Genomic DNA, 57,671 nt, shown 5'->3' on the forward strand with positions numbered 1-57,671 from the left:
AGTAATTTGCAATCGTGATAAGCCAAGCTCCCCAAACAAAAAATTGAAGAAAGCTCATCAATGTTAATCTAAATTTAATTCCCATAAATCAGTTTGTGTTTTGAAAATTTTACAGCCCGTAAATCTACTATTAAAAATGAGATAAACAAAAATTTACACCGTTTTCGTAACTTCTTCTATAAGTTCCAAAACAGCGGTAAATTGTTCTTCTCTTGTAAGGTAGGAATTGTCTATTTCGATGGCGTCATCTGCAATAACTAGAGGTGAGTCTTCTCTGTGGGAATCAATATAATCACGTTCTTGAACGTTTTTCAGCACTTCTTCATACGAAACGTCATCGCCTTTTGCTTGAAGTTCGTCAAAACGCCTTTGAGCTCGTGTTTCGGCACTTGCAGTCATGAATATTTTAAGTTCGGCATCAGGAAAAACTACGGTTCCAATATCGCGACCATCCATTACAATGGCTTTGTCTTTGCCCATTTGCTGTTGCTGTTCGACTAATTTGGCACGGACTTCTGAAACTTCGGCTACACGGCTTACGAATTTTGAAACTTCGATGGTTCGGATTTCCTTTTCGACGTTTACTTCATTCAAAAACATTTCGGCAAAACCTAATTCAGGATTGAATTGAAATTTTAGATTGATATCTGGCAAGGCATTTATCAAGGTTTCTTTGTCGAAAGATTCCTCGTTGATGTAACCGTTATCCATTGCAAAATAAGCAACTGCACGGTACATTGCTCCAGTATCTACGTAAACATATCCTAAATGTTTGGCCAATTGTTTGGCTAAGGTGCTTTTTCCTGTGGAGGAAAATCCGTCGATGGCGATGGTGATTTTTTTCATATTTATATTTGCCACGAAGGCACTAAGTCGCAAAGATAAAATAAAGTTTAATTAAAATAATAGATTTTCATTACAGCATTGCATTCATTAATAAACATCTTTAACAAATTTTATTATCCTTATTTTTGTTAAAAATATTTTATATTTGAATAAAATATTATAATTACAAAAATGAAATTCTTATATCTTTTTAGTTTTCTATTTATCTCAATCACATCTTATTCTCAAGAATCGTTTGAAGAAATTGCCACAAGCAAAGATGGTACTAAATATTATATTAATATTGTAGATTTTGACATAACAAATAACATCTGGAAGATTTGGTTAAAAACTGAATATCCACATAAAAAAATAAATGCAAAAAATGGAAAATCATTATTAAAATATCAAGGACATCAAATTCAGTATCTAGTCTTTTATTGCGATAAAAAAACGGCTGATATTCTTGAATATTATATCTATGACTCTGATGGCGCGATTGAGTCAGAAGGTAATTCACTGCGTTTTAATAGTAATGTAGTACCAGAAACTATTACAGAATGGGTATATAACTACACTTGCAAATAAAGATAATAAAATAATGTAGTTAATCTACATTAGCTTTTTATTGTTTAATTTAAATTCTATTTAATGAGTAAGAAAACTTACATTAACATGAGATGTGATTTTGAGGTAAATATTAGCCGAAAAGATTTTATCTTCATTGTAAAGCTTCTGCTTATGGCTGGTTTCATTATTTTATAAAAAATGAATAAAAAAGTAAAAAATGAAAAAAAGATAGAAGAAATAAAGAAAACTGTTAAAGCAAAAGTAAAGGAGGGAGATGACATCAAACTCCTTTATTGTTTTCCATAATTAAAATTATTTCATATCTTCTTTTTTTGCGTGAGGGATTGAAGTGGAAATCCTTTTTCTTTTTTTCTTAAAAAAAAAGAAAAAGATTGGGAACGGAAAGCCCGACAGCATTTTTAAAAAGGCTATGGACAAACTGAATTTGCCTTTTTTAAAATGGTGGCACGCCCAAAAATTAATCTTGAAAGTTAATTGTGAGTCCGAAAAGGCTTGTGTTTCCTGCCAAAGTATAGCGTGAATAGGAATAATCGAATTTTATTTTGTTGAAACGAAGTCCGAAACCGACTGATATTCCGGAGAAATTTCGCTGGTCGAGAATTCGGAGTTCCTCGCCTCTTCTGAAATTATAACCCAATCTGAGGTTGAAGGCTTTTTCGGGGAAAAGTTCGGCTCCAAGGATGACGTGTCGCAAGGCGTTGTTGAAAAAGGAAACTTTTTCTTCGGTTTGACCTCCGTCGATATTGCCTTCGGCTCGGGCTGGGTTTGAAAAGGCGATGTTCCATTGTTGAAGATTCTCTAACGTTAGATGCCATCTCAAAGGAACGTGCTCAAGTTCTTGCGAAATTCCGGCCATGATTTCGAGTGGCAAGTTTTCGCGCGTTCCTGCGTAAGTTGTGAATTGTGTCCCGATGTTTCGGATGGCAAAAGCAATGTTGATATCGTTGTAATCATCTACATATAAAGCACCTAAATCTATTGCACCACCAAAGGAATTATAGCTTTCTAGAGTTGAGGAAATCAACTTTGCGTTTGCTCCAAGATAGACATCCGTATGCGGAACGTTGAACGCATATCCGAATGAAAGTGCGGTTTCGCTTCCTGTAAAGTCGGATGTATAATTTCCGTTTTCGTCATAGCCTTCAAAATTTCCGTAGTTGACGTAGTTTACTCCTGCGTGAAAAGTTTGCAGATGTCGGTCATAAGTGTAAGCATAATTGGCAGTTCCGTAGGTCACTTCACCAAACAGACTTCCGTAGTTCATGGAAAGATGATTGTCCATTTCGGCATTGATGGTTGCCGGATTGTACATGGCCTGATTGACATCGTAATCGTAGATGGTTAGGATTTTTCCACCCAAAGCGGCTTGTCGTGGCGAAGTAATGAGATTTAAAAACTGGTAAACTGATTTACCACCTATCTGACTGTAACTTACAGTACAAAAAAGTATGAGAACAGCAACAGATATTTTTTTAAACATATGAGGATTTACCAATTTACTTATCCTATAACGGAAATGCGAAGATATTATTTTTTTTAGTTGCAATTAAAAATTAAAAATTAGTAATTAAAAAATTAATGCTAAAGTTGAATAATAACAAAAAAGTTTAATCGGTTAGGATTAAACTTTTTTGATACTTATTTTTAAACACAGATTGCACAGATTTTGTTTGTAACTGAAATATCTTTCGATCTTTCGATCATTTAATTTAAAATTTTTGCGTTTTTTGCATTTTGGTCAGTAATGGCTATTGCTAAAACTTCGCTCATTTCTTTTACATAGTGAAATGTCAAACCTTCAAGGTATTCGGGCTTTATTTCGTCAATGTCACGCTTGTTTTCGTGACAAAGGATGATTTCCTTGATGTTGGCCCTTTTTGCTGCAAGGATTTTTTCTTTTATTCCTCCAACAGGAAGTACTTTCCCTCTCAAGGTGATTTCTCCAGTCATGGCAAGGTTTTTCTTGATTCTTTTTTGTTTGAAAACAGAAACAAGAGAAGTTAACATTGCTATTCCAGCACTTGGTCCGTCTTTTGGAGTTGCTCCTTCTGGAACGTGAATGTGAACGTTGTATTTTGTCAAGACTTCAGGGTCAACACCCAATTTTTCAGCATTTGCTTTGATGTATTCCAATGCAATTGTTGTTGATTCCTTCATCACCGTTCCTAAATTCCCAGTCATGGTCAAGCTTCCTTTTCCTTTGGAAATTAAGGATTCTATGAATAAAATATCGCCCCCAACACTGGTCCAAGCCAATCCTGTTACAACACCGGCAACATCATTACTTTCGGATTTATCACGTTGCATTCTTGGAACACCAAGCACTTTTATAATGTCTTCATCAGTAAGTTTTATGTTGTATTCTTCTTCCATTGCAACCGATTTTGCTGCATTACGGATTACTTGTGCAATCTTGTTTTCTAATCCTCTCACACCGGATTCACGGGTGTAACCTTCAACAATTTGTTCCAATTGTTTTTTTCCGATAACCAATTGCTTTGTAGTTAATCCGTGTTCTTTTAATTGTTTTGGAAGTAAATGTTTTCGTGCGATTTCGACTTTTTCTTCGATAGTATAGCCTGACATTTTGATGACTTCCATCCTATCCCTCAATGCAGGTTGAATGGTTGACATATTGTTAGAAGTCGCGATAAACATCACTTTTGATAAATCATACCCCATTTCAAGGAAATTATCATAAAATTCCTTGTTTTGTTCTGGGTCTAAAACTTCCAGCAAAGCTGATGATGGATCTCCATTGTGACTGCTTGATAATTTATCTATCTCATCCAAAACAAAAACAGGATTTGATGTTCCTGCTTTTTTCAAACTTTGGATGATTCTTCCCGGCATCGCACCAATATAGGTTTTTCTATGTCCACGAATTTCCGCTTCGTCACGCAAACCACCTAATGAAATACGAACGTATTCCCTACCCAAAGCTTCGGCAACCGATTTTCCAATAGACGTTTTTCCAACTCCCGGAGGTCCTGTCAAGCAAAGGATTGGTGATTTCATATCGTTACGCAATTTTAAAACGGCAAGATGTTCGATCATTCGCTTTTTTACATCTTCTAAACCAAAATGATCGCGATCTAAAACTTTCTGGGCGTGCTTTAAATCAAATTTATCTTTTGAAAAATGATTCCAAGGCAATTCCAAAAACAATTCAAGATAATTTCGTTGGATGCCAAAATCAGGAGCTTGAGGATTCATTCGTTGCATTTTTGATAATTCCTTTTCAAAATGCTTTAATGTTTTCTCGTCCCATTTTTTGGTTTTGGCTTTCTGACGCATCTCTTCGATTTCTTCTTCTTGAGAAACGCCACCAAGTTCTTCCTGAATGGTTTTTATTTGCTGATGCAGGAAATACTCCCGCTGTTGCTGGTCCAAATCAAAACGAACTTTGGATTGGATATCGTTTTTTAATTCGAGCTTCTGCAACTCCAAATTCATAAAACGAAGTGTTGCTAAAGCTCTATCTTTTAAATCATTAATAGCAAGTAAATCTTGTTTTTCTTTAACCGTCAGATTCATGTTGGAAGAAACAAAATTCACCAAGAACGATTGGCTTTCAATGTTCTTGATGGCAAATGTAGCTTCAGTTGGAATGTTTGGACTTTCCTGAATTATCTGGGTTGCCAATTCCTTCAGCGAATCGATAATGGCACTGAATTCTTTTTCTCCTTTTTTAGGACGTTTTTCCGGAACTTCTTTAATTGTAGCTTTAATGTATGGAATTTCTGTCGTAACGGTATCAATTTCAAAGCGTTTTTTTCCTTGAAGAATTACCGTAATGTTTCCATCGGGCATTTTAAGTACACGTAAAATTCTTGCAACAGTACCAACCGTATTGATGTCATTGAAAGTTGGGTCTTCGTCTTCTTCGTTTTTCTGAGAAACAACACCGATGATTTTATTCCCTGCATTGGCATCATTGATCAATTTAATTGATTTATCGCGACCTGCTGTAATTGGAATTACAACTCCAGGAAACAAAACCGTATTTCGTAGAGGCAATATAGGCAAGTCGTTAGGAAGTTCTTCATTGTTCATTTCCTCTTCGTCTTCTGGCGTCAATAATGGAATTAATTCGGCTTCAGAATCGAATTCTTGTAGTGACAAGTTGTCAATGGTAATTATTTTTTGATTCGACATATAGTATTTAAGTCATTTTGTCATTAAACGAAAACATAAGTTATACAAATTTATTATATTCTTGATGTTTATTTTACTGGTAATCAATAATTAATAAAATTTTATTAGTTGACTTCTATTTTTAAAGTCAATCTTTATGCCACAAAAAAAATCCGCTTTTCAGCGGATTAAGTTTTAAGTATTTAAATTATTCAATATCATCTTCAGGATCAAACGGAAAATCAAAAACTCCGTTTGTTACTTGAAATGGTCCCGCTTCAGTATCATCTTCAACACTTGCGGCTATATAAGAAAATGAAAAAGTTCCTTTAATACGTTTTGTTGCAAAGTTAAATTCTGTAATTGTAATTGTACCTATTTCATTTAAAGCAATATAATCTCCTTCTATAGGCAAAATTAAACTTACTAAACAAGTAGTTATTGGCTCTTCTGACTGCAAATTTGTATTATGATCTAAAACATATGTACCAGGAACCCATAAATCTCTTGGAATTACTAGATTTATTTCATAACGAGACATTGCTTGTGGATCTAAAGGAGCTGAATTTCCTTGAATTTGAAGTGCATCTGGACCATAATATAATTCATTGATAAATGCAAATGAACCACCATTTATCGGATAGAAGAAAGGTTTCATTTGGTTATACTGAACACCGTTAATATTAGCATTCATATATCCATCACCTACAACGGGACCTCCACCTACTGCTGATAAGGTTATCGGGTTAGACCATCCACTTTCTTCATCAGAAGAACAAATTGCTTTGACATAAAAGTCATAACTTTGATTAGTTAAATTATTCAGAGTAAACGGTTTTGCTGTAGTGATATAACTTGTACCATCGGAAATTGATTGTCCAGCTTCAACAACTACAACTTCCCAAGATGTTTCTGTTCCACCTGCATTCCAATTTAAACTGGCAGAAGTAGTATTTTGATTTCTCTGTACTGTTAAATTAGTTGGTGTTGCACAATCAGGATTATCCATCTGTGAAACATACGGAATTGTAAAAGAACCGTTTGTAAATTCAATTGGTGATGGTGGATTTTCATCTGTAAAATCAGACCAATATCCAGTAAATTTAAAAGTACCCGAAATAGTTTTTGCGGTTGTATTGATGGCTGTAATCACTACAGAGCCATTGCTAACATAATTTCCGTCAGGCAATTCATTAAAATTCACATAATCATACTCTGAATTTGGACTTGGATTATATGAAATTATATGATTGTCAGTATCGTATGTTCCCACAGTTGCTCCATCAAGAGCAATGCTAACGGTTTGCCCTGTTGATTTTACACCCGAAATTAAAATATTTCCACTTGAAACATAAGCTACTGTTGTATTGGCTTGAAAAGTTTGTCCGCTAAAATCAACCTTAAAAAAAGTTGAAGATTGAGGCGGAGTCAACACAACGGCAGGATCCAAAGGTTCCACATCTGTTGAACAAGATATAAAACCTAGAGTAGAAACCAGTAGCAAGCAAAGAGATAAAAATCTATTCTTTTTCATTTCAATTTATTTAATTTTTCAAATATAATTTTTTTTATCCGTTGTGCAATGTTTTTTTAGGAACTCGAAGTAAAAGTAATAATCCTACAATAAAAAATACGGTCAAAAACACGATCGAGTTTCGCATACTTCCGGTAATCTGATCTATAAAACCATACAGCACCATTCCGATTACAATTCCTACTTTTTCGGAAACATCATAAAAGCTGAAAAATGAGGCTGTATCATCAGTTTTAGGTAAAAATTTTGAATAGGTTGAACGTGACAATGCCTGGATTCCACCCATTACCAAACCTACAAAACCTGCAGTTGCATAAAAATGAAATGGCGTTGTCACAAAATAGGCAAAAACACAAATGACCGCCCAAATGGCATTAATAACAATAAGTGTTTTAATATTTCCAAATTTCCTCGAAGCTCTCGATGTAAGAATCGCTCCTAAAACCGCAACCAACTGAATAACTAGAATACTAATAATCAAACCCATGGTTTTCTGTCCATCATCTTCCCAATTGATCTCCTGTTCGCCAAAATAAACTGCAACCAACATAACCGTTTGAACCGCCATGCTATACACAAAAAAAGCAATCAGATATCTTTTTAAGGGAAGATTTTCAAACAATTGATTTTTTACTTTTTTCAATTCCCTAAAGCCATTAAAAAAAACAGCTCGTGTAACTTTGTCGTTGTTTTTGTTGCCTTTCGGCAGATAATAAAATGTATATTGACTAAAAGCAATCCACCAAATTCCCGTCAAGACAAAGGTTAATTTCATGGCTTGCAATTTTTCAGCTCCTGTTTCTTGGCTCATGACTAAAGCAAGACTTATCAAAAGCAAAAGAACACTACCAAAATAGCCTAAAGAATAGCCTTTAGCACTCAACCCATCTTGTTGTTCATTAAAAGCTATGTCAGGCAAATAAGAGTTATAAAAGACCAAACTTCCCCAAAAACCTATCAATCCAAAGAAATAGCAAGCCAGTCCGAAATAGATGTTTTCAATTGAAAACCAATACAATCCAATACAAGACAAAGCTCCAAGGTAACAAAAAAACTGCATAAAGCGTTTCTTGTTTCCCACATAATCGGCAATACCAGAAAGCAAGGGCGAGATAAAAGCAACAACCAAAAAAGCAGCAGCTGTAACAAAACTTATCAATGCCGTATTTTTGAAAGTGGTTCCGAATACAGCAACTTCTGAAACATTATCTGGGAAAAGTGATGCATAAAATATTGGGAAAATAGCCGATGAAATAACTAAAGGATAAACCGAATTCGCCCAGTCATAAAAAGCCCAAGCGTTTAATAATTTGCTACTTCCCTTTTCTAGATTTGCCATATTTTTAAGTTATCCGTTATTAGTTGTGTATTTTTAAAATTAAGTTATAACCTTAATTAATTTCAAAATAAAAACCCAACTTTTATATTTTTTAATTTTTTAGACATAAAAAAACCACGCTTTTTTGCGTGGTTCGAAGATAATATTTTTATTAGAATTTAACTCCAAATTTTGCAGCATCTGCTTTTGCCTGTGGAATTAATCTTTTCAAATTTGCAATCCTTGTAGCGTCCGAAGGGTGAGTACTTAAAATTTCTGCAGGTGCTCCTCCAGATTTTGCTGACATCCTCTCCCAGAAAGGAACTGAAGCATCAGGATTATAACCAGCAATTGCCATTAAAGTCAATCCGATTTCATCAGCTTCTGATTCGTGGCTTCTGCTAAAAGGCAACATTCCTCCAACATTACTACCAACTCCATAGGCTTGCATTACCAAAGCTTGTGTTTCTGCACTTTTGTTACCAACTGCAACTTGAGCAACTCCTGCTCCAAGTTGTTGAGCCAAACCGGCACTCATTCTTTGCTGTCCGTGATTTGCCAAGGCATGAGCTACTTCATGTCCCATAACGGTTGCCAAACCAGCTTCGTCTTTTGTAACGGGAAGTATCCCAGAATAAATCACAATTTTTCCTCCCGGCATGCACCAAGCATTTACTTCCTTATTGTCCACCAATTTATATTCCCAAGCATAACCTTCCAAAGCATCAGCAGTTCCTCTTGCTTTAAGTAGTTTTTCAGCAGCAGCTCTAATTTTAGCTCCTACTCGTTCTACCATCTTTGCATCGGCAGTTCCAGTAATTACTTTATTTTCCTTCAAAAAAGCTCCATATTGGCTGAATGAAGATGCAAAAATTTCTTGGTTCGAAACGAAAGCCATTGTTTTTTTTCCTGTAACAGGATTTGTTGCACATGAAAATGCAATTGCCAACAAAGCAACTGCACTTCCTAGATAGATGTATTTTTTCATAGTGTTTTTGTTTTTGCTGTAAAAATACACATTTTTCTACTTCCCTGTGATATGAAGTTCTGTAAAATCTTTATGAATAAACAATATGGTCTTGCCATCATATTGTGCATTTTCTAATGAAATTACATCGTTATCAAACTCAATTGAAGCAACTTGAAACGGCAATCCATGTAAAACAATCTTAAATCTTTTATAATTTGTTTCAAACTTTCCTTCGGTATGTTGCTGGATAATCAACTCGTTTTCCTTTCCTCTCAAACTGAAAGTAGAAAGACTGAACCTTCCCTTACTGTAATCGTATCCATCTTGTGAATCTTCATACAACATCGATTTTTCCTTGCCTAATTTATAATAAACGTCAAGCGTAATTTCCTCAAATTCTAATTCGCCAACATATTGTTGAACCGGATATTTAGGGATAATTGCACCTTCTTTTATAAAAATTGGAATCTGGTCATAATCGGTTCCTACCCAGAATTCTTTTCCTCCAGAAACAATTTCATCCGTCCAGTAATTGTACCAATTTCCTTTCGGAAGATACATTCTTCGTCCGATAGCATTTGGTTCTAAAATCGGGCAAACTAAAATCTGATTTCCAAAAATAAATTCATCCGTTCTGTAATGCGTTTGTGGATCTTCTTGATCAAAATACACCAATGGTTTCAACATCGGAACACCATCGTTGATGTATTCCCAAAACATGGTATATAAATAAGGAAGCAATTGATAACGCAATTCAACAAATTTCCTAGTGATATCCACCACTTCTTCGTCAAATGACCAAGGCTCTTGATCACCGTGATCTCCAGAAGAATGGGTTCTGCAAAACGGATGAAAAACACCTAGCTGAATCCATCTTGCATATAATTCGCCCGAAGGCTGTTCTGCAAATCCACCAATGTCAGATCCTGTAAAACCCATTCCCGACATCGACATTCGTTGCATTTGGATGTTTGCAATCCATAAATGTTCCCAACTTGCCACGTTATCTCCCGTCCAAGACGAAGTATAACGTTGTGCTCCAGAATAAGCCGAACGCGTGATGATAAAAGGTCTTTTAGGATATGAAAATCGCTTCACGCCTTCATAAGTGGCACGAGCCATTTGGGTTCCATAAATATTATGGGCTTTTCTATGACTGCAAGGGTTTCCGTCATAATGATGGCGAACATCCATCGGGAAAGTCTTTCCAGGAACATCCATCACGGCAGGTTCGTTCATGTCATTCCACACGCCTTTTACCCCAATATCCGAAATCAATTCCTTGAACAACCCAGCCCACCATTCTCTCACTTCTGGGTTGGTATAATCAGGGAAATTACATTCTCCTGGCCAAACTTTTCCTTTCATATAAGGACCATCGGCTCTTTTGCAGAAATAATCATTCGCCAAAGCTTCGGCATAAACCGAATATTCCTTGTCAATTTTAATTCCCGGATCAATGATAACAACGGTTTTGAAACCATCTTCTGCCAATTCTGCAACCATCTTTTTCGGATCTGGAAAATAATCCTTGTTCCATGTAAAACATCTGAAACCATCCATATAATCAATGTCCAAGTAAATAGCGTCACACGGAATGCGAAGTTCCCTAAATTTACTTGTCACTTCCTTCACCTTATTTTCCGGATAATAACTCCACTTACATTGGTGATATCCTAAAGCCCAAAGTGGCGGTAATTCCGGCTTTCCAGTGAGGTGTGTATAAGTTGTAACCACATCTTGCATTTTTGGACCATAAATGAAGTAGTAATTCATCTCTCCTCCTTCGGCCCAAAAGCTGGCTACGTTTCTTCTTTCGGCACAAAAATCAAAGAAGGTTTTAAAGGTATTATCAAAGAAAACACCATAGGCCATCTTGTTTTGCAAGCCAATATAAAACGGAACAACCTTATACAAAGGTTCTTGGTCTTTATGGAAAGCATATTGATCGGTTGCCCAATTTTCCAATCGTTTTCCTTTCAAATTCAAATGTGAAGCCTTGTCGCCCAAACCATAAAAACTTTCGCCTTCTTTCGAAGCCTTACTCATTTTCACGATGTTTCCACCAAAATTATAATTTTCTTCCCAATGAAAACCGAGCTCATCTTCCAAGATACTTTTCCCATCCAAATCAAAAATTGCAACTTTCATGTCCACTTTTCTGATGATGCAAACCACCTTGCTGGTTTTGATTTGATATACATCGTCACTTTCTAGAAGTTCTAGAAAATTATAACCATGCGATTGCCCCTTGTCGATGGCATACGAGAAATCGTTGCTAAAATAACCCTTGGTTGTATATCTAAAACGAATCAAACTATCTCGAATAACCGAAACGCGAAGAATCACGCTATTATCTGAAAAGAAATCGAAAGAATTGACTTCTTGCGTGAACGAAACTATTTTGGATGGAAATAAATCTCCTTTATATTCTAATTCTTGATTTAAAATCATAGCTTAAATTTAAATGGTAAATGCCAAATTTACAAAGTTGCTAACTACTTTAGCCATTTAGCTTTAAGTAGTTTTTAACTATAACGTTTTCGGCTATTGATAATCTATTTTGGTGTTTGAATTTTTGAATTTAATAACTCCATAAAGGATTTTACGCCAAAGAAAGTGCCTTCAAAATATTTTCCTTCTTTATAACTTGAAACAAAAAATGAATTCACTTTTTCCTTTGTTTCTTCGTCGGAAATCAACTTGATTAGCTCTTCCGAATTTTGAATCCTGATCCTTCGGAATTCCTTCGAAATATTGATGGTCATTTTTCTCTCGGAAGATGATGGCAGAAAATTAGCTATTCCAAGAGTAAACTTTTCAAAGTTCTCTTTAGTAGTAAATTCACTGTTGATGGTAAAGATGGAAATCTCGATTCCTGTTTGCTTTTTAAAATCAATCAACATTTCGACAAGTTTATCGGCTTCGGTTTGATTGAATAGATTTTCAAAATCGTTTAGTGGTTTAAAACCTTTCTGAACGGCTTTTCGCAGTTGTTCTTCTCTTTGTAGTTTGAAAGAATTTACAGTGTCATTTCCTTGCGAGAAAGAACATATTGAGGATAATAGAACAACTAGGACAATTATTTTTTTAAACATTTTTTATTTTTTTTGCCCTATAAGGCATTTAAGATTTTCAAGCCAAAGTAATTATAGGAACTTAAATGCCTTATATGGTTAACTTTATTTTATGAAATTTTAAAAGCAATAACCCCCAAAGGAGGCAATACTAAAGATGCTGAAAACGGTTTTCCGTGGTATTCTTCCTTGTCAATTTTAATTTTTGCTTCGTTCGTCACGCCACTTCCGCCATATCGTTCATCATCACTGTTGAATATCTGAACCAATTTTCCTTTTCTCGGAAGTCCGATTCTGTAATCCGTTCGAACAACTGGTGTAAAATTGCAAACCACAATCACATCGCCTTTTACATTATTTCCCTTTCGGATAAAAGCCAAAACCGCATTCTGATGGTCGTCATAACTGATCCACTCGAAACCTTCTGGCGAAAACTGCTTTTCGTGCATGGCAGGATTCAATTTGTAAAGTGCATTCAAATCGGTAATGACATTTTTGATACCCGAATTAAATTTAGATTCCAATAAATGCCAATCTAAACTTCCAGCAAAATTCCACTCGCGTCGTTGCCCGAATTCCGAACCCATAAACAACAATTTCGCTCCCGGATGCGTGAACATATAGCCATAAAGCAATCGCAAATTGGCAAATTGTTGCCATTCGTCGCCCGGCATTCTTCCTAAAACCGAATATTTTCCGTGAACGACTTCATCGTGCGAAATGGGCAACATAAAATTCTCCGAAAAGGCATACGTCATTGAAAACGTCAAATCATTCTGATGGTATTTTCTATAGATGGTTTCCCGCTTGAAATACTGCAAAGTGTCGTGCATCCAACCCATCATCCATTTCATTCCGAAACCAAGTCCACCCTGAAAAGTAGGTCTCGAAACCATCGGGAAAGCCGTACTTTCTTCGGCAATCGTCTGAACGCCTTCAAAATTGGTATAAACCGCTTCGTTGAATTCCTTCAGGAAACTAACGGCGTCAAGGTTTTCTCTTCCTCCAAAAATATTCGGTTCCCAACCACCTTCTTCACGCGAATAATCCAGATAAAGCATCGAGGCAACGGCATCCACACGAAGTCCATCAGCGTGATAATGTTGCAACCAAAAAATAGCATTGCTTATTAAGAAAGCACGAACTTCATTTCGCCCATAATTAAAAACCAAGCTCTTCCAATCCGGATGATAGCCTTTCCTCCTATCGGGATGTTCGTATAAATTGGAACCGTCAAAATACCCCAAACCGTGACCATCATCTGGAAAATGCGAAGGCACCCAATCCAGAATCACACCAATTCCGGCCTGATGTAACTTATCAACCAAATACATAAAATCCTGTGGTGTGCCAAAACGTGATGTTGGTGCAAAATACCCAACCAACTGATATCCCCAAGAAGGGTCATACGGATATTCCATAACTGGCATCAGCTCCACGTGCGTAAAACCAGTTTCCTTTACATAGTTTACCAAATCTTCCGCCAATTCACGATACGTCAGGAAACGGTCTTCGGCTTGGTGGCGTTTCCAAGAACCCAAATGCACTTCATAAACTGAATATGGCTTGTCCAAAGCATTGGTATCTTTTCGGGATTTCATCCATTTATCGTCCTTCCATTTATAGTCCAAATCCCAAACAATCGAAGCCGTTTGTGGCGGATGTTCACAGTATAAACTAAAAGGATCGGTCTTTTCGGTCAATGCATTATTATTGAACGAACGAATCCTGTATTTATAAACAGCCCCTTTCTGAACACCCGGAATAAAGCCTTCCCAAATGCCCGAACTGTCCCATCTCACTTCAAGTTGGCATTCATTTCCGTTCCAAGAATTAAAATCGCCAATCACCGAAACACTCTGGGCCGATGGAGCCCAAACCGCAAAATAAACGCCTTGTTCGCCATTAACTTCTATCAAATGTGATCCTAATTTTTCATACAGCCTAAAATGTTTCCCAGCCTTAAACAGACTGATGTCAAAATCAGTAAAAAGAGAATGCGATATAATTTTGCTCATGGTTTGTTTTGGTGTTTCTGCTGTATTGTATAATATTTTTTAAATCTAATTATTTTTTTTGTTGTAATGCTTAAGGTTATGCCAAATTTAGGTTTTTGATTATGCTTTCTTTACTTTTTAAGTGGTTCTCTTTAATGTCCCTCTCCCGAACCTTCGGGATTGATTGGAATGACAACAAACCATTTCTATATTTTTTTTTATCCGCGATCTATTTGTCATCCAGAGCATACAATGTCATTAAATTAAGCTCAATCTTGTCCTCCCGACGGAGGAGGGAACTCACTAGAAGCTAACTTAAAGAAGGACAAGATTGTAAATCGATTGCGATTCCTCCTTCGTCGGAAGGACAAAACAGGGTCTTTATTTCCTTAACTTAATGAGTTTGCCCAAGCTATCCCGAAGCTTCGGGAGAGAGACAACAATAGCTCATTGCTAAACAAAAGCCTAATTCACTTTTAGTTATTTATGCTTTTTTTATGACATCTAAATTTAATAAAAATAACAGAAAATAATAACTTGCATAAAAATTTATTGAAATGGCAAAGAATTCAAAAATTCGCAAACAATCTTTAAACATTCCGAAGTCAATTCTTGTCACAGTACAGATTTTACAATTTATTTCGCTAAAACTCGTCACCCTCTTTGCCTCAAGATTGTTCATGACACCTCTAAAACACAAGATCCCGAAGCGCGAATTAGAGATGGATCAAAAAAGCAGGCAGGAAAAAGTGAGGATTCCAACAATTTCAAAGGAAGTTGTAGTATATCATTATGGAACATCCAAAAAAAAGATTTTACTCGTTCATGGATGGTCTGGCAGGGGAACCCAACTCGTGAAAATTGCCGATGCTCTCCTAGAAACGGGCTACTCTACCATAAGTTTTGATGCTCCAGCCCACGGAAAATCAGGCGGAAAAACAACCCTGATGCTCGAATTTATAGCCACGATACTAGAATTAGAAAAACAATTCGGTCCGTTTGAAGGTGCTGTTGGCCATTCGCTTGGCGGTATGTCGTTACTCAATGCCCTGAAGCAAGGGCTAAAAATAAACAGGCTGGTTACGATAGGCAGTGGCGATATTGTTCAGGACATCATAGACGATTTTACCTATAAACTCCGAATGAAACACAAAGTCAGTAACCGAATTAGATTGTATTTCGAAAACCGGTTTGACACATCTATGGACAGCTTTTCTGCGTATCTATCTGCAAAGGAAATCGAGATTCCGGTTTTGGTAATCCACGATAACGACGACGATGAAGTGCCGGTTAAATGTGGCATACACATTCATAAATATTTGAAAAACGGTAAACTCATGATTACCAAAGATTTAGGTCATCGGAAGATTCTTGGAGACGAACAGGTGGTTGAAAGTGCTACGAATTTTATAACTAATTAACAACCCAAATAACCCATCTTGTCATTCCGACGAAGGAGGAATCTCATAAAGGCGGGCTCCAAACAGAAGAAATCAAATATTAAAATAAAGAAAAATGAAAAAGATATTGGTACTACTAACTGTCCTACTAGCCTTAAACTCCTGCCAAAGTCAGGAAAAGAAGAAAACTTTGGCTCAGACCGATACCGTTGAGATTGTTAAAACCGAAGCCGAATGGAAAAAGGAACTCACACCCGAACAGTTTGAAGTCTTGAGAGAAAAAGGAACCGAACGTCCGTTTACGGGAGAGTATTGGAACCATTTTGAGAAAGGAAAATACGTTTGTGCAGCTTGCGGAAATGTCCTATTTGATTCAAATGCTAAATTTGTTTCGGATTGTGGCTGGCCTTCATTTGATAAAGCCATAAAAGGATCTGTGGTTTATGAAACTGATACTTCTTTCGGGATGGAAAGAACCGAGGTAATGTGTGCCAAATGTGGTGGTCATCTAGGTCACGTTTTTGATGATGGTCCTGAAGAAACTACGGGAAAACGTTTTTGTACGAACTCGGTTTCGGTGAAGTTTGTGGCGAAGTAAAAGATTAAAGAATGCCTTTTGATTTCATCTAGCCCCGATGCTGGAATTGTCTGAGCTCTCAAACCTGTGACCAAACAGGTTTGAAGCGAGTTCCTGCAGCGGGAATAAGGATGGAACAAATGCCCTAAAGTAATGCTCCTAAAAAATTAATAAACTATGGAATATCCGATAAAAAAAACAGAAGAAGAATGGAAGTCTGAATTAGGCTTGGAACGCTACAGAATTCTGCGGCAAAAGGGAACTGAATTTGCACATTCAGGAAAATACAACCTGCATTATGAGAAGGGAACTTATTGCTGTGGTGCTTGCGGAACGCCTTTGTTTGAAAGCAATTCGAAGTTTGATGCCCATTGTGGCTGGCCATCGTTTGACGAATCGATTCCGGGAACTGTGGAATATATTAAGGACACGACACATGGAATGATTCGGACTGAAATTGTATGTGCAAATTGTGGCGGTCATTTAGGCCACGTTTTTGATGATGGCCCGACAAAAACAGGGCAACGGTATTGTGTGAATTCGCTTTCGGTGGATTTCAAGGAAGAATAAACACGGATTGCACAGATTATCACAGATTTTTAAAACTAAAAACGCCGTCAGAAATTAGTTCTTGACGGCGTTTTTTTATTTGAAGATAATGAATTTAGTTTGCTAGAATGTAACTTACGGTAACATTTGCAATGATTTCGATTTCTCCGATGGCAAGTGTTTCTCTCGCTCCACCAGCACTATCAAAGGATTTCATTTCCATTGTAGCATACATTCGTTGTGGATAGAAAGGTTGTGAATTATCGGTAATGTTATAAGCCATTCCTGTTTTTTGCCCCGTTACAGCAACAAAATCGTCTGCTTTTGCTTTAGCATCTTTCATGGCTAATTTTCTAGCTTCGGATTTGTGTTGCTCCATTTTTGAGGATTTGAATTCAATATTTCCAATTGAATTTACTCCTGAACTTACCAAACCTTCCATCAATTCATCATATTTGGATAAATCTTTCAAAAGAATTTGAATGGTTTGAGTCGCATAAAAAGAGGTTTTCTTTTTCTCATAATCGTATTGTGGATTTAGCGAAACTCTCTGTGTTTGATAATCTTCCTTGGCGATGTTCGCTTTCTTGATGTATTTGATAACGGCATCAATTTTTTCGTCGTTTTGTTTTTTTACTTCTGCGGAATTGTTTCCTCTGGTTTCTACCGAAATAGAAATGCTAACTTGATCTGGAGCTACTTTTACTTTGCCTTCTCCCGAAACTGAAATTAAAGGAACTTGCTTGATTTCTTGTGCTTGTGCAACCGTCATGACCATTGTCATTAGGATTAAGAATGTTTTTTTCATGATTGATTTTTTTATTAAGATTGATTGTGGGTATTCAAAAGCTGTGCCATTATAGCTTGCCAAGCTTGGCCATTATGAAAAGAATTATGATTGGAATGGTCAACAATATCACCATCAATGTATTATCGGTAAACATTTCGGGATTTTTTGCTAACGTAAATATGTAACCTCCGACTGCTCCTCCAAAATGTGCCGTATGACCTATGTTATCGTTTTTGGCCCGCATTCCGTAAATAGAATATAGAAGGTATAAGATTCCGAAAATATAAGCAGGCATCGGGATGACAAAGAAAATTCCCAGCATCATATTTGGTTGCAACAATATGGCAGAATATAGAACTCCTGTCACCGCTCCAGAAGCTCCAATGGCACGATAGCTATAATCGTCCTTGTGCATCATCAACGTCAAAAGACTTCCGAAAATTAGACTTGAAAAATAGACCAAAACAAATGAAAGTTCGCCCATATAGGCAATTACGACTGGTGCAAAAAAGAAAAGCGTTAGCATATTGAAAAACAAGTGTGAAATATCAGCGTGCAAAAAAGCCGAAGAAAACATTCTGATTTGATCTCCCGATCGAATGCTTCCGATGTGGAATTCATATTTCCGAAAAAACATAATGTCATTAAAACCCTTGAAACTAACCAATACATTCAGCAAAATAATTGCGATTAAAACTATGCTCATTAAATAAATATTTATTTACAAATTTAGTCTTTTTAGATTCAACAGTTTTGAAGAAATTATCAAATTTGGAGAATTAGCAGTATATTTGCACAAAAATAAAATTCCTCTATGCAGTTACTTGCCTTTCTATTGATATATCCAATATTATGGTGCATTTCAATATTACCCTTCCCTATTTTCTATAAACTTTCAGATTTTGTTTGCTTTTTCGTTTACCGAGTTTTTGGTTATCGAAAAAAAACCGTTCGCAAAAATCTGGCCATGACTTTGCCCCATCTTTCTGATAAGGAACGATTAGAGGTTGAGAAGAAATTCTATAGCCACATGTGTGATATGTTTTTAGAAATGATTAAAACGATGACTATTTCTGATAAGGAAATAAACAAAAGATTTATTCTTACCAATATTGAACTATTGAGTGAATATGAAGCAAAAGGCAAGAGTGTTGTTTTGATGTGTGCTCACTATGGAAGCTGGGAATGGTTAATTAATATTGCTAAAAAAATTAATTTTAGAAGTATTGCAATTTATAAGCGAATCGGAAATAAATATTTTGATAAACTAATTCGTGACATCCGTTCAAGGCTGGATGCGGAATTAATTGAAACCAAAAAGACAGTAGAGCTGATGGAATATAATGCCACTCATGGTATTAAAGCTTTTTACGGATTTGCAAGCGACCAATCCCCTCAATTGGAAAGGGCTAGATATTGGGATACTTTTATGGGATATGAAGTGCCTGTTTATACAGGTGCAGAAATGTTAGCCAAAAAACTTGACATGAATATGGTTTTTGTAAAAGTTAGAAAAGTTAAAAGAGGTTTTTATGAAGCAACCATCATGCCTTTGGCTGAAAATGTCAGGGAATATCCAGACTATGAAATTACAAGTAAATTCCTAAGAGAAGTTGAAAAACAAATCCTAGAGCAACCTGAATATTATTTCTGGACCCACAAAAGATGGAAACATGTAGGCAAGAAAGCTACTGAGCAAACCAGCTAGCCACCATTTCCTTCTCGAATGATTGTGCTTGCTTATGAACAAATTCGTTTGACGATTTATTGTAATCATACTCTTTAGCCCAATCTTCGTGGTTTTCTGCCAAAGCCTTTATGCTGTTGCAAACAAACTCAATTTCTTCATTTGTTGTCGTTGGATGAATGGACATTCGAATCCATCCGGGTTTTTGGATTAAATCTCCCGAATCAATTTGGCAGATTAAATTATGAGAAGTTTCTTGGTCAACATGAAGCAAATAATGACCATACGTTCCAGCACAACTGCAACCGCCACGGGTTTGGATTCCGAAACGGTCGTTTAATAATTTCACCCCTAAATTAAAGTGCAAATCATCAATATAAAACGAAATCACTCCTAGCCTATTTTTATGCTGATTGGCCAAGATTTTAATGTTGGAAACGTTTCCTAATTCTTCAAAAACATATTCTACAATTTCATTTTCTCGTGCCAAAATATTGTCGATTCCCATTTCTTCCTTCAACTGAATGGCGAGAGCTGTTTTGATGACTTGCAAGAAACCTGGCGTTCCACCATCTTCTCTATCTTCAATATTATCTACATATTTATGTTCGCCCCAAGGATTGGTCCAACTCACTGTTCCGCCTCCTGGATTATCGGGAATCATATTGTTGTATAATTTCTTATTGAAAATCAACACGCCAGAAGTCCCTGGACCTCCGAGAAATTTATGTGGAGAAAGGAAAATAGCATCCAAATAACTTTCCGGATCTTCAGGATGCATATCGATTTTTACATAAGGTCCAGAACACGCAAAATCTACAAAGCAAACGCCATCATTTTGGTGCATTAGTTTAGCCACTTCGTGATAAGGTGTCTTTATTCCCGTAACATTCGAACAAGAAGTTATAGAGGCAATCTTTATTGGTCGGTCTTTGTATTTTTCGACTAAATCTTTGAAATTATTCAAACACAAAAGTCCTTTTTCACAAGCAGGAACCACTACAACATCGGCAATGGTTTCGAGCCAAGAAGTTTGGTTGGAATGATGCTCCATATGGGTAATAAAAACTACAGGACGTTTTTCTGATGGAATATTTACGTGGGGCTTTAAATTTTCAGGTACTTTCAAACCTAGAATTCTCTGGAATTTATTGATAACTCCTGTCATTCCGCTACCATCAGTAATCAAAACATCGTCCTGATTGCTATGGACGTGTTTTTTGATGATGTGTCTTGCTTCATGATAGGCCATCGTCATTGCCGTTCCCGAAACTGTAGTTTCTGTATGTGTATTTGCCACGAACGGACCAAATTGGTTCATTAATTTTTCCTCAATCGGACGATAGAGTCTTCCGCTAGCCGTCCAATCCGTATAGATGATTTTTTTTCTGCCGAAAGGCGAATGAAATTCTTGGTGGATGCCAATGATATTCTCTCTGAATTTTTGAAAATAGAGTTCCAGTTCGGGTTTTGGTTTGCTTGCTGTAGAAATCATCTTTGAAAAACTTTAATGAGCTTCAAAGGTATAATTATTTTATTAAAAAAATAATAAAGCGGTTTCAATACTGAACATATCATTTTGTAATTCACAAAAAGGATAGTTTCTTTGATAAAAACGAAAAAACCGGACTGTTTCCAATCCGGTTTTTACTATTCAAAATTGATTGCTCAATTATTTCACTTCTTCGTAGTCAACGTCTTGAACGTTGTCTCCTTGAGCTTCACCTTGTGGTTGAGCGTCTTGTTGTTGTCCAGCTTCACCTTGAGCATACATTGCTTCAGTTGCTGTTTTCCAAGCTGCATTGATGTTGTCAAGTGCTTTTTGAATTGCAGGAATATCCTGGTTTTCATGAGCCAATCTCAATTCAGTCAAAGAATATTCAATTGATGTTTTGTTAGCATCAGATAATTTATCACCAAGTTCTTTCAATTGACTTTCTGTTTGGAAAATCATAGAATCAGCTTCGTTTAATTTCTCTGCTTTTTCTCTTGCCAATTTATCTGCATCAGCATTAGCTTCTGCATCTTTTTTCATTCTTTCGATTTCTTCAGCTGTTAAACCAGAAGAAGCTTCGATACGGATATCGTGCGATTTTCCAGTTCCTTTGTCAGTTGCAGAAACTTTGATGATACCATTGGCATCAATATCAAAAGTTACTTCAATTTGTGGAACTCCTCTTGGTGCTGGTGGAATACCATCCAAGTGGAAACGACCGATTGTTTTGTTATCAACCGCCATTGCTCTTTCTCCTTGCAAAACGTGGATTTCAACTGTTGGTTGAGAATCTGCAGCAGTAGAAAATACTTGCGATTTTTTAGTTGGGATTGTTGTGTTGGCCTCAATTAATTTGGTCAAAACACCACCCATAGTTTCGATTCCTAAAGATAAAGGTGTAACGTCTAATAACAATACATCTTTTACATCTCCAGAAAGTACACCACCTTGGATTGCAGCACCAATTGCTACAACTTCGTCAGGGTTTACTCCTTTTGAAGCTTTCTTACCGAAGAATTTTTCTACTTCGTCAGCAATTCTTGGCATTCTTGTAGAACCTCCAACAAGGATAACTTCATCGATATCAGATGTAGAAAGACCTGCATCTTTCAATGCTTTAGCAACTGGTTCCATAGAACGTTTTACTAAAGAATCTGTCAATTGCTCAAATTTAGAACGTGACAATTTTTTAACCAAGTGTTTTGGTCCTGAAGCCGTAGCGGTTACGTAAGGCAAGTTGATTTCTGTTTCAGCAGAAGATGATAACTCGATTTTTGCTTTTTCAGCAGCTTCTTTCAAACGTTGCAATGACATTGGGTCAAGACGCAAATCGATACCTTCTTCAGATTTGAATTCGTCTGCCAACCAGTCAATGATGGTTTGGTCAAAATCATCTCCACCCAAGTGAGTATCTCCATTTGTAGACAATACTTCGAAAACTCCGTCTCCTAATTCAAGGATTGAGATATCAAAAGTACCACCACCTAAATCGTAAACTGCGATTTTTTGATCAGTTCCTTTTTTATCCAAACCGTAAGCCAAAGCTGCAGCTGTTGGTTCGTTGATGATACGCATTACTTTCAAACCAGCAATTTCACCAGCCTCTTTTGTAGCCTGACGTTGAGCATCGTTAAAGTAAGCCGGAACAGTGATAACTGCTTCAGTAACTGTTTGACCTAAATAGTCTTCAGCTGTTTTTTTCATTTTTTGAAGTGTCATTGCTGACAATTCTTGTGCAGTATATAAACGACCGTCAATATCAACACGTGGTGTATTGTTGTCTCCTTTTACTACATTATAAGGTACTCTTTTTGCTTCGGCAGTAGTTTCAGAGAAGCTATGTCCCATAAAACGTTTGATAGAAGCAATAGTTTTTGTAGGATTGGTTACCGCCTGTCTCTTAGCAGGATCTCCTACTTTAATTTCTCCACCTTCTACAAAAGCGATGATAGATGGCGTTGTTCTTTTTCCTTCCGAGTTAGGGATTACCACTGCCTCGTTACCTTCCATTACAGAAACGCAAGAGTTTGTTGTTCCTAAATCGATTCCAATTATTTTACCCATTTTATTATATTTAATTTTAGTTTTTTATTTGTTTTAAACTTACTCGTCTAAAAGCAATGACTGTGCCATCAGAAAAAAACCAAGGAAATTGTCAGTTTTAAAGTGACTGACTTTATTAAATATGACAAGATGACATTTTGAACGGTCTTTTTTTTATGACAAGGATTGACAAAAAGTTTATCCCGTCCCGAAGCTTCGGGATCGGGAGAAGCCTAAAGTTTTTATTCAAGCCCCGACTGGAGGGATCTCGTCTTTTGGGACGAGAGGAAGGAAGGCGGGAACCTGTCTGCCGACAGGCAGGTATGGTTTAAACAAATGCCTATTGATTTGCTCCTGAAAGAATTAATCTTCGTTAAATATTTTTTCGCGGTATTTTTTACCAATCATTAAGGTGAGTTTTTGCTTGTAATCTTCGACCAGCCATTCGCGGTAGTTTTTGCTACAATGGCTCAAACAGTTGGAATAACGCCTGATTCTGCACTCGATATCGTCGTTTAATTCCTTTGAAAGCAAACGGGCTTCGTTGAGTGTTTCGGTATTATAGACACACATTTCGGCGTGTTGCTCAATGGATTTGTCTAAAACCACTTTCGACCTTTGGTTGAGGGAAATGGCGATCCTGTGTTCTTCATCTACATCGAAAGTCACGACGGGTGTGTTCGCAAATTTTGCTCTTAATTCGGGCGACATCTGGTATTTGAAATGCAGTTCGATTTCGGCATCGGCTCGGAGGTTTTCAAGATAGAATTCAGGCGATTTGAAGATGTGTTGCCAATTGACAGGCTCACTCCAAAGTCCGAAACGTGCGGCATTGTTTCCTAAATCGATAACTGCAAAAGTGTCTTTGTTTTCGAGTTTTCTGGAACCACGGCCGATCATTTGGAAATATAAAGTCAGGGATTTTGTGGCTCGGTTCAAGATGATGGTCTCTACAGTTGGCTCATCAAAACCAGTTGTTAGGATTCCAACCGAAGTTAGGATTGCATCGGGAGTATGTTTGAACCATGATAATATTTCCTTACGTTCTTCGGGATTATTGGTGTTGTCGAGATGGCGAATGTCGTAACCGGCTTCCTTGAAGGTTTCATAAACATATAAGGAAGTGTTGATTCCGTTGTTGAAAATCAGGGTCTTTTTTCCAAGCGATTTCTCGGTATAGGCATGAAGGAGTTTTTCCTGCATGACCATATTCGAGTATAGATCGTCAGATGATTTCACGGTATAATCGCCGTTGATCCCTACTTTCAGCGAAGTCAAACCAACGTCATAACTATAGGTAATGGCTTTCGCCAAAAATCCGCTGTCGATTAAAGAAGAGATGGTATCACCAACAATGAGTTCATCATAATTTTCATTCATTGGCATTTTGATGTTGGAACTCAAGGGAGTTGCCGTAACACCTAGAATGAAGGAGTTTTTGAAGGAACCAAACAGTTTTCGGAAGGAATTATAATGTGCTTCATCGATAATTACAAGTCCAACGTTCTCAATTTCAAGCAATTCATCGTTCAGACGGTTTTTTAAGGTTTCCACCATTGCCACAAAACAAGAATATTCCTCCTGATCCTGCAGTTTTTTGATTTTGCTATTGATTACTTTGTTCTTGACGCCAAAACCTTTAAGCATTTTAGAAGTTTGCTTGCAAAGTTCGATTCGATGTGTCAGCACCACCACTTTTTTATCATGGTCGGCCAGATAGCGACGAACGATTTCCGAGAAAATTACGGTCTTTCCGCCACCTGTTGGCAATTGATAGAGCAGATGATAGTTTGGAGCCGTGTTTGCCATCCTTTCAAAGATGGAGTCAATGTCTCCTTTTTGATAAGCATACAGTTCTTTTCTATCTTCTATTTCTATTTCAGCGTCTTTGTAAAGCATTATCTTTTTGGGGATTTTTGCAAAAATACGCCTAAAAAAGAGTTATCCGGCTATTTTATAGTTAATTTTAGGAAATTAGTCGAGTTGGTCTTTTATGTGTTCAAATTCATAACTATTCTCCCATTTCTGACGGTTCACTTCATTATAAACATCAAGAATACGTTTTCTGTAATCGGTTACTATTCCATTTGCAATTACATAATGCACGACTTGTTCATAAGAATTTTGAAAGCTTTTGAAAAAGGAAGCATACCTCACTTCCCGTTTTGCCGAATATTTTAGGGCAATTTCAATAGTATAAAGCATAATATCGGCAACCGCAAAAGCATCTACACCCAAAACCAAGAAGTGCTTGATGATTTTTTGTGCAACCGAACGTCTCGTTTTTGGACGCTTGCTTTTGATGGGAAAATATTCGTTGGAGATTTTCACCTTGGCTTCCTGAATGAGTTTTTCTTCTTTGGGATTAAAGACAAAATCATAAAAAACCTTTACATCACTGAATTTGTCGTATAATTCCAGTAATTGCTCCTCCATTTGCTGCTTGTCCAGAGAAGCCAGATATTTTTTTAAATCGCGTTTGCTCATTTCATTTTATTAAAAATCATTACACCATTTGTACTATTAAAATCAATGATAATACTTAATTTTGTAACCCACAAGAAAAAAAACAGAATGAACGACCAAATTAAGACCACTCCAGCAGAAAAATGGATTATCAATCCGGTTAATAATTTTATCAAAAAATCAACAACAGGCGGTATTGTATTGTTTGTTTCAGCAATAGTCGCCATCATTTTAGCCAATTCGTCACTTTCAGATTGGTACCACCACATTTGGGAACACAAGATTGGTTTTACTTTTGATGGCGAAACCTATCTGAACTATTCCATACACCATTGGGTGAATGATGGTTTGATGGCCGTATTCTTCTTTGTGGTTGGATTGGAACTCAAAAGGGAAATAATTGGAGGCGAACTTTCAAATCCAAAAAATGCCCTGTTGCCTATTGTAGCTGCCGTTGGAGGAATGGTTTTTCCTGCCTTGATTTATGGCATCTTTAATTCTGGAACCGAATCAGCACATGGTTGGGGAATCCCGATGGCAACTGACATTGCTTTTGCACTTGGCGTTCTTTACCTTTTGGGAAGCAAAATACCTACTTCCTTAAAAGTTTTCCTTACTGCTTTGGCTATTGTAGATGATTTAGGTGCGGTTTTGGTTATTGCCTTCTTTTATACCGCAGAAATCAATTTCCCGATGCTTTTCACTGGAATTGGGTTTGTGGCTTTTCTTTTCTTCAGCAAAGCTTTTGGAATTAGAAATACACTTTTTTATGCCATAATCGGAATATTTGGAGTTTGGTTGCCCTTTTTGCTTTCTGGCGTTCATGCTACAATTGCAGCGGTTTTGGTGGCCTTCACAATTCCAGCAGATTCTAAAGTAGATGAAATATTCTTTATAACTAAAATCAAGCAGTATTTGGAACGTTTTAAAAATGCTGACACCACGAACACTCCAACATTAACCGAAGAACAATTGCATATTTTAGAGCATATTAGAGTTACTACAAAAGATGCCATGACACCTTTGCAACGCTTGGAACACGGAATGCACAACTTAGTGAGTTTTATAGTGATGCCGATTTTTGCTTTGGCAAATGCAGGAGTAACGTTCTCAAATGATATTTTAGCCGAAACAACAAGTAATGTCACGCTTGGAGTTGTATTTGGACTAGTTGCTGGAAAAGTGATTGGAGTTTTTGGTGTTTCTATAGCTATGATTAAATTGAAATGGGCCAATATGCCTTTAGGGCTAACCAACATGCATTTATTTGGCGTTGGACTTCTAGCCTCGATAGGTTTTACAATGTCGCTCTTTGTTACCAATCTTGCTTTTAATAATCCTGAATATGAACTGCAAGCTAAATTAGGAATCTTTATGGCTTCTACAATTGGTGGATTAATCGGTTTTTTTATATTAAACAAAAACAGTAAATCAAAAATCATAATTAACTCAAATACAAATGCTTAAATTTTTTAAAATTATTGCTTTATTAGAAGGTGTTTCCTTTTTAGTGCTATTGGCAAACATGCTTATAATCAAACCTAATAATATCGAGCTTTATAAATCATTATTGTTTCCAATCGGTATGGGTCATGGAATTTTGTTCATTGCCTATATCATTTTGGCTATTATGCTCAAGTTTGAATTGGATTGGGATTGGAAAAAATTCAGCATCATTATCCTAGGTTCGCTCATTCCTTTTGGAACCTTTTACATAGAAAAGAAATATCTTTAATAGATGAAAAAAATAGCGGAAAGCATTTTTGGATGGATGTACAGACTTCTAAAAGGATGGGATTTTAATGATACTCTCGCCTCCTATTTTAGTTTGTGCATTGATATTGTTGTGCTTTGTTTGCTTGCCTATGCCATTTATTTGGTATTTAGATTTACGTTGGTTACGGCTATGATTTTAATTGCCAAAAAAACCAATACAAAATTTGACGATTTATTGGTTTCCAATAAAACGGCAAAATACATTGCCCATTTGATTCCGTTGCTTTTCATATATAAAGCCGTACCAATCATCCTCAAGAACTTTATTTATTGGGAAGGGGTTTTCGGAAAATTGATTGGGATTTATATCGTTCTATTGGTTTTATGGATTATACGAACCATTTTCAATGCACTTCGGGATTACCTAAAACAGCAACCACGCTACAGCGACAAGCCAATTGACAGCTACATCCAGGTAATTATGATTGTACTGTGGACCTTTGGGGTTGTAGCCATTATTTTATATTTATTCAACATCTCTACGGGCAAATTATTAACTACTTTCGGAGCAATTTCTGCCATAGTGATATTGATTTTCCGTGATACGATCTTAGGATTTATTGCCAGTATCCAAGTTTCCGTCAACGATATGGTTCGAATTGGCGATTGGATTACGATGGAGAAATTTGGTGCCGATGGCGATGTCATTGAAATCAATCTGGCAACGGTAAAAGTTAGGAATTTTGACTACACGACTTCAACCATACCCACCTACAGCCTGATTTCCGATTCCTTCAAAAACTGGAGAGGAATGTATACCTCTAATGGAAGAAGGATCAAAAGACACGTTTTGATAAAAGCAAACAGCATCCGTTTTTTGCAGGAATCCGAGCTTACAGAGCTCAAAAAGATTCAATTGGTGAGCGAGTACATCGATCAGCGACAAGAAGAAATCAAGAAATACAATCATGCTCATAATATTGACAAGACACTTTCGGTAAATGGAAGAAACCTTACCAATTTTGGCTTGTTCAGAAAATACATCAACCAATATTTAGAGCAACATCCCGGTTTAAATAAAGAAATGACAATGATGTGCCGTCAACTTCAATCGAACGAATTTGGAGTTCCGTTAGAAATTTACGCCTTTTCAAACGACAAGACTTGGATCAACTACGAATACATCATGGCCGACATCTTCGATCATATCATTGCATCAGTAGTTTATTTCGATTTGGAAATCTATGAATTGCCTTCAAGTAAGAGTTTTCTTGACCAGATAAAATAAAAAAGGAAGCCAATTGGCTTCCTTTTTTTAAGAACAAAAAATAAACTTATTGTTCTCTTTTTTTAGCTCTCTTTTCTTTGATAAGCTCCATGATAGCACCGCCAATCCAATATTGAACGAAACCTACCAAAAAGATCATCAACCAAAAACCAGTGGTCAATACGGTTAGAAAGAGGATAAAACCTAAATACTGTTGAAATTCAAACATGTTTTCCGGATTTTTTTGTATACCCGTCAAAGATAAGCGGAATTATGCTTTTGACCAATAAAAACAGCCAAAATAATTTATAAATCATTTCTTAAACCTACTTATAATCCTTATTTTTGGGCTGATTTTAATAAAATCAATATTTACAATAACAAACAACAAACCTATACACAATGGAATACAGAATTGAAAAAGACACGATGGGTGAAGTAAAAGTTCCTGCAGACAAATACTGGGGAGCCCAAACAGAACGTTCAAGAAACAACTTCAAAATCGGTCCGTCGGCTTCTATGCCAAAAGAAATCATCGAAGGTTTTGCCTACTTGAAAAAAGCTGCCGCTTATGCCAACTGCGATCTAGGTGTTTTGCCAATTGAAAAAAGAGATGCCATTGCAGCAGTTTGCGACGAAATCTTGGCAGGGAAGTTAGACGATGAATTTCCATTGGTGATCTGGCAGACAGGTTCTGGAACACAGAGCAATATGAATGTAAACGAAGTTGTAGCCAACAGAGCTCAAGTTTTGGCCGGACACAAAATTGGCGAAGGCGAACAATTCATCAAAGCAAATGATGACGTAAACAAATCACAGTCTTCAAATGACACCTATCCAACAGGAATGCACATTGCGGCTTACAAAGCTGTTGTAGAAGTTACCATTCCGGGAGTTGAAAAATTAAGAGATACGCTTCAAGCGAAATCTGAAGCCTTCAAAAACGTAGTGAAAATTGGAAGAACACATTTAATGGATGCTACTCCATTGACTCTTGGTCAGGAAATTTCAGGCTATGTTGCCCAATTGAACTATGGTCTAAAGGCATTGAGAAATACATTGGATCACCTTTCAGAAGTAGCCTTGGGTGGGACAGCCGTTGGAACAGGATTAAACACTCCAGCTGGTTATGACGTGAAAGTGGCGGAATATATTGCAAAATTCACAGGACATCCATTTGTTACCGCTCCAAACAAATTCGAAGCTTTGGCAGCCCACGATGCAATTGTGGAAACACATGGAGCTTTGAAGCAACTGGCAGTTTCTTTGAATAAAATTGCAAACGATGTGAGGATGATGGCTTCTGGGCCACGTTCAGGAATTGGCGAAATCTTGATTCCAGAAAACGAACCGGGATCTTCTATTATGCCAGGCAAAGTAAATCCTACACAATGCGAGGCCTTGACAATGGTTTGTGCTCAAGTAATGGGTAACGATGTGACCATTACAATCGGTGGAACACAAGGACATTATGAATTGAATGTTTTTAAACCTTTGATGGCTGCTAATTTCTTGCAATCGGCTCGTTTGTTAGGAGATGCCTGTATTTCGTTTGACGAACATTGTGCTCAAGGAATTGAACCAAACTACACCAGAATCAAAGAATTGGTTGATAATTCATTGATGTTGGTTACCGCTTTAAATACAAAAATCGGATATTATAAAGCGGCTGAAATTGCTCAAACAGCTCACAAAAACGGAACTACCCTAAAAGAGGAATCAGTACGTTTAGGATATGTTACTCCAGAAGATTTTGATGATTGGGTAAAACCTGAAGATATGGTTGGAAGCTTGAAATAGTTTCAATCTACTCTATAAACAAAACCACGAATGTAAAATTCGTGGTTTTTTTGTTTAAATGCATTGGTTTTTATGCTGTGTTATTGGATTCATAGAATTCTATTAATAAGATGCCTCACATCTAAATTCTACAATGATGTTTGTCTTTTCTTTTATATCATTTTTAGGCATATCTAAAAATAACACCGCTAAACTTCAATTTAAATAGTGTTATAAATACAAATCATTTGTTACTTTATTGTTTTAAAAGTGTTATGTCACACTTTTTCTGATTTCTAAATCGTTTTCGAAACGTATTTTTGGGGTCTACATTAAACCCACAAAATTACATTTATGAAAAAAATTATTCTTTTAATGCTGCTTTTTATTGGCAGCAAATCGCTCATGTTTGCACAATGCATCAATACAGATCCTTATCCTTCTGATGCCGTTACATCAACTAATACAGGCGATCCACAGGAAATCAATTCATGTGTTTATATGAGCAATTACTCAACTATAACGAATATTATTGAGGGACTTGCCTATACCTTTAGCCTTAAATTAAACGGTGAGGAAGTAAACAAATACGTTACGGTTACAGATACCCAAAATAATATTTTAGCACAGGGTGCCACACCTTTGGTTTTGAGCAGTATTCCTTTACCAACCATTCGTTTGCACTATGCCGAAGACAGCAGCTGTACTCCAGTGGCAGAACCATTGTGCCATGCTGCGTATATAAAGGTTACTTTATCTTGTCAGTTTCCCAGTGAAATCTTAATTAGCGGGGTTACCACAACCAATGCCACATTTTCTTGGATTCCAGGGGGTGATGAAACAGCATGGCAAGTTATGATTCTTCCAAAAGGAAGTGATTCCCCTACTCCAGATACACAAGGAACGCCTGTAAATGAAGAACCTACGTATTCGGTTAGCAATCTTGAAGTTGCCCATCAATATGATTTTTACATTCGTGCGGATTGCGAGGATGAATACAGCCCATGGAGAGGTCCTTACAGCTTCAACAGCGAATGCAACCCCATTGAAATATTCAGCGAAAACTTTGATAGTATAACTAACAATCAATTACCTAGCTGTTGGACTGGACTTATGGTGAATGCTTCTGAGGCCAATGTTGGCATCAACAGTCTTTCAAATTCTAATCCTAATGCGGTGCAATTGACCAATGGCAATTCTCCTACTACAGCAGGCATCTACTTAATTTCACCTAAATTGTCAACCGTAAGTACTGCTTCACATAGAGTGAAGTTTTATACCAGAGGTTATGGCAACGTAACGCTGCAAGTGGGAACCATAAGTTCTACAACTGCTGATGCAATCTTCACTTCAATTGCTACAATCAATGCTACACCAAACTACACCGAACATATTGTTGACTTTACAGGATATGAAGGTACGAACACTTATATAGCCTTTCGTCATGCAAATACCAACAGCTATAATCCTGTTTTTATAGATGATATCCGATGGGAACCCGCCCCTTCTTGTCCTGATGTTCAAAATGCCCAACCGATTGCATTAACACCAAACACAGCCACAATTGGATGGTCGGCTGGAAACGCTACAGAATGGGATGTTGTATATTCTCAAACAGAAACAAATCCTGCATTATTGACACCTATTGTTCCTTCTCCAACTGAGCCAGAAGCAACAATTACAGGATTACTTGCCGATACGGTTTATAGAGCTTGGGTGCGTTCTTCTTGCGACGGAGAACTTGGTGCCTGGTCCAATCCAATCACGTTCAGGACTGCTTGTCTTGCAACGGCAACATTAAATGAAACGTTTGAAAGTGCACCATTCTGGGGACTTCCTGAATGCTGGTCGGCAATAATTGCTGAAGGCTCTGTGCTAAACAGTAAAGTAAGAGTGCAAAATGGTGATGCTGCCACAGGAAATAATGCAGTTGCATTATCCAACAACGACGAAGGCTTAAATTCAAAAATTATTCTCGTTTCACCAAATCTAAGCACGCTCGCTACAGGTACACATCGTGTAAAATTCCACGCTAAAGCAAACGTACCGGCAACATTACAGGTAGGAACATTAAATAGTGCAGCTACCGGAGCAACTTTTAACACATTTGAGCCATTGAACATAACAACTTCTTATTCCGAATATGTAGTTGATTTTTCTAGCTACAGCGGTACAGATAACTACGTTGGTTTCAAGCATGCTTCTGGTCAATATATAACCATCCATATAGATAATGTACGTTGGGAATTAACTCCGTCTTGTTTAGATGTAACCAATATCCAGGTATCAAACGTGACACCATCAACAGCTTTTGTAAACTGGCAGGAAAATGCTGGAGAAACAAACTGGGATATTGTTTACGGTACAACCGAGGTAACAGACCCAAATACACTTACACCAATAACACCAGCACCAACAACAGATTCTCAAACTACGCTTTCAAATCTTACCGAAAATACAAGCTATAAGCTATGGGTAAGATCTGTTTGTGGTGGTACAGGAGGAAACGGTGCATGGATTGGCCCAATTCCGTTCAAGACACCTTGTCTTCCTGTAAGCACTTTTAACGAAGGATTTGAAACAGCTGTGGTTGGTAGCCTACCAGAATGCTGGTCTTCTATATTGGGAGGTCCAACACTTGGACAATATGCTGCTGTAAGAACCGTTTCAAACGATGCCGCTTTTGGAAGCAATGCAGTTGAATTGCATGCCAACAGCTCCGCCCCTACCGATCTCATAATGTTGGTTTCCCCGTATTTGGGTAATTTAGCTAGTGGAACCCACCGACTTAAATTTTTTGCACTTTCCTATAATCCAGAAACACCTTTACAAATAGGAACAGTGAATGGAACTACAAGTCAGGCAACCTATACTCTTTTCCAACCAATTACGCTTGGAAGTGGCTACAATGAATATATAATCGACTTTACAACCTATTCAGGAACCGACAACTATATCGCCTTCAGAAATGTAGCGGGAAACTTGAACTCCACCTTCATCGATAATGTTAGATGGGAAATCCTTCCTGCTTGTCCAGATGTGACAAGCATCCAAGTGAATGACATTGAGGCAGAATTAGCACACATCAGCTGGACTGCCGGAGGGAACGAAAACAATTGGCAGGTAGCCTACGGTCCAAGCAGCGTTACAGATCCAACAACGTTGGTTCCAAGCGAAATCTTGACGCAGAACAGTTTCGTAGTTCAAGGTTTGCCAGACAATGCTTTTACAAGTGTTTGGGTACGCTCGGTTTGTGGAGAACCTGATGGAAACGGAGCCTGGATAGGACCTATTACATTCAAAACAAAATGTTTGCCTACAACCTTGCCTTATTCACAGGACTTCCAATCCATATCCACTCCTAATCTACCGGATTGTACTATAACCCAACGTATTGGCAACGGAAACAATTGGCAGACTAATTATGGAGATTCAGGTTACGGATTTGATGGATTTGTACTTCAATACAGCAGTAGTTCTTCTGGAGCAAATGCCTGGTTTTTCACCCAAGGGCTTGAACTAACAGCTGGAGTTGAATATACACTTTCCTATAAATACGGAAACAACAGCAGCGATAACTATACCGAAAGCATGCAAGTTATGTATGGTGATCAGCCAACCGCTAGCAGTATGACCATTGAACTTGCCGATCATTCAGAGATTAACACAGGAACACCGATGGTAAATGAAATAGCATTCACGCCAGAACAAACCGGTGCTTACTATATTGGATTCCTAGCTTATTCCGCTCCAGAACAGGGTAACCTTTTCTTGGATAATATAACTGTGAGTGCTCCACTTGGTATGCCAGGAAACAGCATAAATCACTTGTCCTTCTATCCTAATCCAGTAAAAGACATCCTAACCATTAGCAACACAGAGGAAATTACTTCGGTTAGCATCTTCAATATTCTGGGGCAAAAAGTGCAGGAAACAAGCCTGAACGTCAAAGAGGCAAAGATTGACATGAGCAATCTTGCAACAGGAAGCTATATAGCAAAAGTGATGGTCAACGACCAGGTTGAAACCATTAAAATCCTCAAGGATTAATTTTTTTTAGTTTTAGATTTCCAAAAAGGGCTGTATTTTTCAATACAGCCCTTTTTATTTTGGGTTTAATAATCTCTAACACAAATGCTGTAATAAATAGAATTAATCCCAAAAAATTATTTTCCATCAAGATAAAATGTTAAACCTTTTTTTCTCCTATCTTATATTAAATCAAAAAAAATATAATATCATAATGAACCGCTATTGCTTGGTAATTCAAAAATTTAACTATTTTTACTTCAACACTAGAACGGATTATTTATGAAATTTTCGCCAGATGTATTCGAATCCCTGCAAAGCAAACTAAAAGTTGGAAATCGCAGGGGAGTTCACTTAAACGCCATTCCAGGCAACTCAAGATATAAGTTTGATCTTTCAAGGCTATCGGCAATCAAGAAAAGCCTTCCTGAACTTTTTGTCCTCGATTTGCTGACAATGAGTAATGTCAATTTCACCTTTTCTACGCAACATAAGGAAGAAGTACAAAAAGCAAAAGCTGTTGCAAAAGACAGCATTTACTTGAACGACTATGATGAAATCCTTCCAAAGATTGAAGGAAATGAAAAGGTTGAAACCGCTTCCGCAGATGAAGAACGCGAAGTTAGCCTACGGAAAATAGCAACCAATATCGAAAATCTTATCTTCCAGAACGAAGTTGTAGAATCCGAAAAAGGAATGAACACACTTGGTTTTGGGTTTCCATTATTGATCAGAAGAGATGCAAACGACAATCAGATTTCGGCTTCGCCAATTCTAATCTGGACCGTTAAAATCAAGGCAACTTCAGCAATGAACACTTGGGAAATTAGCCGGACGGAAGATGATCCTATCTATTTGAATGAAGTGTTGGTGAATCATTTGCAAAGTGATTCGGGAGTATTTCTAAATGCAATTGCTACAGAAATGTTAGATGATGGAAAAATCGACAAGCCAGAACTTTTATCCATCTGCAAAAACATATTGGAACAACTTCAAACTAGTCAAAATCTAGATTTCATTTTAGATAATTATGCTCCAATTCCGTCCATAAAAACGAAGGCAAGCTATGAAAAATTATTAACTAAAAAAGGCAATACATTAATCGAAAAAAGTGGCATCTTCTCCCTTTTTGAAGTGCAAAAACAAAATATCATCAACGATTATGACGAACTGATTGCTTCTTATTCTTTCGAAGAAAAAGTGCAAGACGGCTTGTTTCAATCCATCACTTCCATCGAAACCGATCCTTCCCAACAAGGCATTTTAGAAACCCTGAAAACCCATTCTAAAATTGTCGTTCAAGGACCTCCGGGAACAGGAAAGAGCCAAACGCTTACTGCTTTGCTAATAAATGCTCTAGAAAACCGTCAGAAAACAATTGTTGTTTGCGAAAAGCAAACCGCTCTTGAAGTTTTGCAAAATGCCCTTCAACAGAAAGGTTTGGGCGATTTTTGCACGATGATAAAAGACAGCGTTTCCGACCGCCGTTTTGTTGTGGATCGTGTTCGTACCAAGATTGATGCTCCAACGTTCAAGCAACACAAGGAAGTTTATCCGGAAAGTGTGGTCAAGGAACTTTTGGAAGGCATCTACCTCAACAAAAAAAGCATCAATCAAGTGCATCACAAACTCAACGAAAAAGTCATCAAGGACCAAGATTGGTCGGAAATTATCGGACAGCTTTTGGCGTTAAGGGAAAGTAAGGAAGAGTTGCTTCTTGAAGGTTTTACTTTAGAATTTACAAGTTCTGAAATAGACGAATGGCTGAAAATTATTGAAGAAGGACAACCTCTTTTCGAAAAATATAAACCTTTCAGGGAAGATGCCTTTTTTAATCCTGACAAAATCAGTGTCAACAATCGCTTTGAAACCGAACAGCACCTCAAAAATTCTTTTGATCAATACCACAAATCAAGAACTGAAATAGATGCTTTAAGGATGCAATTCCGTTCGTTCTATTTTGAAAAACGCAAAGAAGAGTTTGCTTCTCAACTAGCCACTTTAGAAAAGCTCATCAACGAAAATATTGTCAGTACTGCTACTCTATCTGAAAGTTCAGATGTTTTCAATTTGGACAAGACAGGAGGTTTTTTCTATAAATTCCTTTCCTTATTTTCTTCTTCCAAAAAAGAAATTTTACAAACACAGCAAAAGCTTCGTAGCAACATATCGGCAATAAAAAGTATTTCGTTGCACACTAATTTCCCCGAAATCAGCCTTACTTCGGATATGTGGCAAAACGTAAAAAACTGCGAAAGTTATACTTCGAAAATTCAATTGGCCAAAACCGATTTTACCAATAAAATTGAAAATGATTTCGAGCAACTGGACCTAATGCATTTCTTTGAAACCAATTATCAAACCATTGATTTAAAGTTAATTCAAGAAAAAACGAACAACTTGAAAACACTAATCAATCAAGACCATTGGACACTAAAAATCGTCAGTGGAAATTCGTTTCAGGAAATCATCCAAGAAGCAGATGCTTTAATTTTTGGTTTTCAAAACATGAATCCAGAAGCCTTTGCAAGGAGTTATGATTGGTTTTTATTTTTTAATTCACTTTCACAAAAAAATCAAGAGTTTGTAACATTGTTCTATCCTATTTCCAATTGGAAAAATACTTTTCTATTTGCCTACTATTCGTTGTTATTGCTCAAAAAGTCCGACAATAACCTAACAATGAACGAGGAAAATTACCGCAATTTTTCAACAAAAATCAAGCATTTTGAATCAACACAAAAAAGCTATATCGAAAGCTATTGGAACAACAATCAATTGCTTTCTGCACAAAATTTCGAAAAATTAAATCCAGATATTTCCGTTGCCAATTTATACAACAAGAGAAAAAGCACCAAGTTTAATCGACTAACTTTAAGGCAAATTGCCAATAAGGACACCGATCTCTTCACGTCCTTCTTCCCTATCTTGTTGACCACTCCAGATGCTTGTTCGAATTTATTCCAAGGCAAAAATTTCTATTTTGACAACGTGGTTTTCGACGAAGCCAGCCAACTGAAACTAGAAGATAATTTGCCTGCAATGCTCAAGGGGAAAAACATCATCATTGCCGGTGACGAACACCAGATGCCTCCTTCGAATTATTTCAGCAAAGTCTTTGACGGGACGTTTGAGGATGAAGAAGAAATTGAGGACGAGAACGAAAAAATCAACCAGAAGAATTCGATGCTTTCTATTGAATCGCTTTTGGATTTTGCCATGGAATTCAAGTTCGAAAAGAATTATCTTGATTTTCACTACCGTTCGAAGCATCCGTATTTGATTGATTTTTCGAACCATGCGTTTTATGGTTCACGATTGAAACCGCTTCCTGCAAAAAACCAATCAAAACCTATTGAATTTATTGAGGTTAACGGGATTTTTAACGAACACATCAATGAAGCCGAAGCCGAAAAGATTATTGAAATTCTAGGAGAAATAGAACCTCTGGCAAACGGAAAATATCCTTCGGTTGGAATTGCTACTTTCAATATCACACAGCGAAATTTCATCAAAAGAAAAATCATTCAAAAGCAAAATGATCCAGCTGAAACTGCTTTCAGTGAAAAAATAATCGCTTTGGAAGAAGCCGGATTGTTCATCAAAAACCTAGAAAACATTCAAGGAGACGAACGCGATATTATCCTCATCTCTACCACTTATGGCAAGAAAAAAGACGGCAAATTCATTCAAGGCTTTGGCCCTATCAATCATTCAAAGGGGTATAAATTATTGAATGTAATCATCACTCGTGCAAAAGAAAAAATTGTGATTTGCACCTCAATTCCACCAGAATATTACAGCAATTACCGTGAGGCTTTGGAAAAAGAAGGAGCCAACAACCGTAGGGCTGTTTTTTATGCCTATTTGAGTTATTGCAAAGCCGTTAGTGAAGAGAATGAAGCCAAAAGAAAAGAAATATTGAAAGACCTCATCCGTTTTAGCCATGTTGCCGAAAAAGAGGAATCATCATCGAAAAAACAATTTAAAGAACAGATTTTCAAAACTTTGCAGGAACGCTTTCCGCAACATACTTTCAAGTTGAACCATCCTTTTGGAGGTTATGCGATTGATATAATGTTGGAGATGCCTAATTCAAAATCCATTGCTTTTGAGTGTTTGAGCAAGGAAGAATACAAGGGCGATTTGGCCTATCTGGAAGATTTACACAAGGAAAAAATACTGAAAAATGCCGGTTTTGAATATGCCCGGATTTGGAGTCAAAACTGGTGGCAGAATACGGAACGTGAATTACGGAAATGGGAGGATAAATTGGTGGGATAGTGATTGTTTAATCTCAACAAGTATCTTAGAACAGAAAACCACGAACTTTCATTCGTGGTTTTTTGTTTTTAAAATTCAAATCTCTAGGTTCTCCGTTGAGTTCTCTTCCGTCTAGGATTTGGTTGTAGTAAAGCGATTTTAGCTCCAAGGAACCTCTGTGATACTTTTCAATTTCATACCAATCAGGCATGCCTACTCTAAGATCCTCGTCATCACTTTTAAAATCGTCATATTCCTGCCATTCATAAAAATCACAGCAATCAATTTCAGCTTGACCACTATTTAAAAAATCTTGATACTTACTAATATCTTCCGAAGTGATTTCAATAAAAGGGCAATTAAAAATATTATCTTTCCATACATTAAAATCAAAAGCAATTTCATATAAATAATCTATAAAGTCTTAAATCCTGAAAGTGCTTTTGATTAAAATTACAATTTAAGAACCGTTTTATGAAACTGCAATTCTCCTCTTTTTTACTTATTTAATTTGTAAAAAAAATCAAACATTTTAAGATGTCATCCCGTGTAAATTCAACTACAAGTCCTCAAAAAATCATTTACTAAATACACATGTTGAATTTAAATATTATAGTCACGTTTTTTCCCTATAATCTTGGGCTATTTTAGCTTTTTATTAAAGAAAATAAATAGCGAGGGGGTATAAATTTGCAGGATTACTAATACTATATATATGAAAAAAATTACAATTTGTCTGGCGTTGTTGCTGCTGTTTGTGGCACAGGGTTTTGCACAAGTACAAATCGGAAATGGCAATCAGGCTCAAAAGCGTGTTCCATTTGAACCTTATTTTGGTTACTCTTACGGACAATCTATTTATTATGCTTCAGAAATTAATGCAGAGGGTGCCATCACTTCTATTCAATGGTACTATAACGGTTCTGGAGCAAGTGGATTGAGCAATAGCCAGGAATTGACCATTTATATGGCCCATAGCTCGAAGGTTGCTTTTGCATCTGATACTGATTGGGAACCGTATGAAAATCTGGTAGAAGTTTATTCAGGAGGAATTGAAGTTGAAGGGCCAGGATGGGTAACCATAGAACTTACGGATCCTTTTCAATACAATGGTGAAGACAATCTGATTGTTGCTGTATCCGAATTACAAGAGGGATATGATACAGTAGAAGATACCTTTAGAGCATTTGAGGTGAGTGAGAACAGATCGTTGGCTTATGTTTATGATTATGAAGTACCTAATATAGAGACTCCTCCTACTGCTTCTGTAATTGATCAGTATGTTCCCAACATAATCTTGGGAGGACTTGTGCAGGAATGTCCTACACCTGTACAGGTTTCGGTTACAAATGTTAGTTCGAATAGTGCAATAATAAGCTGGGCTGAACCATCCGTTATACCATCAGGTGGTAGTGCTTACTATATTTCTGAATCGGCTGCAAACCCAGATGCTACCACCACTCCTACGGGAACCATAGCATCAGGAAATACTGTAACTGTTTCTTCAGGTTTAGAAGCGGCTACCCAATATTTTGTATGGGTTAAAAACCTTTGCGGTAGTAACTGGTCGTATGCCACTTCATTTGTAACGGAATGTGAAGCCGTTAGTACATTTTTTGAGAATTTTGATACCACAGCTCCTTTAACTTTAACCGATTGTTGGTCGTCTATTTTTAGAAATGGTGCTACAAATAATGCTTCGATAACCGTTATTTCAAATGCGGAAACATCGCTACCTAATAATATTCGAATTCAAAATGGTAACTCTTCCTTGGAGTCAGATATTATTCTTGTTTCTCCAAAACTAACTACTCTAGAGGCCGGAACACATCGCCTAAAATTTATGGCAAAAGGATATTCGCCTAGCAATTTGATAATTGGTACTTTAGATTCTACCACTAACGAGGCTGTATTTTCACCAGTTGATGAGGCTGAAATTACAACAGAATATCAAGAATATATAATTGATTTTACATCCTATACCGGAACAGACTCTTATATAGGAATACGACTGGATGCACTGGATGAAGTTTCTATTTTTTTAGATGACATCCGTTGGGAAGTAGCACCACTTTGTGATGATGTTGTGGATATAAGCATTCCGTTTGTTAGCCCAGAAACCGCCGAAGTTACTTGGAATCCAATGGGAAGCGAAACAAAATGGGAAGTTGCTTATGGAGCACCTACTTTAACAGAGCCTTCAACATTAGAGCCAATTGAAGTACTCAATACTCCTTACGCTACCATTAGTGGTTTAAGCCCTTCTACGGCTTATAGATTGTGGGTACGTTCTGTTTGTGGCGAAAATGATGGAGCTTGGATTGGACCAATCAATTTTTCTACTTCTTGTCTTCCAATAGGAGTTTTTAATGAAAATTTTGATGATACAGAAACTTATTCATTGCCGAACTGTTGGACAAAAATCCTAAAAGGGCCAACTTTGGCAAACGGTGTAGATATAGAGGTAGTAGGATACGAAGCATATTCAGGAGAAAATGCTGTAAGCTTCGCATCTTATGATTCTGATACCGCTGGAGAAGATTACATCATTTTGGTTTCACCAAACCTCAGTTCAATGGGATTAGGAACGCATCGTGTGAAGTTTTTTGCAAAAGGTCCGGCAATAGTAGAAATTGGTTCTTTGAGCAGCAATACCAATGAAGGCCAATTCTCAAGCCTAGAAGCTCTTGAAATTACAGAAACGTATGCAGAATATGCTGTAGATTTTACAAACTATGAAGGTACTGATACTTATATTGGTTTCAGATTGGCTTCAACCGAACAATATACGCAACTCTATCTAGACAACATCCGTTGGGAAGTTGCTCCTCTTTGTGCTGATGTGAGCGAAATTACACTACAAAGTATAACAACAAATAGTGCATTGATTTCATGGCTGAATAACGGTAATGAGAACAATTGGCAGATTGTATATGGTTCAGAAACCGATACTGATCCATCGCTTTTGCAACCTCAACCTGCTATCAATTTGCAACAAGCCGAAATTAATGATTTACAACCAGCAACAACCTATAACGCCTGGGTAAGATCTGTTTGTGGAGATCCAAACGGAAATGGTTTATGGATTGGCCCAATAACGTTTACTACAGAATGTGTTCCTACAGCAAACTTCAATGAAAACTTTGAAGAACAAGATGCAATAAACAGCCTGCCCCTTTGCTGGACTGCCATAAAAAGAGGAGAAGGACTTGGGATGTTTGCTGCCATAAACGTGGTAGAATTCAACGCCTACGAAGGCACTCAATCTTTAATGTTGGATAACAGCTCTTCTGATGCTCTTTCTTCTGATCTTATTTTAGTTTCTCCAAAATTAAACAGCCTTGGGGCAGGAACACATCAGCTTACTTTTTATGTAGATGCCTATAGCCCTACAACATTTCAAGTGGGTACTTTGGACTCAAACAGTGAAGATGCTGTGTTTAATTTGTGGGAAGAATACACTACAACCGATGAATACCAACAAATCACAATAGACCTAACTGACTATCAAGGAACGGATACTTTCATTGGTATCAGACACGCAGATGCAGAGGAAAACAAACCAATATTCATAGATAATATGATTTGGCAATCAACCCTAGGAAATAATCCAGTTGAGGTCAACGACTTAAGGTATTATCCAAACCCTGTTAAAGAGGTACTGAATTTGTCTTATTCTGAAAACATTTCAACTGTTGCAGTATTCAATTTACTCGGACAAATGGTTGCTGATTATACCGTAAACAGTACTTCAACACAAGTAAATATGAGTGCATTCTCAAGTGGAGCCTATGTGGTGAAAATTACAGTTGGCAATCAAACCAAAACAATCAAGATAATCAAAGAATAAAACTTCTTTGTTTTTTCTGTAAACCGTCTCTGTTTGGAGGCGGTTTTTTTATGCTTTCATTTTACGTTTATAGTGTACCGAAAAAAGTAGTTTATTCAGTATTCCACACCCCACAATCAAAAGCCCTGACACTTCCCTCTGTTAAAATCTCAAAACCAAACCATCAATACCACAAACAATACTATATTTGTACTGGCTTTAGGGGTATTCTGAGAAGAATTGAGACAGTCCCTTTGAACCTGATACGGCTAACACCGTCGTAGGGAAAAGCAGGCAGGCACATCCGTGTCTAGTCTATCTTTTATATTCCAAAGAATCTTCTTTAGCCATTACTGTATAACCCCAATTATATCAAAATGGACAAACAACTTTGGAAACACATTCAAGCCGTTCGGCAAACTTCACCCCTCGTACATAATATTACCAATTTTGTGGTAATGAACAATACCGCCAATGCTTTGTTGGCCGTGGGAGCATCACCCATTATGGCACATGCCCATTCAGAAGTGGAAGAAATGGTAGGCATCTGCCAATCCTTGGTCATCAACATCGGTACGCTAGATGAATATTTTGTTACTTCTATGCTATTGGCAGCCAAAAAAGCAAACGAACTCCAAAAACCATGGCTGTTGGACCCCGTTGGTTCCGGAGCTACTTCCTACCGAAATACCGTATTGTCACAATTATTAGAGTGCAAGCCAACGGTGGTTAGGGGAAATGCATCGGAAATATTAGCCTTGACAAAAGCAAACAACACCACTATAAAAGGAGTTGACAGCACCGCTCAAAGTAACGAGGCACTTGAAGCTGCCCGTTTTATAAATAGCAAATACGGAGCTGTAGTCTGTATTTCGGGAGAAACCGATATTATCGTCAGCCAAGATCAGACCATTTACCTCAATAACGGAAATGCACTTATGACCAAGGTAACCGGATTAGGCTGTTCAGCAAGTGCAGTAATAGGGGCTTTTATAGCAATTGTTGAAAATACTACCGAAGCTGTTGCAGCGGCAATGGCATTGTTCAGTATCTGTGGCGAATTGGCGGCAAAGCACAGCCAAGGTCCCGGAACCCTACAAGTGAATCTATTGGATACATTGCACACGATCACCGAAGAAGAATTTACAACCACTCTAAACATCAAGCATGCCTAATTCCGCATTTCCTTACCGCTTGTACCTCGTCATTTCCGAAGCCGACTGCCGAAACAGCAACTACCTCCAAGTAGCCGAACAGGCCATCAAGGGTGGTGTGGACATCATTCAATTGAGAGAGAAAAACCTAAGTACGGAACAATATACCGCAAAGGCCATACGCTTAAAGGAAATAACCGACAAGTACAACATTCCCCTCATCATCAACGACAGCCTCGAAACCGCCATGAATGTCAATGCCTTTGGTATCCATGTAGGGAATAATGACAAAAGACCTACTGAAATCCGAAACGCATGGAAAGATTGCCAAAGCTTGGGCTACTCCATTGAATTCATCGAGCAATTGCAGAACAAGGAAACCCAAACCGCAGATTGCCTCGGTATCAGTCCTGTGTTCAATACGGCAACCAAAAAAGACACCATCAGAGAATGGGGTCTGGAAGGAATAACAGCAATTCGAAGTCTTACCAGCAAACCCCTTATCGCCATTGGAAACATGAACCTTAGCAATGCCGAAGCCGTTATAAAATCAGGTGCCGACTGCCTAGCGGTAGTCTCCGCCATCTGTTCAGCACCCAATCCCGAAAAGACGGCATACGAACTCAAAAACACAATTCTAAAATCCTTACAGATCCAATGAAAAAACACACCTACCCTTCCGTATTGGCCATAGCCGGATTCGACGGCAGTGGCGGAGCGGGACTTCAAGCCGATATCAAGACCATTTCCGCCTTGGGCTGTTTTGCCACCTCCGTACTCACTGCCCTACCCGTCCAGAACACACAGGGCGTCCGTGCCATCTATCCCATTCCCTACAGTGCCGTTAAGGAACAGATCGAAGCCATTATGGACGATATTGTTCCCGATGCCATCAAGATCGGAATGGTGCACACTGCCGAACTCGTCACCACCATAGCCAACACCCTCAAGCAATACCCACAAGTACCCATAGTTTTCGATCCCGTTATGGTTGCCACCAGCGGACACAAGCTCATCGAAGACAGCACTATCAACGCCATTATCAAAACTCTATTCCCAATAGCTTCCCTCATTACACCCAATATGGACGAAGCTTCCATACTGGCCAAAATGGAAATAAAAACCCTAGCCGACATGCACATAGCTGGAAACAAAATCCTCCAACTGGGCTGTAAGGCGGTTTTGCTGAAAGGCGGACACCTAGAAAGCAAGTTAATCACTTCCCTCTATTTCCAACAAGACGGAACCGTAACAGCTTTTGAATATGAGAAATTCGAAACCAACAACACCCACGGTTCGGGATGCACGCTTTCCTCTGCCATTGCGGGGTATATCGCTCAAGGCAAAAACCTCGCAGAAGCCATCACGCTCGGACAAGACTATGTGCACCAGACCATCTACCACGGAAAGGACGTACTGATCGGCAAAGGAAACGGCCCGTTGAATCACTTTTTTAACCCTCAAAAACTCATCAAGAATGACTTGGTCTGAACAAACCTGGCAAACCATTGCCCCAATCTACAGGAAGATTATCGGAATGCCCTTTATCAGTGAACTAATGGGTGGCACGCTCGACCAGAAACGCTTTGAGTTCTATATCACACAGGATTCCGGCTACCTCGAACATTTCGGTAGGGCCTTGGCCTTGCTCGGTGCCAGAGCCACCCACATAGGAGATGCCTTGGCCTTTATGCGTTTTGCAGAAAATGCCCTCGTGGTCGAAAGCATCCTGCACGAATCGTATATCAAGGATTTTGGTATCCAAGGCAAGGCCAAGCTCGAACCTGCCTGCCACCATTACGTACATTTTCTAAAGAGTACCGCCTCGTTGGATGCCGTAGAAATCGGAATGGCAGCCGTCCTCCCTTGTTTCTGGATCTATAAGGCCGTAGGCGACCATATCCTGCACAACCAGAATACCCAGGACAATCCCTATCAGGAATGGATCAATACCTATGCGGGAGAAGAATTCGGAATAGCCGTAAAGCAGGCCATCACGATTTGCGACACCGTTGCCTCCAACACTACCGAACAAACCAGAACGGCAATGACCGAAGCCTTTGTAACCGCCAGCCTATTGGAATATGATTTTTGGAAAGGAGCTTATGAGTTGAGGAGGTGGTAAACATTCCCATCCTTTGGAGAGCAAGTTCTTCTTTTTTAGGGGAGTCTACCAAAGATCAGAAGACTTAAATGGATAACATTAACCCTGTATTTAATTATTAACCAATGCTTTAGGTAACATCATCAAAAAAGGTAATGCTTTGCTGTAATCCAATTCAGGATATTCCAATCCCAGTAAACGAATGGTGTGATAATAAGTGGCGTGCTGATTGTAGTACATCTTTTCGCTTTCGAGAAACCACGCCTTTTCGCCAAGTTTCTGTGCCAAGAACCATTTTTCATACAACCTCGCACTTCTTCCATTGCCATCATTCCAGGGGTGGATTTTCACAAAAACCAAATGAAGCAAAGACGCATAGAAAAACACTTCTTCGATTTTCATTTTCCTTTCAAGCAAAATAGCAAGGTCATGATGAAACTTCTTCATCTCCCCTTCTAGCTCAAAAGGCGATGCCGCAACATACTCTATCCGACCGTCGGATGTGGTTACAAACATATTCTGGGTTCGGTAAGTTCCCTGCCAATTCTTGGCCAAGAGGTGCCTGCTCAAAAGTTGATGGGCTTCGGCAACAGTTTGCTCGTTTATCGGGTGTGATTTTGCAAAGGTATAGGCATCATACAAATCGTCAATTTTTTTGGTATAATCCGCTTGAAAGGCAATGCCAAACTTTTTATGCTTGATATAGCTGTCCAATTCAATGTCCTCACCCTCAATCTTACTGCTGTAAACAGACGACACCGAAGTATAAAAACTAAACGTGTCTGTAGAAATGGCCGCATCCTCCAAGACATCAAAAGCGTCTTGTAAGCCTTTTGGGACTTGCTCTAAATACTGATGAAGTAGATCTTCGGGAAATAATTGTAATTGGTTTTTCATGGTTGAATAGGATGGCAGTTAGTTGAAAGCAAATATATTAAATTATTGGTGTGTTGAGGTTTTTATCCTATTCTAAAATTCCCCTCCTTTGGAGGGGTGGCCGAAAGTCGGGGTGGTTCAAAAACAAATTCAGGGCTAAAAGATTTAATCAAAATCAGAGAAGTTCATTTACTTGTAAAGAATTTCACGAATGGCAATTAAATTACTAATCGCCTTCTCCTCATCAGGACGATCAGGCAAAACAGAGGTTGTATAATGATTTTCAATTGAAGCAATCAAATTATCCGCCATTTCCAGCAAGGCATCATATTCCATTTCTCCTGCTTTAATAGCCAAAAGCTCTTCCCTATTCGAAACTCTTATGTTTAGTGTTCTGGTAGAAAGAATCTGTTCTGCGGTTTGCAAGAGCCGAATCGTGTGCATCATGTTTTTGCTGTCATAGTTCTTGCCGTGTTGTTGGTTGGTGTTATAGCGTTCGCCGTTTCGCTTTTCAATCCATTCCCAATACTCGGTATATTCCTTGCAATATTTGGAATAGCCGTCTTGGTTGACCGACAAATAGCCAATCGGCTCTTCTCCTTTCGGAACAGACGACAGCGAAACTTCATTGGAGTTTTCCTTTTGAATAATTCCTTTATAGCCTAAAGTACATGTAGCATCATAAAACAAGGCAAACATTCCTTTTGAATTAGGAAGATTGATTAATCCACATTGTTCTTGTTTTAAGCCACCCCGACCTTCGGCCACCCCTCCAAAGGAGGGGAATTCCAACCATTGTCGTAGCGGAATCGTGTCATACCCTTTCAAGACATAGCAAAAATCCAACAGGCTTTTCTTTTCCTTTGCCATCGGATTGACGATTTTCTTGTTCAAGCCCCTCGCCTTTTTAATTTGTGTCATGGCATAACCTGCAAAACTATCCTTGCAAAGTTTGGACAGAAAATCTTGCAGTTGCAATTTTTCCATCAACGGATGTTTGTAGAGGATGCAATCTTCTGGCGTTGCCAAAATCTCTAAAATGTTTGGATTGTTTTTTAAAAGCAGTTCCACAAAACGGCCAATCTCATAATAGACCTCATCATTCGTAGAATTGGCAATTTGCGGAATATACTCCAACCCATAGAACTTTTCCTTTGGCAGATAATATACACCTTTAATATCTGTATCCGATGTTGGGGTGTTTAAGCCAAAGGACTTACTTCCGGAGATGACTTCGAAAAGGAGGAGGTTTTGGGATTTTAGGTTTTGGATGGTCATTTGATATTTTTAAGCTCTTCTATAATATCGTGTTTGAATTTACTGAAGGGTCTTTTATGATAATTCTCTTCAATGGTTTCTATTCCAAAAACCACTCTGTAAATTTCTTCTTTAGATAGATTTAATTTTTCATCAAAAGTGTCATCAATCAATATTTTTATGTAATTGTCAGAATACTTATAAACCAAATTATATAAATCTCGTAACTCATTTTCAGAATGAGAATTATATATTTCTAGTATCTTATTTGCATTGATTGTTCTCTCTATATTACTACCTTTCTTAGCATTTGTTTCAACCTTTAAAATATCCAATGTATCATCATAAAAAAAAGTAAACTTAAAATTTTCATTACTTTTATTATTATAAGGATGTATATAATCATTTAATGCATTTTTCCAGTCTATATTGGGGCTACCTTTTATATGATTACAAGAATGACAACTAGGGACTAAATTATAAAAAGATAACGCTAATAAAGGAAAGCGTTCTTTTGGAAACCAATGGTCAAGTTCTGCTCTTGCTCTATCCTTTACTAAATTTATTGTGTAGTTCCTATTGCAATAAATACAAGTATCGATATTTAATAAATCTAAAAACTGTTTTCCATAATTTGGTTGAAACCATCTTTCATATCCTTTAATAAAAAAATCTCTATATTTTTTTTTATCATTTTTATTAAATTTTATTTTTTCAAAATCATCATATAATTTTATCAACTCAACAGGATTTCCAGAACTTATAATTTTTATATTATCACCTTTCAGTAAAAATGTCTTTAATTTTGATGGAAGATCTTTTTCTTGATTAATTTTTCTTGTACAAATTTTGCAATTAATATTTCCACAATTATATCCGTTTTTTTGTGCTTGGCCCCCTTTAAGCTTACGAAAAAGCCAACAATATATTAGATTACTTTGAAATTGAAATGCATTATTATATTGAGATATTTTAAGCATTTTTATTTTTTTCAATGTTATATCCTAATTTTTCTGCATTTTTTCTTAATAATTCTATTTCATCATAATTAGCAAATAGCCTATCAAATTTTTCTCTTATTTTATATTTTACAATTGGCTCATCAATCAGTTCAATAATTTTTTTAAAATCATCTTTTTTATCGTTGTCTCTTTCATCATCATTTAACCATTTAATTACTTGATTTATTTTGTCTTTTACAAAATCTCCAATCAATCCATCATCAATAAAAAAACTATCTGCTAGCAAATCTGTAATATTAGCTCCAAATGAGTTTTTATCTGCTATAGATTGTGGAATTGCAATTCGAACCTTTTTTGTTTTTCCTTCAATCTCTTTTTCAATTTCTTCCGTTTTTAAATAAAGAATGTTTTGTTTTGGAATATCTGATAATATAAATGGAGAATGAGTGATTAAGAGAATATTTATACCTTCAATATTCTTAATACTTAACTTTTTAATTTCATTTAGTAAATAATCTAAAAACTTTTTTTGCAAATCCGGATGATAATATAACTCTATCTCGTCATAAATCATATTAACATACTTGTACTTATTCAGTTTGTCATCAGTATTTCTATGAACAGAAACAATGTTTAATAAATGATAAAGAATTGTATTTGTAGCATATATTAGCTGTTTTTCACCTGAACTAAGTTGAGAAAAACTACTGCCATCTTCAAATATTAAATCATAATCAAAAAATGAAGGGATTAAAAATTGAGAAAAATTATCAGAATTACATTCACTTACATTTCTAATTAATCTATCTGAATAATCTTTTACATTAATTTCAAATTCATCTTTCAAAAAATCTTTTGTTTTTAATTCAGGTACTACCTTATCATAATACTTTAGAAAATTTATAACCTGCTTCATCTTTAGAGTTATATGACTGTTGTCTTCATCTCTAATTTTTAACAATAATTCTCTAAATAAATCATTCTCATTACCACCAATAGCTTGTAAATATTTCTTTCTGTCATATGACTTATAATAATTAACTGTTTTATATATTTTGTTAAATATATATTCATAACAAACATTTTGAATTATAGTCCCAGTATAGATATTACCAATTTTAAAAACCTTGTTAATAATATCAATATATTCAGAATATGTATCTAGTTGAGCAAAACTTACTGCATTAAATTTATCTTTCATTACCGTTGGTACTATTTTTTTTTGATAAAGTTTCAACTTTAATTTTAATGGTTTTTTTCCATTTATATCTTTCGTTTCTAATGCTTTATCAACTATCAGCGGATGATATAAATTATATAGAAATCTTGATTTGGTCAAGCTAGTTTCAGTATTAATATTGATAAACCCATCAGTTCTCATTGGATTAAGAACAACAGGCATTTGATACGAATCATTTTTATGGAAAATATTTTTTAACCAACGTCCTAGATCAATAGAATTTAGAGCATAGAAAGAATAATTTATAGCTAATGAATAAAAAAAGTTTTCTTTTAATAAACTCTTTTTTTCTGTTTGATTTAATTCGATAGGCGTTTCAAAAATATCTGCTGTCTTATCTTTTTTAAATAATTTAAAAGTAACTTTTAAGTTATTAATTTCTAGTAGATATGAACTTTTCCCGTTTACTTCAAAAAAGATCTGAAGTTTTACATCTTTTGCAATTATGTTTAAACCATTAACAAAGTCATATATTTCATATCTTAAATCCTCAGAAATATAATCATCAATTAAAGAACTGTTTATAATCTTATCTAATTCAATTAAATCATCATCAGTAAAAAAATGTCCATTTTTTGATAAATTTAATAATCTCTCATATTCTTTATCAATCGGAAGTTTAACTATGCTTTGCCTTTTATTGCTCAAAGAATTATTGAATATATTTAATTTGTCAAATAAATTATTTATTTCATACTGTTTTAATTTAATTTCTTCAACAAGTAATTTATTAATTATATCGTTAACTTCATTTTTTATATTTGAAAAATTTATATTCTTATCTATTTCTTCTGTTTTTTTTACAAGAATCTTTTCAATAACAGATAAATTATATAGTCCTGTATAATACAGCTCTACCAAACTACTTTTCCCACTACCATTTTTCCCCACTATAGCAGAAACATTAATTTTAATATCATCATCTCCGTAAAAATTCTCAGGAACAGATTGTTCTAACTTTTCAATTTTAATAACATCTTTGCTGTCATCTTCATCTTCAAAATAAAATCTATAATCATTATAAAACTGATAAATTTGATTCTCTTCCAAATTCTTCAAAAACTTCGGATTACACCCATCAAGTGGCCTAATCGCTAATAATTTAAAACTCATAGTATCTCTTATTTTATCCAATTAATAAAAACCCCATCCAATTCCTCCGCCATCTTCTTCCGACTCCCCAAACCTTTCGCATGTTCCTCATTAAACCTAACCGTTTCCATCAAAAACTCCGTAATCAAAACCTCTTTCGGATGCAAATATTTCTCATCCTGATTGGCTTTAATAGCCTGTAATTCCAATATCTTTTCCTGTATCGGTAAAGGAGCAATCGGCAACAATTCTGCAAAAGCCACAGGCGGAAAACTGTTTCGTTCAATAATCCATTTTCCGGCTAATGCTGTTCTTAGGGCATAGAAATAACTTTTCAGTTTTACTTCTTCGGCCGTGCAAACCTCCATAAAGTTTTTGGTCGTACCCAGATAATGGTACAAACAGGCAATAGGCGAAAAGCAATCCTTGGCCAGCAAACGCATCTGCTCCAAAAAGGCATCGTCCTGATAATAAATCACAGGCGAATGCAACCACTCCAGCAAAGGTGCATTGGATTTTGCCAGCAACCTTACGGTTTTTCGTAAATCCCAACCCGAACCATCTAAATCGTCTTCGGTCATAAACTCAATCACATCGGTTTGTTCCCAAAGCGACAAGTAATAATTCAAATCATGCTTATAAATAAAACGAATATCATAATCGCTGTCTGGAGAAGCAAATCCCCAGGCACGGCTTCCCGACTCACAGGCAAAAAGAATTTCAACTCCTTTTTGCTCTTCTATCTCTTTTAATTTTTTTAGTATTTTATCTTTCATAATTAAATCAAATTTAACAAAAAAACAACCACAATTACATCAAATCTTCCAAACCCAAAAAATCACCCCTTTCAAGCACTTTTCTTCGGGTGTTGTTCGACACTCCTTCGCAACTTCTTCGCAAAAAGGGGTGTTTTTGCGAAGAGCTCTCGAACAACACTCGAACAACACCCGAAGAAAACCCTATCGAACAACTCAAAAAAGGGTCTTTTGCAACTTAAAATAATCTTTGAAAATGATACAATCAGTCGTGCAAAATTCAAAGCAAAAAATAGAATTTTAGATGGACTATAAAACACCACTTTTTTTATTCAATTTTTTAATTGCATTTAGCCACAACCATCTAAATTTTAAATATATTTGGAAAAAAAACGATGCTCCTAAAAACCAACACACTAGCAAAAATTACGCTTTCAATTGCAATCGCCTTTACCATGATGGCCTGTGAAGACCAAGACGATGAAATCCAGAATGCAGGTATTGAAGGAACCTACAAACTTACAACCTTTACGCTTTCGGCTCCCATAGATTACAACAACGACGGTGTAGCAACAACGAATTTGATTGAAGAAACGGGTTGCTATGACGCTTCAAATATCACACTTCTGCCAAATGGAAGTGCAGTCTTCAACATCCAATCTGTAGATATTGACTACATCCCTGAAGACGAAAATGGAAATCCTGCAACGGTGGTGGAATGCTATTTTGATGGGCCAGAAACAGCAAGCTATACTTCTTCCACTACTTTAGTCACTTTTAGCGTGGGTGAAGAGTCGATGAGCTTTACCAGAACTGGAAATACTTTAACGTATATCGTGGAAGGAGATGACAGTTTTTTTGGTGATGTGGTTTTGGTTTTTGAGAAGCAGTAAGGGAGAATTAAATCAAAAATTCCACAAATTCACACAAACAAAAAATTTGTGGAATCTGTGGAATCTGTAGAATCTGCGGTAAAAAAACAAATCCGAAGCATAGTTTTGGACTGCCTACTAAACGTAAGACAGTCCATTTGTTTTTATTTATAAAAAGATTATTTCTTCCCAATCCGATACAGCCTTCCCTCATCCGTAACGGCATATAAAGCACCGTCTTTTCCTTGCGTTATGTCGCGGAAACGTTGCCTTTCGTCCTTGAGCAGGCGTTCCTCACCTACTACTTTGTTGTTTTCAATGACCAGACGGGCAATATGTGTACTGCTCAATCCGGTAATAAACAGATTGTTGTTCCATTCCGCCAGTTCACTTCCAGTATAAAACGCCATACCGCTAGGCGACAATACAGGATCCCAGTAATAGACAGGCTGTTCCAGTCCTTCCTTTTGTCCGATATGCTGTCCAATTTTGTCACCACTGTATTCCATTCCGTATGTGATTATAGGCCAACCGTAATTCTTGCCGGGCTGAATCAGGTTCAACTCATCGCCTCCCAAAGGACCAAATTCATTTTCCCACAAATCACCCGTAACCGGATGAAAGGCCAATCCCTGAACGTTTCGGTGTCCATAACTGTAAATTTCAGGACGTGCATTTGGCGTGTTGGCAAACGGATTGCCTGATGCCGGCTTGCCATCCGTCGTGATACGGAGAATCTTTCCGTTGGCCGAATTGAGCTGTTGGGCCTGTGGTCGGGTTTCCTTGTCCGAGCGTTCCCCCGTACTGAAAATCAGATTTCCTTGCTTGTCAAATAATATTCTTGAGCCATAGTGAAGCGTACTTTTATGTCCCGGAGTAGCTCTGAAAATCACAACGACATTTTCTACTTTGCTTTCATCTGAGGCAAGTTTTCCTTTGGCTACAGCCGTAAGGTTACCTTCCTTCGTTTTTTCAGAATAGGTCCAATACACCATTTTATTGGTCTCGAAATTTGGGTCTATTGCCACACCTAACAAACCTCCCTGTCCAGAATCATTGACTTCGGGAAGTCCTTTTATTTTTTCAGAAACTTCACCACTAGCCGTTACAATTCGCATCGTGCCTCCTTTTTCGGTGACCAACAGCCTTCCGTCTGGCAAGGATGCAACACCCCAAGGTCGGTCGAGTTTGTCGGTAAGCATCTTGCCTTCGTAGGGCGTCTTGGTTTGAACACCTGCAATGCGGGTTTGCCCTGCAAAAGCTGGTTTGAGGTCGCTGTTGGGTTTTTCGGTTTCAACTGGTGCATTTGTTGTAGCGGCGGACTGTTCTTTGTCTGTTGCCTTGTTTTCAGTATTCTTGTTGCCACAAGCCGTCAGCACTAGGACAGCCATTGCAGTAGGAAAAATGTTTTTCATAGTTATTTGTATTTTATTTTCTGATTCATAGTTGTTTGATAAAAATTTTGATGTACTAGGGTGTTATTTAATGTACTATGTTTGCGAACTACCAGAATACTTTCTGATTGATCACGCAAAGTCGCCAAGACACAAAGGATCACTCTTAATGTCATTAAGTTAAGCGGTTTAGTTGTCAATTCCGACGAAGGAGGACATGAACGATAGTGAACTGGCGAAACAATCTCTGTTTGTTACTCTCGTTATTGAGATTCCTCCTTCGTCGGAATGACAAAATTGACCCTTAACATAATGACATTGAGCTCGCTCTTTGCGACTTCGTGGCTTTTCGAGAACAAAAATAATACTGATTTAATGGGGTAATACTAATTCTAATTTTAATCTTTCCTAAAGATAGTGATGAATTTGATAGTGGCAAAATGAATCTCTTTTAAAAGTAGCTTTTAACCTTTTAACCCTATAAACTTCATAACCTCTTAAACAAAGATTAAAAATCCCCATAATAAACCTGAAAACAAGGTAACTTCAAATCCTTTCGCCAAGTATCCACTACTTGGTTCCGGTCGTCCAGCACAAACTCAATAAAATAATTGCCCTTGATATGCTCATTGTAGATTTCCGTCTTGATAATCGAATCCTTTCGATTGTCCTTACTTTTCCGCATCAGTAAAACGTCAAAAACAATTTCGTGCGTCATCAGGAAGCGAAGGGTCGGTTCCCGATAGCGGTCTTCCCTACCCGAAACCAGCAGTATTTTATACCCAAGCTTTTTATAATTCTTGAGCAAATTTGCAACCGGGTCATTGATTAGGTCGTTGTCGCAGGTACTGGCATCAAAAGGATTCCGACCATTCATGAGCGCAAGCGTACCATCCAAATCACAAATAATGGCTTTCGGAAGGGCCGGGTTTTGTTGGCAATATTCCGGCATGTCCTTGTCAAAATGCTTTCTATTGGGTCTGTTGTGTTTTTGAGGGGAAAACGCTGTCATAAGTAATGCTAATAAGTACTCTAAAATACAACTTTTTTTCGAAAACAGTGCAAAATTCATCTTGCTACAACTAAAAAAGAGCCCTACCTTTGGGTAAAACAAGCCTGATGGAACTCCAAGAACGATTTGCCTCCCTGCTCCAAGCTATTGGTTTTTCCGAAAACGATACTGCGGTAAGATGGAACGAACTCAAAAAAGCCTACACCAAAAAGGAACGGCATTATCACAATATTACCCATCTGGTAGAAATGATTGCTTGTTACGAAACGTATAAAAATCAATTGCAATTTCCCAATGAATTGCTGTACAGTATTTTCTACCACGACATCATCTATAAAAGCACTCGAAAAGACAACGAACTCAAAAGTGCAGTACTGGCGGTAGGTTTGCTTCCGGATAACACTTCAATTAACAAGCAAGTTATTTTTGATATGATACTTGCCACAAAAGATCACATCAGTAAAGGTGTTGAAGATGAGAAATGGCTTATTGATTTTGATTTGAGAATCCTCGCAAAGGACTGGGAAGACTACCAAGTCTATTACAAACAAATACGAAAGGAATACAGCATCTACCCCGATTTCCTCTACAACCCTGGCAGAAAAAAAGCATTGGAAGATTTCCTCGAAAAAGATTTCATCTACCAAACCGAAAGCTTCAGAGAATTATTTGAAGCCAAAGCCAGAGAAAACATCAAAAAAGAAATCAAAGAGCTGTAAAACGAACCACTCATAACTAATGACGAGTCATACCCTTACTTCAAGTAGTAACTCCGTAGGTAAAGCATAGGAAAAGCGTAGTTGTAGTACCAAAAGAATTCCGTATTTTTACTTCAAACATACAATTACTTTTCCTTTACCCTAAAAAAAATTCATCTTTTACTATGCATGCATAGTATTTTTTTATTATCTTTGAAATCGTTATAGTTATATGAAAGACAAAACAATAGATTATATCTTGAGGGCAACTTGGCAAGCTGTTTCAAGAATGTACAACGAGGAAGCCTCAAAATACGGCGGAACAATGGCAACGGGTTTCGTTTTATTAAGCATTGACAAAGACAAGGGAACGCCATCAACAGCCTTGGGTCCTAAAATGGGAATGGAAGCCACAAGCCTCACCAGAACCCTCAAATCGATGGAAGAAAAAGGATTGATCATCAGAAAGAAAAATCCCGAGGACGGCAGAGGTGTTTTAATCTACCTCACCAAATTCGGAAAGGAAAACAGAGAGTTGTCAAAAAATACGGTGCTGAAGTTCAATGAAATCATCAGGCAGAATATTTCAGATGAAAAGTTGGAGCATTTTATGGAAGTTGCCGAAACCATCAACAACCTCATTACAGAGAAGAAAGTGTTTTAAAGCAGTAAATACAAAAGTATATCAAGGTCATAACGATTGACCTTTTAAACATATAAACGCATAAACTTATAAACAAACAAAAAATGAAACGACTGATTAAAAAAGTTGCGGTAATTGGTTCGGGAATCATGGGATCGGGCATCGCCTGTCATTTTGCCAATATCGGTGTAGAAGTCTTGCTTCTCGATATCGTGCCCCGTGAACTCACCGAAGCAGAACAGAAAAAAGGATTGACGCTGGAAAGCAAAGTGGTTCGAAACAGAGTGGTCAACGAGCATTTGGCAAATGCCTTGAAGTCGAAGCCCTCTCCTATTTACCACCAAAAGTTCGCCAGCAGGATTACAACTGGCAATACTACAGATGATTTGGCCAAAATTGCCAATGTAGATTGGATCATCGAAGTCGTAATCGAAAGACTGGACATCAAAAAACAAGTCTTTGAACAGATTGAAAAATACAGAAAACCGGGTACCTTAATTACATCCAACACTTCTGGAATTCCAATCCATTTCATGAGTGAAGGAAGAAGCGAAGACTTCCAACAGCACTTCTGCGGAACGCATTTCTTTAATCCGGCACGATATCTAAAATTGTTCGAAATTATTCCTGGTCCAAAAACATCAACAGAAGTATTGGATTTCTTGAATGAATATGGAGAAAAGTTCCTAGGAAAGACTTCGGTCGTAGCCAAAGACACTCCGGCATTTATCGGAAACCGTATTGGTATTTTCGGAATAATGAGCATGTTCCACCAAGTGAAGGAATTAGGACTGACCATTGAAGAAGTGGATAAACTGACAGGTCCAGTCATTGGCCGACCAAAATCGGCTACTTTCAGAACGGTGGATGTGGTAGGATTGGATACTTTGGTGCACGTTGCCAACGGAATCTATGAGAACTGTCCCGAAGACGAAGCACATGAATTGTTCAAGCTTCCAGATTTCATCAGCAAAATGATGGAAAACAAATGGCTGGGAAGCAAGACTGGACAAGGATTTTACAAAAAAGTGGATAAAGACATCTTGTCTTTAGATTTAGATACTTTAGAATACAGAAGTGCCAAGAAAGCTTCTTTTGCAACTTTAGAATTAACTAAAACCATTGACAAGCCAATCAATCGCTTCAAGGTTTTGGTAAAAGGAACAGACAAGGCGGGAGAATTCTACAGAAAAAACTTCACAGGAATGTTCGCTTATGTGGCCAACAGGGTTCCTGAAATCACAGAAGATTTATACAAGATTGACGATGCGAT

The 57,671-nt window shown here is 37.2% G+C and carries 45 protein-coding genes and 1 riboswitch (2 of these 46 cut by a window edge); of the genes, 20 read left to right on the forward strand and 25 right to left on the reverse strand.

Annotated features, from left to right (window positions below; all coding sequences use genetic code 11):
• Both J2X31_RS07120 and cmk read right to left on the reverse strand, forming a co-directional pair.
• Window positions 1–85, reverse strand: the 5' end (the start) of a protein-coding gene (locus J2X31_RS07120; protein ID WP_310025585.1) for a nucleoside permease. Its footprint begins 1,172 nt before the window's first position; the window shows 85 of its 1,257 coding nt (coding positions 1–85); its start codon is at window positions 83–85; its stop codon lies off the left edge, out of view.
• Window positions 86–153: 68 nt separating this feature from the next.
• A complete protein-coding gene (cmk, locus tag J2X31_RS07125; protein ID WP_310025586.1) occupies window positions 154–846 on the reverse strand; it encodes a (d)CMP kinase in 693 nt (230 codons plus the stop codon).
• 171 nt (window positions 847–1,017) lie between these two features.
• Between cmk and J2X31_RS07130 the strand changes: the two genes are divergently transcribed.
• Complete coding sequence (locus J2X31_RS07130; protein WP_310025588.1) at window positions 1,018–1,413, forward strand: hypothetical protein; 396 nt, start codon at window positions 1,018–1,020, stop codon at window positions 1,411–1,413.
• A gap of 460 nt (window positions 1,414–1,873) precedes the next feature.
• Here the strand turns inward: J2X31_RS07130 and porQ are convergent, their stop codons facing one another.
• From porQ to glgB, 8 genes are all read right to left on the reverse strand, one after another.
• Entirely contained in the window at window positions 1,874–2,896 is a 1,023-nt protein-coding gene (gene porQ / locus J2X31_RS07135) for a type IX secretion system protein PorQ (RefSeq protein ID WP_310025589.1), read from the reverse strand.
• A 224-nt stretch (window positions 2,897–3,120) separates the two neighbouring features.
• Entirely contained in the window at window positions 3,121–5,574 is a 2,454-nt protein-coding gene (gene lon / locus J2X31_RS07140; protein WP_310025592.1) for an endopeptidase La, read from the reverse strand.
• Window positions 5,575–5,761: 187 nt separating this feature from the next.
• Complete coding sequence (locus J2X31_RS07145) at window positions 5,762–7,087, reverse strand: DUF6252 domain-containing protein (protein WP_310025593.1); 1,326 nt, start codon at window positions 7,085–7,087, stop codon at window positions 5,762–5,764.
• 34 nt (window positions 7,088–7,121) lie between these two features.
• Entirely contained in the window at window positions 7,122–8,426 is a 1,305-nt protein-coding gene (locus tag J2X31_RS07150; RefSeq protein WP_310025594.1) for an MFS transporter, read from the reverse strand.
• Window positions 8,427–8,577: 151 nt separating this feature from the next.
• Entirely contained in the window at window positions 8,578–9,393 is an 816-nt protein-coding gene (locus tag J2X31_RS07155; protein WP_310025595.1) for a M48 family metallopeptidase, read from the reverse strand.
• 36 nt (window positions 9,394–9,429) lie between these two features.
• A complete protein-coding gene (locus tag J2X31_RS07160) occupies window positions 9,430–11,829 on the reverse strand; it encodes a glycoside hydrolase family 31 protein (protein ID WP_310025597.1) in 2,400 nt (799 codons plus the stop codon).
• 104 nt (window positions 11,830–11,933) lie between these two features.
• Window positions 11,934–12,473 (reverse strand): TPM domain-containing protein, encoded by a 540-nt coding sequence (locus J2X31_RS07165; RefSeq protein WP_310025598.1) that lies wholly within the window; start codon window positions 12,471–12,473, stop codon window positions 11,934–11,936.
• Window positions 12,474–12,562: 89 nt separating this feature from the next.
• Window positions 12,563–14,470: a 1,4-alpha-glucan branching protein GlgB gene (glgB, locus tag J2X31_RS07170; RefSeq protein ID WP_310025599.1), complete on the reverse strand. Its 1,908-nt coding sequence runs from the start codon at window positions 14,468–14,470 to the stop codon at window positions 12,563–12,565.
• Window positions 14,471–15,006: 536 nt separating this feature from the next.
• On the opposite strand from glgB, the gene J2X31_RS07175 reads away from it, so the two are divergent.
• The 3 genes from J2X31_RS07175 to msrB (J2X31_RS07185) all read left to right on the forward strand — a co-directional run bounded on the left by J2X31_RS07175 (window position 15,007) and on the right by msrB (J2X31_RS07185) (window position 16,996).
• Entirely contained in the window at window positions 15,007–15,870 is an 864-nt protein-coding gene (locus J2X31_RS07175) for an alpha/beta fold hydrolase (RefSeq protein ID WP_310025600.1), read from the forward strand.
• A 94-nt stretch (window positions 15,871–15,964) separates the two neighbouring features.
• Window positions 15,965–16,447 carry a peptide-methionine (R)-S-oxide reductase MsrB gene (gene msrB / locus J2X31_RS07180; protein WP_310025601.1) on the forward strand — a complete coding sequence of 161 codons (483 nt, stop codon included), beginning with the start codon at window positions 15,965–15,967 and terminating at the stop codon, window positions 16,445–16,447.
• A gap of 156 nt (window positions 16,448–16,603) precedes the next feature.
• A complete protein-coding gene (gene msrB, locus J2X31_RS07185) occupies window positions 16,604–16,996 on the forward strand; it encodes a peptide-methionine (R)-S-oxide reductase MsrB (protein WP_310025602.1) in 393 nt (130 codons plus the stop codon).
• Between the two features lie 94 nt (window positions 16,997–17,090).
• Here msrB (J2X31_RS07185) and J2X31_RS07190 read toward each other — a convergent pair whose 3' ends face one another.
• Together J2X31_RS07190 and J2X31_RS07195 are read right to left on the reverse strand one after the other, a co-directional pair.
• Window positions 17,091–17,783 (reverse strand): SIMPL domain-containing protein, encoded by a 693-nt coding sequence (locus J2X31_RS07190; protein ID WP_310025604.1) that lies wholly within the window; start codon window positions 17,781–17,783, stop codon window positions 17,091–17,093.
• Between the two features lie 49 nt (window positions 17,784–17,832).
• A complete protein-coding gene (locus J2X31_RS07195; RefSeq protein ID WP_310025606.1) occupies window positions 17,833–18,471 on the reverse strand; it encodes a rhomboid family intramembrane serine protease in 639 nt (212 codons plus the stop codon).
• Between the two features lie 108 nt (window positions 18,472–18,579).
• Here J2X31_RS07195 and J2X31_RS07200 point away from each other — a divergent pair, with 108 nt between their 5' ends.
• The gene (locus J2X31_RS07200; protein WP_310025608.1) at window positions 18,580–19,473 is read left to right on the forward strand and encodes a lysophospholipid acyltransferase family protein; all 894 of its coding nucleotides are present in this window, start codon (window positions 18,580–18,582) and stop codon (window positions 19,471–19,473) included.
• On the opposite strand, the gene J2X31_RS07205 is transcribed toward J2X31_RS07200, so the two are convergent.
• The 4 genes from J2X31_RS07205 to J2X31_RS07220 all read right to left on the reverse strand — a co-directional run bounded on the left by J2X31_RS07205 (window position 19,454) and on the right by J2X31_RS07220 (window position 25,477).
• A complete protein-coding gene (locus tag J2X31_RS07205) occupies window positions 19,454–20,947 on the reverse strand; it encodes an aminotransferase class V-fold PLP-dependent enzyme (RefSeq protein WP_310025609.1) in 1,494 nt (497 codons plus the stop codon). The two genes, J2X31_RS07200 and J2X31_RS07205, sit on opposite strands and share 20 nt — an antisense overlap.
• Window positions 20,948–21,124: 177 nt before the next feature.
• Window positions 21,125–23,011: a molecular chaperone DnaK gene (gene dnaK / locus J2X31_RS07210; RefSeq protein ID WP_310025612.1), complete on the reverse strand. Its 1,887-nt coding sequence runs from the start codon at window positions 23,009–23,011 to the stop codon at window positions 21,125–21,127.
• A gap of 342 nt (window positions 23,012–23,353) precedes the next feature.
• Window positions 23,354–24,889: a DEAD/DEAH box helicase gene (locus J2X31_RS07215; protein ID WP_310025613.1), complete on the reverse strand. Its 1,536-nt coding sequence runs from the start codon at window positions 24,887–24,889 to the stop codon at window positions 23,354–23,356.
• Between the two features lie 75 nt (window positions 24,890–24,964).
• Window positions 24,965–25,477 (reverse strand): DUF6155 family protein, encoded by a 513-nt coding sequence (locus J2X31_RS07220; RefSeq protein ID WP_310025614.1) that lies wholly within the window; start codon window positions 25,475–25,477, stop codon window positions 24,965–24,967.
• Window positions 25,478–25,564: 87 nt separating this feature from the next.
• Here J2X31_RS07220 and nhaA point away from each other — a divergent pair, with 87 nt between their 5' ends.
• The 3 genes from nhaA to J2X31_RS07235 are packed head-to-tail and all read left to right on the forward strand — an operon-like array spanning window position 25,565 to window position 28,460.
• Window positions 25,565–26,923, forward strand: a complete 1,359-nt coding sequence (nhaA, locus tag J2X31_RS07225) for a Na+/H+ antiporter NhaA (protein ID WP_310025617.1) — start codon at window positions 25,565–25,567, stop codon at window positions 26,921–26,923.
• Window positions 26,916–27,191 carry a DUF3817 domain-containing protein gene (locus tag J2X31_RS07230; protein WP_310025620.1) on the forward strand — a complete coding sequence of 92 codons (276 nt, stop codon included), beginning with the start codon at window positions 26,916–26,918 and terminating at the stop codon, window positions 27,189–27,191. The genes nhaA and J2X31_RS07230 overlap by 8 nt, the downstream gene beginning before the upstream one ends.
• A 3-nt stretch (window positions 27,192–27,194) precedes the next feature.
• Window positions 27,195–28,460 carry a mechanosensitive ion channel family protein gene (locus J2X31_RS07235; RefSeq protein ID WP_310025621.1) on the forward strand — a complete coding sequence of 422 codons (1,266 nt, stop codon included), beginning with the start codon at window positions 27,195–27,197 and terminating at the stop codon, window positions 28,458–28,460.
• A 46-nt stretch (window positions 28,461–28,506) separates the two neighbouring features.
• On the opposite strand, the gene J2X31_RS07240 is transcribed toward J2X31_RS07235, so the two are convergent.
• Window positions 28,507–28,668 (reverse strand): hypothetical protein, encoded by a 162-nt coding sequence (locus J2X31_RS07240; RefSeq protein WP_310025624.1) that lies wholly within the window; start codon window positions 28,666–28,668, stop codon window positions 28,507–28,509.
• Window positions 28,669–28,841: 173 nt separating this feature from the next.
• On the opposite strand from J2X31_RS07240, the gene fumC reads away from it, so the two are divergent.
• The 3 genes from fumC to J2X31_RS07255 all read left to right on the forward strand — a co-directional run bounded on the left by fumC (window position 28,842) and on the right by J2X31_RS07255 (window position 38,531).
• Window positions 28,842–30,239 (forward strand): class II fumarate hydratase, encoded by a 1,398-nt coding sequence (fumC, locus tag J2X31_RS07245; RefSeq protein WP_310025625.1) that lies wholly within the window; start codon window positions 28,842–28,844, stop codon window positions 30,237–30,239.
• A gap of 333 nt (window positions 30,240–30,572) precedes the next feature.
• Complete coding sequence (locus J2X31_RS07250) at window positions 30,573–34,268, forward strand: T9SS-dependent choice-of-anchor J family protein (protein WP_310025626.1); 3,696 nt, start codon at window positions 30,573–30,575, stop codon at window positions 34,266–34,268.
• Between the two features lie 261 nt (window positions 34,269–34,529).
• Window positions 34,530–38,531 carry an AAA domain-containing protein gene (locus J2X31_RS07255; RefSeq protein ID WP_310025627.1) on the forward strand — a complete coding sequence of 1,334 codons (4,002 nt, stop codon included), beginning with the start codon at window positions 34,530–34,532 and terminating at the stop codon, window positions 38,529–38,531.
• Window positions 38,532–38,556: 25 nt separating this feature from the next.
• Here J2X31_RS07255 and J2X31_RS07260 read toward each other — a convergent pair whose 3' ends face one another.
• Window positions 38,557–38,721 (reverse strand): hypothetical protein, encoded by a 165-nt coding sequence (locus tag J2X31_RS07260; protein WP_310025630.1) that lies wholly within the window; start codon window positions 38,719–38,721, stop codon window positions 38,557–38,559.
• A gap of 504 nt (window positions 38,722–39,225) precedes the next feature.
• Between J2X31_RS07260 and J2X31_RS07265 the strand changes: the two genes are divergently transcribed.
• The 5 genes from J2X31_RS07265 (at window position 39,226) to tenA (ending at window position 45,618) form a co-directional block, all read left to right on the forward strand.
• Window positions 39,226–42,360 carry a T9SS-dependent choice-of-anchor J family protein gene (locus J2X31_RS07265; RefSeq protein WP_310025631.1) on the forward strand — a complete coding sequence of 1,045 codons (3,135 nt, stop codon included), beginning with the start codon at window positions 39,226–39,228 and terminating at the stop codon, window positions 42,358–42,360.
• A 190-nt stretch (window positions 42,361–42,550) separates the two neighbouring features.
• A riboswitch (TPP riboswitch) is annotated at window positions 42,551–42,643 on the forward strand.
• 73 nt (window positions 42,644–42,716) lie between these two features.
• Window positions 42,717–43,514, forward strand: coding sequence for a hydroxyethylthiazole kinase (thiM, locus tag J2X31_RS07270; protein WP_310025632.1), 798 nt, complete (start codon window positions 42,717–42,719; stop codon window positions 43,512–43,514).
• Entirely contained in the window at window positions 43,507–44,154 is a 648-nt protein-coding gene (gene thiE, locus J2X31_RS07275) for a thiamine phosphate synthase (protein WP_310025633.1), read from the forward strand. The genes thiM and thiE overlap by 8 nt, the downstream gene beginning before the upstream one ends.
• Entirely contained in the window at window positions 44,151–44,984 is an 834-nt protein-coding gene (gene thiD, locus J2X31_RS07280; protein ID WP_310025634.1) for a bifunctional hydroxymethylpyrimidine kinase/phosphomethylpyrimidine kinase, read from the forward strand. Before thiE ends, thiD begins: the two co-directional genes overlap by 4 nt.
• A complete protein-coding gene (gene tenA, locus J2X31_RS07285) occupies window positions 44,971–45,618 on the forward strand; it encodes a thiaminase II (RefSeq protein WP_310025636.1) in 648 nt (215 codons plus the stop codon). The genes thiD and tenA overlap by 14 nt, the downstream gene beginning before the upstream one ends.
• Before the next feature lie 90 nt (window positions 45,619–45,708).
• On the opposite strand, the gene J2X31_RS07290 is transcribed toward tenA, so the two are convergent.
• From J2X31_RS07290 to J2X31_RS07310, 5 genes are all read right to left on the reverse strand, one after another.
• Window positions 45,709–46,494 carry a Fic family protein gene (locus tag J2X31_RS07290; RefSeq protein WP_310025637.1) on the reverse strand — a complete coding sequence of 262 codons (786 nt, stop codon included), beginning with the start codon at window positions 46,492–46,494 and terminating at the stop codon, window positions 45,709–45,711.
• A 168-nt stretch (window positions 46,495–46,662) separates the two neighbouring features.
• Window positions 46,663–47,751: a DNA polymerase beta superfamily protein gene (locus tag J2X31_RS07295; RefSeq protein WP_310025638.1), complete on the reverse strand. Its 1,089-nt coding sequence runs from the start codon at window positions 47,749–47,751 to the stop codon at window positions 46,663–46,665.
• Window positions 47,748–48,725 carry an HNH endonuclease family protein gene (locus J2X31_RS07300; RefSeq protein WP_310025640.1) on the reverse strand — a complete coding sequence of 326 codons (978 nt, stop codon included), beginning with the start codon at window positions 48,723–48,725 and terminating at the stop codon, window positions 47,748–47,750. The genes J2X31_RS07295 and J2X31_RS07300 overlap by 4 nt, the downstream gene beginning before the upstream one ends.
• Complete coding sequence (locus J2X31_RS07305; protein ID WP_310025641.1) at window positions 48,703–51,045, reverse strand: hypothetical protein; 2,343 nt, start codon at window positions 51,043–51,045, stop codon at window positions 48,703–48,705. Before J2X31_RS07305 ends, J2X31_RS07300 begins: the two co-directional genes overlap by 23 nt.
• Window positions 51,046–51,053: 8 nt before the next feature.
• A complete protein-coding gene (locus tag J2X31_RS07310) occupies window positions 51,054–51,800 on the reverse strand; it encodes a nucleotidyltransferase domain-containing protein (RefSeq protein WP_310025642.1) in 747 nt (248 codons plus the stop codon).
• A gap of 374 nt (window positions 51,801–52,174) precedes the next feature.
• Here J2X31_RS07310 and J2X31_RS07315 point away from each other — a divergent pair, with 374 nt between their 5' ends.
• Window positions 52,175–52,672 carry a hypothetical protein gene (locus J2X31_RS07315; RefSeq protein WP_310025643.1) on the forward strand — a complete coding sequence of 166 codons (498 nt, stop codon included), beginning with the start codon at window positions 52,175–52,177 and terminating at the stop codon, window positions 52,670–52,672.
• Between the two features lie 158 nt (window positions 52,673–52,830).
• Here J2X31_RS07315 and J2X31_RS07320 read toward each other — a convergent pair whose 3' ends face one another.
• Both J2X31_RS07320 and J2X31_RS07325 read right to left on the reverse strand, forming a co-directional pair.
• The gene (locus J2X31_RS07320) at window positions 52,831–54,066 is read right to left on the reverse strand and encodes a PQQ-dependent sugar dehydrogenase (RefSeq protein ID WP_310025644.1); all 1,236 of its coding nucleotides are present in this window, start codon (window positions 54,064–54,066) and stop codon (window positions 52,831–52,833) included.
• A 487-nt stretch (window positions 54,067–54,553) separates the two neighbouring features.
• Entirely contained in the window at window positions 54,554–55,057 is a 504-nt protein-coding gene (locus tag J2X31_RS07325) for a phosphatase domain-containing protein (protein ID WP_310025645.1), read from the reverse strand.
• Between the two features lie 107 nt (window positions 55,058–55,164).
• Between J2X31_RS07325 and J2X31_RS07330 the strand changes: the two genes are divergently transcribed.
• The 3 genes from J2X31_RS07330 to J2X31_RS07340 form a co-directional block, all read left to right on the forward strand.
• On the forward strand, window positions 55,165–55,776 hold the full coding sequence (locus J2X31_RS07330; protein WP_310025646.1) for an HD domain-containing protein: 612 nt from the start codon (window positions 55,165–55,167) through the stop codon (window positions 55,774–55,776).
• Between the two features lie 211 nt (window positions 55,777–55,987).
• Window positions 55,988–56,419 (forward strand): MarR family winged helix-turn-helix transcriptional regulator, encoded by a 432-nt coding sequence (locus J2X31_RS07335; protein ID WP_310025647.1) that lies wholly within the window; start codon window positions 55,988–55,990, stop codon window positions 56,417–56,419.
• An 83-nt stretch (window positions 56,420–56,502) separates the two neighbouring features.
• On the forward strand, window positions 56,503–57,671 hold the start of the coding sequence (locus J2X31_RS07340) for a 3-hydroxyacyl-CoA dehydrogenase/enoyl-CoA hydratase family protein (RefSeq protein WP_310025648.1). Its footprint extends 1,222 nt past the window's final position; 1,169 of the gene's 2,391 nt are visible here — the first part of the coding sequence; its start codon is at window positions 56,503–56,505; its stop codon lies beyond the right edge, outside the window.

It is taken from the genome of Flavobacterium arsenatis, assembly GCF_031456785.1.
GTDB classification, from domain to species: Bacteria; Bacteroidota; Bacteroidia; order Flavobacteriales; family Flavobacteriaceae; genus Flavobacterium; species Flavobacterium arsenatis.

Bases quoted from the DNA above. Each gene is read 5' to 3' on its own strand.
- J2X31_RS07250 (WP_310025626.1), top strand. From the start codon at position 30,573: ATGAAAAAAATTATTCTTTTAATGCTGCTTTTTATTGGCAGCAAATCG.
- nhaA (WP_310025617.1), top strand. From the start codon at position 25,565: ATGAACGACCAAATTAAGACCACTCCAGCAGAAAAATGGATTATCAAT.
- J2X31_RS07330 (WP_310025646.1), top strand. From the start codon at position 55,165: ATGGAACTCCAAGAACGATTTGCCTCCCTGCTCCAAGCTATTGGTTTT.
- lon (WP_310025592.1), bottom strand. From the start codon at position 5,574: ATGTCGAATCAAAAAATAATTACCATTGACAACTTGTCACTACAAGAA.
- J2X31_RS07305 (WP_310025641.1), bottom strand. From the start codon at position 51,045: ATGAGTTTTAAATTATTAGCGATTAGGCCACTTGATGGGTGTAATCCG.
- J2X31_RS07150 (WP_310025594.1), bottom strand. From the start codon at position 8,426: ATGGCAAATCTAGAAAAGGGAAGTAGCAAATTATTAAACGCTTGGGCT.
- cmk (WP_310025586.1), bottom strand. From the start codon at position 846: ATGAAAAAAATCACCATCGCCATCGACGGATTTTCCTCCACAGGAAAA.
- J2X31_RS07315 (WP_310025643.1), top strand. From the start codon at position 52,175: ATGCTCCTAAAAACCAACACACTAGCAAAAATTACGCTTTCAATTGCA.
- J2X31_RS07235 (WP_310025621.1), top strand. From the start codon at position 27,195: ATGAAAAAAATAGCGGAAAGCATTTTTGGATGGATGTACAGACTTCTA.
- J2X31_RS07175 (WP_310025600.1), top strand. From the start codon at position 15,007: ATGGCAAAGAATTCAAAAATTCGCAAACAATCTTTAAACATTCCGAAG.
- J2X31_RS07160 (WP_310025597.1), bottom strand. From the start codon at position 11,829: ATGATTTTAAATCAAGAATTAGAATATAAAGGAGATTTATTTCCATCC.
- J2X31_RS07200 (WP_310025608.1), top strand. From the start codon at position 18,580: ATGCAGTTACTTGCCTTTCTATTGATATATCCAATATTATGGTGCATT.
- J2X31_RS07195 (WP_310025606.1), bottom strand. From the start codon at position 18,471: ATGAGCATAGTTTTAATCGCAATTATTTTGCTGAATGTATTGGTTAGT.
- thiM (WP_310025632.1), top strand. From the start codon at position 42,717: ATGGACAAACAACTTTGGAAACACATTCAAGCCGTTCGGCAAACTTCA.
- J2X31_RS07290 (WP_310025637.1), bottom strand. From the start codon at position 46,494: ATGAAAAACCAATTACAATTATTTCCCGAAGATCTACTTCATCAGTAT.
- J2X31_RS07320 (WP_310025644.1), bottom strand. From the start codon at position 54,066: ATGAAAAACATTTTTCCTACTGCAATGGCTGTCCTAGTGCTGACGGCT.
- J2X31_RS07240 (WP_310025624.1), bottom strand. From the start codon at position 28,668: ATGTTTGAATTTCAACAGTATTTAGGTTTTATCCTCTTTCTAACCGTA.
- tenA (WP_310025636.1), top strand. From the start codon at position 44,971: ATGACTTGGTCTGAACAAACCTGGCAAACCATTGCCCCAATCTACAGG.
- J2X31_RS07145 (WP_310025593.1), bottom strand. From the start codon at position 7,087: ATGAAAAAGAATAGATTTTTATCTCTTTGCTTGCTACTGGTTTCTACT.
- J2X31_RS07230 (WP_310025620.1), top strand. From the start codon at position 26,916: ATGCTTAAATTTTTTAAAATTATTGCTTTATTAGAAGGTGTTTCCTTT.
- J2X31_RS07205 (WP_310025609.1), bottom strand. From the start codon at position 20,947: ATGATTTCTACAGCAAGCAAACCAAAACCCGAACTGGAACTCTATTTT.
- J2X31_RS07295 (WP_310025638.1), bottom strand. From the start codon at position 47,751: ATGACCATCCAAAACCTAAAATCCCAAAACCTCCTCCTTTTCGAAGTC.
- J2X31_RS07310 (WP_310025642.1), bottom strand. From the start codon at position 51,800: ATGAAAGATAAAATACTAAAAAAATTAAAAGAGATAGAAGAGCAAAAA.
- thiE (WP_310025633.1), top strand. From the start codon at position 43,507: ATGCCTAATTCCGCATTTCCTTACCGCTTGTACCTCGTCATTTCCGAA.
- J2X31_RS07335 (WP_310025647.1), top strand. From the start codon at position 55,988: ATGAAAGACAAAACAATAGATTATATCTTGAGGGCAACTTGGCAAGCT.
- J2X31_RS07155 (WP_310025595.1), bottom strand. From the start codon at position 9,393: ATGAAAAAATACATCTATCTAGGAAGTGCAGTTGCTTTGTTGGCAATT.
- J2X31_RS07165 (WP_310025598.1), bottom strand. From the start codon at position 12,473: ATGTTTAAAAAAATAATTGTCCTAGTTGTTCTATTATCCTCAATATGT.
- dnaK (WP_310025612.1), bottom strand. From the start codon at position 23,011: ATGGGTAAAATAATTGGAATCGATTTAGGAACAACAAACTCTTGCGTT.
- J2X31_RS07325 (WP_310025645.1), bottom strand. From the start codon at position 55,057: ATGACAGCGTTTTCCCCTCAAAAACACAACAGACCCAATAGAAAGCAT.
- J2X31_RS07130 (WP_310025588.1), top strand. From the start codon at position 1,018: ATGAAATTCTTATATCTTTTTAGTTTTCTATTTATCTCAATCACATCT.
- J2X31_RS07220 (WP_310025614.1), bottom strand. From the start codon at position 25,477: ATGAGCAAACGCGATTTAAAAAAATATCTGGCTTCTCTGGACAAGCAG.
- glgB (WP_310025599.1), bottom strand. From the start codon at position 14,470: ATGAGCAAAATTATATCGCATTCTCTTTTTACTGATTTTGACATCAGT.
- J2X31_RS07215 (WP_310025613.1), bottom strand. From the start codon at position 24,889: ATGCTTTACAAAGACGCTGAAATAGAAATAGAAGATAGAAAAGAACTG.
- thiD (WP_310025634.1), top strand. From the start codon at position 44,151: ATGAAAAAACACACCTACCCTTCCGTATTGGCCATAGCCGGATTCGAC.
- msrB (WP_310025601.1), top strand. From the start codon at position 15,965: ATGAAAAAGATATTGGTACTACTAACTGTCCTACTAGCCTTAAACTCC.
- fumC (WP_310025625.1), top strand. From the start codon at position 28,842: ATGGAATACAGAATTGAAAAAGACACGATGGGTGAAGTAAAAGTTCCT.
- porQ (WP_310025589.1), bottom strand. From the start codon at position 2,896: ATGTTTAAAAAAATATCTGTTGCTGTTCTCATACTTTTTTGTACTGTA.
- J2X31_RS07255 (WP_310025627.1), top strand. From the start codon at position 34,530: ATGAAATTTTCGCCAGATGTATTCGAATCCCTGCAAAGCAAACTAAAA.
- msrB (WP_310025602.1), top strand. From the start codon at position 16,604: ATGGAATATCCGATAAAAAAAACAGAAGAAGAATGGAAGTCTGAATTA.
- J2X31_RS07265 (WP_310025631.1), top strand. From the start codon at position 39,226: ATGAAAAAAATTACAATTTGTCTGGCGTTGTTGCTGCTGTTTGTGGCA.
- J2X31_RS07190 (WP_310025604.1), bottom strand. From the start codon at position 17,783: ATGAAAAAAACATTCTTAATCCTAATGACAATGGTCATGACGGTTGCA.
- J2X31_RS07260 (WP_310025630.1), bottom strand. From the start codon at position 38,721: ATGCCTGATTGGTATGAAATTGAAAAGTATCACAGAGGTTCCTTGGAG.